Below are 57,077 nucleotides of genomic sequence, written 5' to 3' on the forward strand. Positions count from 1 at the left end.
TCTGCTGCATGACGAAGATCCGGCTGCTGCCCTGGTCGGCATGTTCCTCGTGCCCGCGATGTACGGCGTCGCCATCGCTCTCCGCCGGCGATTCCCGTTGTGGATGCTCGTGCTCAGCACGGTCGCGTTCGTGTCGGCGTTCGCGTTCACGTACCTCGACACGGTCGTCACGCAGATCGGGTACTTCCTGCTCATCTTCACGGCGGGGGCCTGGAGCAATCAGCGGGTGATGGTGACGCTGCTGCGCATCGCCATCACGGTCGGCATGACCGTGTGGGCTGTCGTCGATGCCTTCACGCGTGCGACGCTCCTCTTCGCGTTCTCGGAGTCGAGTGACAGCGAGAACTGGATCTCGAGCGTCTTCACGGCCTACACGCTGCTCATCAACGTGCTCTACTTCATCGGCGCCTTCTGGTTCGGCAACTCCGACTACCGCCGGGCGGGGCAGCGCGCCGCGCTGGTGGAGCGCACACGCGAGCTGGAGGAGTACGCGGAGGCGCTGGCCGACGAGCGCAAGCGGGTGGGGGAGCAGGCGATCCGCCTTGATCGCGTGCGCATCGCGAGAGAACTCCACGACGTGGTCGCGCATCACGTCTCGCTCATGGGCCTGCAGGCGGCCGCGGCTCGGCGCACCGCAGAGACGTCGCCAGAGAAATCTCAACAGGCTCTGCTCGGTGTCGAGCAGAGCGCGCGCGTCGCGATCGAGGAGCTGCACTCGCTTCTCACGACGCTGCGCAGCGCGGATGCGGAGGACGGCGATGGTGCGCCGACGCCCGACGACGGCGCACCCGGGATGCAATCAGGTGCATCCGCGCCGTCGACGCACACCGTCGAGCAGGTGCCGGCCCTCATCGAGGAGCTGCGCGGGGCAGGCATGGCGGTGGAGTTCAGCACGTTCGGGGAGCCGCGACCCGTGTCGCCGCTCACCGGCATCGCCGTGTACCGCGTGCTGCAGGAGGCGCTCACCAACACGCGGAAGCATGCTGGTCCCGAGGCCCCCGCCGACGTCCGGCTGCGCTATCTGGAACGAGGAATCGAACTCGATGTGACCGACGACGGGCCGGCGTCCTTCGCCCACGCCGCGGCCGCGAGGCAGACGAGCGGCGCGGGCGGGCTCGGGCTCGTGGGCATGCGGGAGCGTGCCCGAGCCGCGGGAGGCGAGGTCACCACCAGCAAGCGAGGTGGCGGCGGTTTCCGGGTTCTCCTCCGGGTGCCATATGACCGGCAGGTGTGACGGCGTGCCCCGGACTTCAGCGCTACTCGGACAACTCCCGGTAACCTCGCCCGGATACGGTCACGAGAACGACACCGCTGCTGCGGGTGCCAAAGGAGGCCAAGTGTCTGAACAGATCCGCGTGGTGCTGGTCGACGATCACCAGCTGGTGCGCATGGGCTTCAAGCTGATCCTCGAGTCCGAGGCCGACATCGTCGTCGTCGGCGAGGCGACAGACGGCCGTGAAGCCGTCGCCGTCGTGGAGCAGCTCAAGCCGGATCTGGTGTGCATGGACGTGCAGATGCCCGTGCTCGACGGCATCGCGGCGACACGCGAGATCATGAAGCTCGGCGACTCCGCCCCGCGTGTGCTCATGCTGACGACCTTCCGCGACGAGGCCGCCGTCCGCGACTCGCTGCGCGCTGGAGCGAGCGGATTCGTGCTGAAGAACTCCCCGCCGGAGACGCTCGTCGAGGCCGTGCGGGTCGTGCACTCGGGCGATGCCCTGCTCGACCCTCAGGTCACACGGGGCGTTATCGCCGGCATGCTCCGCGACGCCCCCGAGCCGGCCCCGACGCAGGTCGCGGATGCGCTGCAGGTCGGCGTGCACGACGACGGCACGTCCCAGGCGCCCAGCCAGCATCCCGCACTCGCCAGCCTCACCGAACGCGAGAGCGAAGTGCTGGCGCTCATCGCGGAAGGTCTCAGCAACGCGGACATCGCAGCGCGCCTGTTCGTGTCCGAAGCCACCGTGAAGACGCATGTCTCGAACCTGCTCGCGAAGATCGGGGTGCGCGACCGCATCCACGCGGTCATCTTCGCCTACAACGTGGGCGTCGTCGCACCCGTCGAGTAGCGCCCCTCTGGCCGATAAGCCGCCACCTCACCCGAGCGGATGAAGCGGCCCAGGTCGAGTTCCGTCGCGCGGCCGATCCATCGGCCCGCCGTTGTCCGTAGCGTCGTCTGCATACCCAGAGACGGTGCGGCGTCGGACGTCGCGCGAGACAGGAGGGGTGATGCTCTCGATCCAGAACATCTCCAAGACCTACGGCGACCGCAAGGTGCTCGACGATGTGAGCTTCTCCGTGGAGCCGGGCAAGCTCACGGGCTTCGTCGGCGGCAACGGCGCAGGCAAGACCACGACGATGCGCACGATCCTCGGCGTCGTGAAGCCTGATGCCGGAGTCGTCACGATCGACGGCCGTCCCGTCGTCGTCACCGACCGGGCCCGCTTCGGGTACATGCCGGAAGAGCGTGGCCTCTACCCGAAGATGAAGGTCAAAGAGCAGGTCACCTACTTCGCCGAGCTGCACGGACTCAGCGCCAAGGAGGCTGCCAAGAACGCCGACCGCTTCCTCGAGGACCTGGGGCTCACGGAGCGTGCAGGCGACAACGTCGAGGACCTCTCGCTTGGCAACCAGCAGCGGGCGCAGATCGCCGCGTCGCTCGCGCACGAGCCAGAGATGCTCATCCTCGACGAACCGTTCTCCGGACTCGACCCGCTCGCGGTCGAAGTCGTCCTCGAGACATTGCAGGGCTTCGCAGCCCGCGGTGTTCCCGTGCTCTTCTCCAGCCACCAGCTGGACGTCGTCGAGCGGCTCAGCGACAACCTCGTCATCATCTCCGGCGGCGCCATCAGAGCGAGCGGCGACCGACACGAGCTGCAGGAGCGCCATTCCGAGGGCATGCACCGCATCTCCGTCGCCGGTGACGCTGGCTGGCTCCGGGACGAGCCAGGCATCACGGTGCTCGAGTTCGACCGCGGGGATGCGATCTTCGTCGCCGACTCCGGGGAGACGGCGCAGCGCATCCTCCGCACGGCCCTCGACCGGGGTCCGGTCTTCGGCTTCGGCCGCCACATCGTGAAGCTCTCCGACATCTACCGGGAGGTCGTCGCATGACGAACACACAGGAAACCAGGTCTCCCCAGCGCGCCGCAGCCGCGGCGCCGCGGCCTCGCCAGTTCGGCCTCAGCTCCGCGAAGGGCATCCAGCTCATCGCGAAGCGGGAGATCCTCGTGCAGGCCCGATCGCGCGCCCAGCAGATCTCCTTCCTCATCACCCTGCTGCTCGTCGCGGGCGGCATCGTGGCGGTCGCGCTGTTCGGCGACGCCATCGGGGGCGGCTCGACGAAGGTGGCGACGGTGTCCGACACGACGTCGATCGCTTCCACGGCTGGCCTCGAGGCAACCGAGGTCGCATCCGCAGAGGCCGCTGCCCAGCTCGTGCGAGACGGTGAGGTCGAGTACGCGGTGCTGACCCCCGCGGATGCTCGAGGCCTCGAGCTCTTCACGGGCGACGGGCAGCCGGCGAGCGACCTCGGCGACGGTGCGTTTGTGCTCATCGGGCTCGACGGGGTGCCGACGGAGGACTCCATGGCCCTCGCCCAGGTGCCCCCGTCGTTCTCGCTCGAGGCTCCCGAGGTGAACCCGGCACTCGGGTACATCATGGCGGTCGCGTTCGGCGTGCTCTACTTCATGGCGGCGATGGGCTACGCGTACACGATCGCTCAGAGCGTCGTCGAGGAGAAGCAGTCCCGCATCGTCGAGATCCTGCTCTCGACCGTCACACCTCGCGTCATCATGGCGGGCAAGGTCATCGGCAACAGCATCCTGGCGCTCATCCAGGTGGCGGCGATCCTCGCCGCCGCGGCCATAGCGCTCGCCGCGACAGGCCAGGGGGCGCTGTTCACGCTCATCGGGCCCGGCTTCGTCTGGTTCCTGGTGCTGTTCGTCTTCGGGTTCGTGCTGATCGCCACGCTGTACGCGGGCGCATCCGCGATGGTGTCGAGGCAGGAGGAGGTCGGCAGCGTCACGACGCCCCTCATGATGCTCATGCTCATCCCGTACATGCTCGTGATCCTCTTCAACAGCAACGCGCTGCTGATGACGATCCTCAGCTACATCCCGTTCTCGGCGACCATCGCGATGCCGCTGCGCGTCGTGCTCGGGCAGGCCGAATGGTGGGAGCCGATCCTGGCTCTGGTGATCCTCATCGCGACGAGTGCGGTGTCGATCATGATCGGCGCTCGCATCTACGAGAACTCCATCCTCCGCATCGGCGGACGGGTGAAGCTCAGCGACGCCCTCAAGGGGTAGTCGCAGACCGCCACAACCGGCAGCACCGCACATCTCTAGCGGGTCAAGCTAACGCTTGGCCCGCTGAGTTGTATGAAGTGTGCAATTTGGAGTGTCCGGGCGCGCAGAATCCTCGTGCCCTCCCACCGGGAAATGGCGAGTGTCCGTGGCCCGACCTAGCGTGGAGGCATCCCAACGTTGCAAAGGAGCATCCGTGTCTGACATCAGCATCAACGATCCGGAACTCGACGAGCCCGTTGCTCTCGAGCAGAGCCGCATCGATGTCGGCTGGCTGTCGCAGCAGCTGCTCGGCACCTGGCCGGAGGAGCGCTTGCGAGCACGAGCGAACTCGGCGCGGCCCGAGCTGTGGCACGACCCGGCCCTCGCGACCTCGGAGCACCGCGACCGTGTGATGGGCCAGCTGCGCATCCTCGTCGAGGAGGGCGCCGTCAACCTCGCGTTCCCGAAGCGCCTCGGCGGTGAGGCGAACCACGGTGGGAACATCGCCGCCTTCGAGGAGCTCGTGGTCGCCGACCCCAGCCTTCAGATCAAGGCCGGCGTGCAGTGGGGACTCTTCGGCTCTGCCGTCATGCACCTCGGCACCGACTACCACCACGACACGTTCCTCCCCGGCATCATGAGCCTCGAGGTGCCAGGCGTCTACGCGATGACCGAGACCGGCCACGGCTCCGATGTGGCCTCGATCGGCACCACCGCGACGTACGACGAGGCCACGCAGGAGTGGGTCATCAACACCCCGTTCCGCGGGGCGTGGAAGGACTACCTCGGCAACGCGGCCCTGCACGGCAAGGCGGCGGTCGTGTTCGCGCAGCTCATCACGAAGAACGTGAAGCACGGCGTGCACGCGTTCTACGTGCCCATCCGCGACGAGCGCGGCCACTTCCTGCCCGGCATCGGCGGTGAGGACGACGGCGTCAAGGGTGGCCTCAACGGCATCGACAACGGGCGCCTGCACTTCACCCAGGTGCGCGTGCCTCGACGCAACCTCCTCAATCGCTACGGCGACGTCTCGGAAGACGGCACGTACACCTCACCCATCAAGAGCCCTGGCCGACGCTTCTTCACGATGCTCGGCACCCTGGTCCAGGGGCGAGTCTCCCTCGACGGCGCCTCGGTGGCCGCCTCGAAGGTCGCGCTCAAGATCGCCATCACCTACGCCAACGAGCGACGGCAGTTCGCGGGCGGCGACGGCGAGGAGACGGTGCTGCTCGACTACGGGATGCACCAGAAGCGGCTCATCCCGCGCCTCGCGACGACCTACGCGTTGAGCTTCGCGCACGAGAACCTGCTCAAGCAGTTCCACGGCGTCTTCTCCGGCGAGCTCGACACCCCGGAGAATCGAGAGGACCTCGAGACGCTCGCGGCCGCACTCAAGTCCCTCTCCACCTGGCACAGCATCGACACGCTCCAGGAGGCTCGAGAGGCGTGCGGCGGGGCCGGGTTCCTCGCCGAGAACCGCATCACGCAGCTGCGTCACGACCTCGACATCTACACGACCTTCGAGGGCGACAACCACGTGCTGCTGCAGCTCGTCGGCAAGCGACTCCTCAGCGACTACGCCGAGCAGTTCAAGGGTGCCGATCGAGGCGAGGTCACCCGCATCGTCGCCGAGCAGACGGCCGAGCGCATCTACTCGGGGTCCGGCCTCCGCGGCATCGGCCAGATCGTCCTCGACCGCGGCAGCCGAGCGAGGTCCGTCGGCTGGCTCCGGCAGCCCGCGACGCAGCACGAACTCCTCACCGCGCGAGTCGAGACCCTCGTCTCCGAGATCGCCGCGAAGCTGCGCAACGCCAAGAAGCTGTCCAAGTCGGAAGCCGCCGCGCTCTTCAACCGCCACCAGCCGACCCTCATCGAGGCGGCGCGGGCGCACGGGCAGCTCCTGCAGTGGGAGGCGTTCACCGACGCGATCACCGCCATGCCCGAAGGCAAGACGCGGCAGGTGCTCACGTGGCTGCGCGACCTCTTCGGTCTCGGCCTCATCGAGGAGAACCTCGCCTGGTACCTCATGTCGGGGCGCCTCTCCGTGCCCCGCGCCCAGGCTGTCTCCGCGTACCGAGAGCGTCTCATCGCACGGCTGCGCCCGCACGCCGGCGACCTGGTCGACGCGTTCGGCTACGGGCCCGAGCACATCCGAGCGGCGATCGCCTCCGGTGCGGAACGCGAACGTCAGGACGAGGCGCGCGCCTACATGAGGGCGCAGCGTGAGTCCGGCAGCGCTCCGGTCGACGAGAAGGCGATGCAGGCCGAGGAGAAGATCAAGCAGCAGAAAGCGGGTGCCAACGCCTGACGATCGCGACCTGACCGGCCGCCGGCCTCCAACCTGAAGCAGCGGCTCGGGCCGAGGTGCGATACTCGGCGGAGCGTTTCCCGCGCCCCCGCAAGTCGAGGAGAGCACCACTGCATGACCGTTGAACCCCGCCGTGCCGTCGCGATCATCGGCAGCGGCCCTTCGGCGTGCTACACGGCGCAGGCGCTGCTCAAGCTGAGGCGCGACGTCGATATCACCATGTTCGAGCGCCTGCCCGTGCCCTACGGACTCATCCGCTACGGCGTGGCACCTGACCACGTCGGGACCAAAGCGGTCACCCGTCAGTTCGATCGACTCTTCACCCGCTCGGGTGTGCGCTTCCTCGGCAACGTCGAGGTGGGGCGCGACGTCGACCTCGAGTCCGTGCGTGACGCGTTCGACGCAACCGTGGTCGCGACGGGGCTGCACGCCGACGCGCACCTGCCGCTCCCGGGCTTCGACGACGCGCGAGTCGTCGGCGCCGGTCGCTTCATGCGCATCCTGAACCAGCACCCCGGCGACGAGGTGTCGCTCCCCGCACTCGGCGCTCGCGTCGCGGTCGTCGGGAACGGCAACGTGGCGATCGACATCGTACGGCTGCTCGCGAAGCACGAGACCGACTTCGAGGGCTCCGATGTGCACTCGCCGCTGCTCGAGCAGGCCTCGGGTGAGCTGCGGACCATCGAGGTGCTCGGGCGCTCCCTCGTCGACCAGGCGAAGTTCACCCCTTCGCTGCTCGCCGAGCTCGGACGCATCGACGATGTCCGCTACGAGGCGTTCGGCGTCGATGCCGCATCGCTCGAGGATGCTCCGGAACGATCGGCGCAGGCAGCGGCGCTCGCGTCGCTGCTGGCGCGGGAGCAGCCTGACGTGCCTCGCATCACGGTGCGTCTCCGGTTCGGCGTGGCGCCGGTCGCCCTGGCAGCCGAGGTCGACGGGGGAGCTCCCCTCCGGCTCTCGGTCGCCGGCCCCGGTTCCTTCGAGCCCCAGGCCGCATCGACGGTCGCCGAGCCTGCTTGCCTCGACGTCGACTCGGTCATCACGGCGGTCGGCTTCCACCGCGGTGACGCGCACCTGCTGCACGCGCTGCTCGGCCACGAGCAGGACGTCTTCGCGGCGGGTTGGGCGAGGCGCGGGCCGCAGGGCACCATCGCCGAGAGTCGGGCCGAAGGGCAGACGGTCGCGCGTGAGGTCGAGGAGTGGCTTGCATCCGTGGATGTGAAGCCCGAAGGCGAGCGGACGGAGCTGCTTGCGCGACTCGACGACGTCTCCGTGAGCTTCGCCGAGTGGAACGTCATCGACGAGCACGAGCAGCGTCAGGCGGGCCCCGGCCGCGTGCGGGCGAAGGAGCAGGACACCGAACGCCTCCTGCGCATCGCTCGCGGCTCATCCGAGTCCTCGGCCGCCGTTGCTCCGCTAAGCTCCGACCCGTCCGTGCCAGAAGCCCCAACCCCCGATAGCGACAACTAGGAGCAGCTCATGAGCATCGTCATCCTCTACGGAACGGAGTCCGGAAACGCGGAGATGGTCGCCGGCGACCTTGCGGACGCCATGCCCGACCGTGAGGTCACGGTCGAGGACATGTCCGTCTTCGAACCGGAGGAGCTCGAGGAAGGCACGTTCTACCTCTTCGTCTGCTCGACCCACGGCGACGGTGAGCTGCCGAGCGGGGCCCTGCCCTTCTGGGAGGAGCTGGACGCCATCCGACCGGCACTCGACGGCTTCCGCTACGGCATGTTCGGGATGGGCGACTCCACCTACTCGGACACGTACAGCCAGGGCAGCGAGCACATCGACCGGCTCATGACCGAGCTCGGGGCGCAGCGGGTCGGTGAGTACGGGCGGCACGACGCCAGCTCGCGGCAGACCGCGAGCGACGCGGCACTGGCCTGGCTCCCAGGCCTGCTCGCAGCGCTCGAGGCCGCCGGCATCGACGCGTAGCGCAGGGAGCTGTGCCCTCGGTCGTGGTGGCCAGGGTCAGTCGCCTGCGGGCGGCGAGTGTCGGATGGCCGTGGACAGGGAGAGTGAGGTCACGGTGTTCTTGACGCCCGGGATGGCGGCGATGCTCTCCCAGACCTCCTTGATGCGCTCGACCGAGCGGGCCTCGAGGAGCACGAACAGGTCGTAGTCGCCGGTCAGGATGTCGCATCTGATCACCTCGGGGACCTCCGCGAGCGTTGCGAGGACATCGGCCCCGCGCATCCGGTCGGCGCGGTAGACGAAGAGCACGGCGGAGATCGGGTGGTCGTGGGTGTCGGCGTCGCTGCCCCGCACGAGGGTGTAGCCCTCGATGACCCCGTCTCGTTCGAGGCGCTCGATGCGCTGCTTCACCGCGTTGCGTGAGAGTCGGACCCGGTTCCCAAGTGCGACGAGCGGGATGCGCGCGTTCTTGGTCAGCTCTCGCAGGATCTGCGCGTCGATCTCGTCTCGTGGCCGCATCGTCATTGCTGCACCCCCTCCATGCGTGTGACATTAGCACTATGACATGGTTATATTGCATAGGGCGTGGAACGACGACGACGCGATGACGCGTCACAGGAGAGGAACACGATGGTTCTCAGGACAACGGTTCGAAGCAGGATCCGGGTGTACTGGCCAGTGCAGCCAGCCACGTTCGCCGAGGTCGTCGCCGGCAACGTCTCGGTCTTCAGGGAGAGTCCCGACGTGCGCCCACTGCGCGACGTGCTCGCGTCGTTCTCGGAGGTCGGTGACTTCGGTGACTACAAGACGGTGACCGAGGTGTCGATCGGCTTCGAGGGCTTCACCGTGGGGTCAGGAGCTCAGCCGACGCTCGGGTCCGCTGGCGAGCGGACGATTTCGCCCACGCTCGCGGTGACGACGCACGTCGACGACGCACTCGGCTCTGCTCGGCTCACCGAGATTCTCGAGCGCATCGTCGAGGTGCATCCATGGGAGGTGCCCGTGATCGAGGTGACCGAGGGGGTGACGCTCGTCTCGCGGGGGAAGGGGACGAGCGCGCTGGCCTCGAGCGGCGCCAGCTCGAGTGATGCCTGGTCGCAGCTGAGCGCTGCGCTCGAGGGGCGCGTCTACACGGATCTCACGCACGCCTTCCACGCCGGGCAACCCCATTTCCCGGCGTTCCCGGACGAGGAGCGTGAAGAGCTTTTCTCCCTGGAGCGTGGAGACGGATTCACGGCGCACCGGTACTCGCTCATCGGACAGTGGGGCACGCACGTGGACCCGCCATCGCACTTCGCCGCCGGAGGGCGGGCTGTCGACGAGCTGCCAGTCTCCGAGATGATCCTCCCGCTGGTCGTCCTCGACATCAGCGAACGTGCGGCGAGCGACGCGGATGCGACGCCGGTGCTCCGGGATGTCGAGCGCTGGGAGGCGGAGCACGGACGGATCCCCGCTCGCGCCTTCGTGGCGCTCCGCACCGATTGGAGCCACCGCTGGCCCGACGCCGCAGCCATGGCCAACACGGACTCGGACGGTGTGAGCCACACGCCCGGATGGTCGCGCGAGGTGCTCACCTTTCTGATCGAGGAGCGTGACATCGCGGGTGTCGGTCATGAGCAGACCGACACGGATCCGGGTGTCGCGACCTCCGCTGGCGACTTCAGCCTCGAGCGATTCCTGCTCGAGCGGGATCGGTGGCAGGTTGAGCTGCTCGCGAGTCTTGATCGCGTGCCGGCGGCCGGCGCAGCGGTCGTCGCGACCTGGCCGAAACCGCAGGGCGGAAGCGGATTCCCCGCTCGAGTCTTCGCGATCCACTGACCCTCGCTAGGCTGGCGAGCGTGGAGTCGAATTCGAGCATGGGGCGTGCCCTCGACGTGCTCACCACGCTCGCCCAGCTGACGCGGACACCTCCGCACCGTGCGACGGTGGCTCAGGTCGCGGGTGCGCTCGACCGTGATCGCTCGCAGGTCTCGCGAACGCTGAAGCACCTTGCCGAGGATGGCTCGGTCCTGAGGCGCGATGACCGGAGCTACGAGCTCGGATGGCGCGGCTACGCGACCGCTCAGGAGCTCACGGAGCGACGCCTGAGGATCGATGGCCTCACGCTGCTCGAGGGGCTCGCGCGGGACACCGGCGAGGCCTGCTTCATCGGCGTCCTGAGCGGTGACAGCACGGTGACGATCGTGGAGGCACTGCCGAGGGACGCTCGCATGATCGGCTCCTGGCTGGGCCGCCCGTATCCGGCGTTCTGCTCGGACGCAGGGCAGGGGACGCTCTGGGATGCCGACGACGACGAGGTGGCCGCCGTGCTCGCGGTGGCGGACTTCCGGGCGTCAGGGCCGAATGCTCCGGTCGATGTCGGCGACTTCCTCGAGCGCCTGGAGCGCGCGCGTCGGCGCGGGTACTCGATCGTGGATGAGGAAGCAGAACCGGGGCTCTACTCTGTCGGCGCTCCGATCTGGGACTTCCGCGGCGAGGTGATCGCGGCCGTGCAGATCGTCGGCGCCCGTGCGGAGATGGTGCCGAAGAGCGATGAGCTCGGGGCTGCGGTGGCCCGGACCGCCGCGCGCCTCTCCGAAGTGCTGGCCGCTCCCGCCTGCTGACGCTCAGCTGCCGGAGGTGGCGAGTGCCGTGATGCGCGCGGCCGCGGCCTTCATCGCCGCGATCAGGCCGGGGGTCTCGGCTTCAGGGAGGGCTTGGGAGACGCAGCTGAGCGAGGCCACGATGGCCTCGCCCTCGCCTCGGAGGGGGACAGCGAGATCGCTCGACTCATGTTCGAACTCCTCGAAGGCGTCGACGTGACCGCTTGACCGATCACGGTCGATTCTGGCGGCCAGCTCGGCGATCGAGTAGGCGGCGCGGGGTCCGCCGACGCCGACGAACTGCGCGTTGCCGAGGAGCTGCTCCAGCGTGCCGAGCGACGAGTCCCAGAGGAGCGCACGCCCGGCCCCCGTGCACCAGATCGGGGTGACCATGCCGGGGCGCAGCGACGCGGTCGTCCCCGACGTCGGCGACTCGAATCGAAGGAGCAGTGCGCGGTCGCCGAGTGACGCCGAGATGCGCGCATCCACGGGGAACCGGGCGACCAGGGAGCGCAGTTCGCTTCGTGCCGCTCGCAGCCACGGGGTGTGGCGGGCGGCGGCCACCTGGAAATGGCGAGGTCCTGGCCGGAAGACCAGCTCCTCGTTCTTCTCCAGCATCCGCAGCTGGACGAGTTCCTGCGTGAGGCGCGACACCCGGCTGCGTTCGATCCCGGTGTGGTCGGCGAGCCTCGACACCGTGAAGGCGGAGCGGCCGGTGGCCTCCCTCTGCGTCGCTGCGGTCAGGAGCGACAGGCCCTGCGCCAGCGAGGACTGCTGCTGCATGGTGCGATCTCCTCGGAGTCGAGCTCTCTGCGTGTCACCTCGAATGTCGGCGACGGTGGGGGCTTCAGCGTACTGCGAGCGCGGGCCGACGGGCGGCGCTGCCAACCGCGAATCGGGGGAGGATACGCCCCCAGGCGGTGTAGAGGTCTGCGGCGATCTGCGTGTTGGCGAGTTCGAGGTCGTGGCTCGTCACCTCGCCTCCGCCCTGCCTGCCGTAGAGCACGACATCGTCCCCCGGGAAGACGCCGTGGACCTCCGTGACGTCGATGATCAGGCAGTTCATGCCGGGCAGGTCGATGACGGGCGCGCGCTTGCCGCGGATGAGCACCTGCGCGCGACCGCCCAGGCTCCGATGGAAGCCGTCCCCGTAGCCGACCGGGACCGAGGCGAGCACGGAGTCGCGTTCGAGCACGTGGGTGCGTTCGTAGCCGACGGTCTCGCCGGCGGAGTATCCGTTGACGGCGGCGACGCGGGATCTGACGGTCATCGCCCTCCGGAAGCGCTTCGGGTCGGCCGTGGTGTCGCCGTAGAGGGCGGCCCCGATGCGGACGAGGTCGAGTCGGGACTCGGGCACGGTCAGGCCCGCGTACGAGGTGGCGCAATGGCGGTCGATCCGCGAGGTGGCACCCTGCTCTCGCAGCACGCTCGTGGCGGTCTCGGCCTCGTCGACGAACCGGGCCGTGCCGGCTCTGATGTCCTGCTGATCCTCGAGGGGGAAGTGCGTCGCGATGCCGCGCACATCGAGTCCGGGGAGGGATGCGAGCGCCCGAAGCTCTGCGAGGCCTGCGGGGCGTGACACGTCGATGCCCTCCCGCGTGATGCCGGTCGAGTTCACGGACAGGTGAACGGGAATCGATCGACCGGAGGCGGTGGCGATGGCCGAGGCGGTTGTGGCGTGCGGGAAGCCGCCGATCCACTCCTCGATGTTCCAGTGGACCCCCGCCTGCATCTCCTGCGGCTGCGCAGAACGCAGCCGCAGGAGACGCCCCGTGAAGCCAAGGGCGCGGAGTTGGGCGGCTTCACGGTTACTCGAGATGCCGAGCATCTCGATGTTCTTGGCGATGACGACGGGGCCGAGCAGGTCGATGCCGTGCCCGTAGGCGTCCGCCTTGAGGACGATGCAGAGCGTGCTGCGTCCGGCGAACTCCCGCTGGATCTCCTGGAGATTGTGCTCGATGGCGTCGAGATCCACCTCGACCCAGACGGGTTCCGTCGTCATCCGCGTGCTCAATGCTCTGCGCTTCTCTCCGGTGAGCGCCCACGCCCGGTCTCGGTCGCGGTCCCATCCGGGGCGGCGATGGGTGCCTCCTCGTCGATGAGAAGCCTCGGCTTCGCGCCACGGCGGGTGTAGCGCCACCAGAAGATCACGTAGCAGGCGATGACGAACGGCACCCCGAAGTAGAGGGCTGCGATCTGGTTCGGGTCGAAGGCGATCGCCACGATCGAGACGCTCAGCAGCACGAACGCCAGGATGGGCACGAACGGGTACAGCGGCGTGCGGTAGGCCAGCGTGCGCACGTCGCCACCGCTGCGCACGAACTTCCGGCGGTGGAAGAACTGCGAGGCGACGATCGACATCCACACCGCGACCACGGCGAAGCCCGCGACGGAGACCAGCACGAGGTAGACCGTCTCCGGTGCCATGACGCTCGAGATGAGCGACGCGAGCCCGCCGAGCATGCTGACGCTGAGGGCCACAAGGGGGATGCCGCGGCGGGTGAGCTTCGTGAAGACCTGGGGCGCGTGGCCTTCCTCGGCCAGCGAGAAGAGCATCCGAGCGCAGGAGAACAGTCCGCTGTTGCCCGCGGAGAGCAGCGCCGTGATGATCACGAAGTTCATGATGTCGGCGGCGAACGGGATGCCGATGTACTCGAAGACCGTCACGAACGGGCTGTCGGTGACGCCGGTCTCCTCGTACGGGACGATCGCTGCGATCACCGTGATCGCGCCGATGAAGAAGATCACGAGGCGCAGGACCGTCGACTTGAGCGCCTTGGGGATGTTCTTCGCAGGGTCCTTGGTCTCGCCAGCGGCGACACCGATGAGCTCGGAGCCGCTGAACGCGTAGAACACGGCGAGGGCGGTGACGAGGACACCGGAGATGCCGGTGGGGAAGAGCCCGTCAGGCGTGTCGAAGTTGCTGAACAGCACGGGGCCGCTTTCCGCCGCCTGCCCGCCGAACGGGGCGAAGCCGAAGATCGCCGCACCGCCGAGGATGATCAGCACGATGATCGCCGTCACCTTGATCAGGGAGAACCAGAACTCCGACTCTCCGAACACTCGCGCCGAGATGGCGTTCATGCCGAAGAGCGCCGCGGCGAAGACGAGGCACCAGATCCAGACGTCGACGCCGGGGAACCAGCGCTGCATGAGGATGCCGGCGGCGGTGAACTCGGAGCCGAGCGCGACCGCCCAGCACAGCCAGTAGAGCCAGGCCGTCGTGAAGCCGGTGGCGGGGTTGATGCTTCGCGCGGCGTAGATGTGGAAGGCCCCGGACACTGGGTACGCGATGGCGAGCTCGCCGAGGCAGGTCATCACGAGGTAGACCACGACCGCGCCGATGCCGTAGGCGAGGACGGCGCCGAGCGGTCCCGCCTGCGAGATCGTGTATCCGGAGCTCAGGAAGAGGCCGGAGCCGATGACCCCGCCGAGGGCGATCATCACCAGGTGGCGTGCACCCATCGATCGCTGCAGCTTGCGCAATGGCACCTGCGTGGAGGTGGTGTGGGGGAGCGAGTTGTGCAGCTCGGTATGCGTTGAAGGGGACATGGCTCACCTTTGAGTTCTGTGTCGTGACCAGGATGCTGCGAGTGCTACATAGTCACGTGTTGGTGTCTATATTGCATCTCTCTGGGATATTTCCCAAGTATGCATCCGCCACCGGGTTGCACAAGCACCTACGACGAGGGCAGGCGAAACGGCAGTCGCACCGCCGAAACGTCAGGCGACAGCGGCGAAAAGACAGCATCGGCCTGACGCAGGTGCCGCCCAAGCTGAGGTCACCTCGACCAGAAGGAGACACCGTGAGAACGTACGACCTGGCCCTCATCGGATTCGGCGGCGTCAGCCGCGCACTCGCAGAGCTCATCAGCAGTGACGCTGAACGACTCACCCGACAGCTCGGCTTCAGCCTCAGGGTCGTCGCCATCACCGACCTCGCCTTCGGATCGCTTGTGCAACCGGACGGCATCGACCTCGCCGCAGTGCTGGCCATGCCGCGCGGGGCGGACTTCAGTGCGCTCCCAGGAGGAAGCGCCGACCCACGCAACCACGACGTCATCCAGGACTGCCCTGCCGACATCGTCGTCGAGGCGACCTTCACCAACCCCGTCGACGGTCAGCCCGCCGCCTCACACGTCCGGTGGGCGCTGGAATCCGGCAAGCACGTCACCACGACCAACAAGGGCCCGGTGGCGCTGCACGCCCGAGCGCTGACGGCGCTCGCCGAGGAACGCGGCCTGTCCTTCGAGTTCGAGGGGGCCGTGCTCAGCGGCACGCCGATCCTCCGGTTCGCGCAGCAGATGCTGCCAGGGCTCACGACGACGTCCGTCGAGGGCATCCTCAACGGGACCAGCAACTACGTGCTCGGGCGACGCGAAGCAGGCGCGACACTGGAGGCGGCCATCCGCGAGGCGCAGGAGCTCGGGTACGCGGAGGCGGACCCGACCGCCGACATCGAGGGCTCGGATGTGCGGCTCAAGGTCGCGATCCTCGCCCAGCAGGTGCTGGGCGTCGACGTGTCCCTCGCCAGCATCGACACGCAGGGCATCTCCGGCATCAGCGACGCCGACATCCGCGAGGCCAGCGAGCAGGGGCTTCGATGGAAGCTCATCGGATCGGCGACGAGAACGGATGACGGGGGCGTGACAGCTGCGGTGAGGCCGGTCGCGCTGGGCGAAGAGCACCCGCTCGCCGGCATCGCGGGGGCCACGAACGCTGTGACGTTCACGACCAACCTCCTCGGACAGGTCACCGTCTCGGGCCCAGGAGCTGGTCGTGTCGAGACGGCGTACGCGTTGCTCTCCGACATCATCGCCATCGACGCCGCCACGCGCACGAGCGAACGAGCCGCGGCTGCAGAGCTCGTCGACCTCGTCGGGGTCACGCTGTGACCGCCCGGCTGTCCGTCGTCGGACATGCGCCGGGTCTGGTCGCCACCGGGGAGGAGCTGGTCGTCACGAATCCCGCAGACGGAGCGGTCGTCGGGCACGTGCGCCAGCATTCCGCGGAAGACCTCCCCGAGATCATCGAGCGAGCCCGATCAGGGAGCCTCGTCGCCCGCGCGCTGTCACGCCACGCTCGCGCGACTGTCCTGGAGAACGCCGCCGCCCTCCTCGGCCAGCGGTCGGACGAGGTCGCTCGACTGATCGTCGCCGAAGCGGGCAAGACCATCGTGCAGGCGCGAAAGGAAGTCGCGCGCTGCCAGAACACCCTCAAGCTGTCCGCGGTGCAAGCACGAAGCAACGCAGGCGAAGTCGTTCCATTCGACGCGTTCGAAGGATCGGAGACGCGAACCGGGTGGTTCACGCGCGAACCGCTCGGCATCATCCTCGCGATCACGCCGTACAACGACGCGCTGAACCTGGTCGCGCACAAGATCGGTCCGGCGATCGCCGGCGGCAACTCCGTCATCCTCAAGCCCTCGCAGCTCACCCCGCTCACGGCGAGGCTCCTCGTCGACCTGCTGGTCGAGAGCGGCCTGCCCGCCGAGGTCATCACCACGGTGCACGGCAACCGACTGCTCTCGCAGGCACTCGTCTCCGCGCGCGAGATCCGGATGGTGTCCTTCACCGGCGGCTTCCGCACTGGTGAGGCGATCGCAGCGGCCGCGGGCATCAAGAAGGTCTCGATGGAACTCGGCGGCAACGCCCCGGTCCTCGTCTTCGGCGACGCGGATCTGACCACGGCAGTCGCGCGCTGCGTGTCCGGGTCCTTCTGGGCCGCAGGCCAGAACTGCATCGGCACGCAGCGCATCATCGTCCATGAGTCGGTCGCGGATCGGTTCCGGAACGAGTTCGTCGCGGCCACGTCGAGGCTGACGACCGGGGACCCCTCGAAGGAGTCGACGGATGTCGGCCCCATGATCAGCGAGGCCGCCGCGGACTCGGCACAGCAGTCGGTCGAGGCCGCCGTGGCCGCCGGCGCGCGGCTCCTCGAAGGCGGGCGCGCCGACGGCGCGTTCTTCCCGCCGACGGTGCTCGCCGACGTGCCGCGCAGCCAGTGCGTGTGGGCCGATGAGGCGTTCGCGCCCATCGTCGTCATCGAGACGTTCTCCTCGTTCGAGGAAGCCGTCGACCTGGCCAACGAGCCCGAGTACGCCCTCCATGCGGCGGTCTTCACGAGCAGCCTGAGCACCGCGATGCGAGCGACGCGTGAGCTCGAGGCCGGGGCGGTCATGGTCAACGACTCCTCCGACTACCGCTTCGACGCCATGCCGTTCGGCGGCGCCAAGTACGGCAGCATGGGTCGTGAAGGGGTCCGGTTCGCGTACGAGGACATGACGCAGACGAAGGTCGTCGGCATCCTCGAGTGACGAGGGCGAACCGGACGGCCCGGTGCCGTGTGGTGAGAAGCGGATGTGGCGAGCGGATGCGGCGCGAGCTGCGTCCGCTCCCCGCCCGGCCTCATTTTGGGCACGCTCTCGCGTCGAGGCCCACGCCCGCCGTGCAGCGGAGTAGATTTCGCGCATGACTTTCAACGAGAACGCGAAGCTCGACACGAGCGGCGTGCAGAAGCGTGGCCGGGGGGCCAAGACGGCCGCGATCGGCGGCGGCTCGATCGGCCTGCTCATCGTGGCGTTCCTCGCCTCGCAGTTCCTGGGCGTCGACCTGACGGGACTCGTCAGCGGCGTCGACCAGGGCCAGCAGTCGCAGCAGGAGGTCGAAGGCGGGGGACTCGCCGAGCAGTGCCAGACCGGTGCCGACGCGAACGCGCAGATCGACTGCCGCATGGTCGGCGTCCAGAACTCCCTTGCCGACTTCTGGGAGACGGAGAGCGCCGCCGTCGGCGTCACCTACGAGCAGCCCGGGTTCATCCTCTACGAAGGTCAGACGAGCTCGGCCTGCGGAACCGCGTCCAACGCAGTCGGCCCGTTCTACTGCCCTGGCGACTCGTCGATGTACGTGGACACGTCGTTCTTCCAGCTGCTCACCTCGCAGCTCGGTGCGCAGGACGGACCCCTCGCGGAGATGTACGTCGTCGCGCACGAGTGGGGCCACCACATCCAGCACCAGATGGGGGTCTTCGACACCACGAACCGCACCGACACCGGGCCCACGTCTGACGGCGTCCGCATCGAGCTGCAGGCCGACTGCTTCGCCGGGGCCTGGCTCGGTGAGGCCGCGACCACGGAGACCGCCGAAGGCGTGACGCTCCTCGAGCCGCCAACGCGCGAGCAGGTCAACGTGGCACTCTCGGCCGCGTCCGCGGTCGGCGACGACCACATCCAGGGCCAGCAGGGCCAGGTGAACCCGGAGGCGTTCACGCACGGCACGAGCGAGCAGCGCGTGAACTGGTTCGTCACCGGCTACGAGCAGGGCACCGGCGCCTGCGACACCTTCGCGGTCAGCGGCAACGAGCTGTAGCGCCGGAGCGGCCCCCGCGCGCCGCGCGCCGCGCGCCGCGCGCCGCCGCCGCCGCGCACAAGATTGTGGCCCGGTGCTGCTCATCGAACGATGAACAGCACCGGGCCACAACTCTCTGCCGTCACTGCGCTCCAGGCCGGACCGGGCGGGCCCGAGCGCGGGCCCGAGCGCTAGAACTCCTCGTGCGTGTCCGGGTCCTGGTCCCAGATGCGCCCGCGCTCGAGGCCGGAGAGCGCATCCACCTCGGCCTGGTCGAGCTGGAAGCCGAAGATGTCGAGGTTCTTCGCCTGGCGCTCGGTGGAGCGCGACTTCGGGATCGGTACGGAGCCGACCTCGACGTGCCAGCGGAGGATGGCCTGCGCGGGCGAGACGCCGTGCGCGGCAGCGACCTCGGCGACGACGGGGTGCTCGAGCAGCTCACCGCGACCGAGCGGGCTCCAGGCCTCGGTCACGATGCCGTGCTCCGCGTGGAACTCGCGCAGCGCGGCCTGCGGGAAGAACGGGTGCAGCTCGACCTGGTTGACGGCGGGCGTGACCCCCGTGGCGTCGACAATCCTCGTCAGGTGCTGCGGGGTGAAGTTCGAGACGCCGATGGACCGCACCCGGCCGTCCTTCTGCAGCTGCACGAGCGCGCGCCACGTGTCGACGTACTTCTCGAGGCGCGGCAGCGGCCAGTGGATGAGCAGCAGGTCAAGCTGATCGAGGCCCAGGCGTGCGATCGACTCGTCGAAGCCGGCGAGCGTCTCGTCGTAGCCGTGGAAGCGGCCGGGGATCTTGCTGGTGACGACGATCTCGGAGCGCGGCACGTCGGATGCGCGGATGCCGCGGCCGACAGCTTCCTCGTTGTCGTAGCTGATGGCGGTGTCGAGGAGGCGGTAGCCGAGCGAGAGCGCCTCGCGCGTGGGTTCTGCGGAGTCCTCGCCGGCGTGTGGGAAGGTGCCGAAGCCGATCGCCGGGATCGTGGTGCCGTCGTTGAGTCCGAGTTCAGGAACGTTGCTGGTCACTGTTCGCCTTCCGTCGTTTGTCAGAACAACAAGACCCTAGGATGTGTCGCCGGGAGGTTTCCGACCATGACGCACGAGGTCGTCTGCGTGCCGGGGTCGTGGATTCCACTCGAATCGGCTAACGAGGCTGAGGCAGCCGCCTCAGCGCGTGCTGAGCTCCGACAGCGCCCCCGCGATCGCGTCTCGCAGTGCGGCCGGAGGCTCCTCCCGTGTGGCGAGCACGACCTCGCGGGTGAGCGTCGCAGTATCGATGGGCAGGAACGCGACTGCGTCGTCGTGCCAGGTCGCGACCGAGACGGGGACGACGGCCACGAGCTGCCCCGCCGCGATCATCCCGAGAATCGCTGGGTAGTCGTCGGAGTGCATGCCCGTGCTCGCTTCGAAGCCGGCTCGTCTGCAGAGCTCGCGCGTGGCCTCGTCCAGGGTGTCGCCGCCCGACGCGCCGAACGCCCACCGGTCCTGCCGCAGCTCGGTGAACTCTCGAATGGGTTCGCTCGGCTTCGCAGCGGCGAGCGGATGCGAGCGGTGCACCGCCAGAACCAGGTGCTCAGCGAAGAGCAGCTCCGTCGTGACCTCCGGGGAGAGGTGCGTCGGCAGTCCTGGGGCCTGGAAGAGGACGGCTGCGTCCAGCTGACCTTGCTCCAGCTGCCTGGCGAGCCGTTCGCACTCGTCGAGTGTCAGTTCGAGACTGAGGTGCGCGAGTTCGGCTCGGCGCAGGATGCCTGGGACGACGAGCGCACCGAGGGTGGGGAAGATGCCGAAGCGCACGAGTCGCCGCTCATCGTCGAGCCACGCGTCGAGTTCGGTGAACGCCCTGCGGCCGGCTTCGAGCAGCTGTCTGACACGGACTGCGAACACGCGGCCCGCCGCGGTCGGGGTGCTGCCACGGGGACCGCGTTCGAGGAGCTTGGCGCCTGCCTGCTGCTCGAGTCGCCGGAGATGGTGGTCGACCGTCGGGTGGCTCCATCCCAGCGAGCTCGCCGCGGCGGCGACGGAGCCCTCAGCGAGAACGGCGTCGAAGGCCGCCAGTCCTCTGAAATCGGGAAGATTCGTCGTCGGCCGGTGTGACATTGCTTCAGTCTACGGCTGAAGCGATACCGCTAAGTTGCCATTCTCTCTTGCAAGCGAGCCTGGCACGATGGAAGCATGACGCACGCACCCGAGGTTCCGACGTTCGCCTACGACGACGCCGAAGACAACTTCGGTGGGGCGTCGACGAACCCGACTCAGCGCGCGACGTCCCTCGAGAAGTCGAACAGGGCGAGCCGAGACACCGCAGGGGCGCCCTATGCCGCCGCGCTCGCCGTGCACGCGGCCCGCGACTCCACAGCCTTCCTCGTGCCGGGCCACGGCGCCGACGCCACGGGTCTCGGCCTCGGCCAGGCGGAGTACTTCGGTGAGCGGGTGCTCGAACTCGACGTCACGCCACTCCTCGACGGCATCGACCTCGGCGACGGGTCACCCCGCGAGCAGGCCGAACGTCTCGCCGCGGACGCGTGGGGTGCATCCCGAACCTGGTTCCTGACCGGCGGTTCCTCGATGGGCAACCGCATGGCGGCCCTCGCCGCCCGCGGGCTCGGCGAGGGCGTGCTCATGCAGCGCAGCGCCCACTCGAGCTTCGTCGACGGCATCATCCTGGGCGGCTCGTCCCCGAGCTTCGTGCTTCCCGAAGTCGACCTCGAGCACGGCATCGCCCACGGGGTCACACCCGCCGCGGTCGCGGATGCGCTCGCCGAACGACGCGCATCCGGTGGCGACGTCGCGGCCGTCTACATCGTCTCGCCGAGCTACTTCGGCGCCGTCGCCGACGTCGCAGGCATCGCCGAGGTGGTGCATGAGGCTGGTGCAGCGCTCATCGTCGACGCCGCCTGGGGCGCCCACTTCGGGTTCCTGCCCGAGCTGCCCGACTCTCCCGTGCGCCTCGGCGCTGACCTCGTCGTCACAAGCACCCACAAGCTCACCTCGTCGCTCTCGCAGAGCGCGCTTGTGCACCTCGGGCACGGTCCCATCGCTCGTGCCCTCGAGCCACACGTCGAGCGAGCCCACCGCATGACCGCGTCGACGAGTGAGAGCTCGCTGCTGCTCGCATCGCTCGACCTCGACCGCCGCGACCTCGTCGAGCGCCGCGACCTGCTCGAAGCGTCGCATGATGCTGTGCTCGCCGCCCGCGAGATGTTCCGCGCCGACGGTCGCTTCCCGGTCGTCTCGGACGCGTTCGACGCGTACCCGTCGACGGTCGGGATCGACCCGTTCCGCATCCCCCTCGACATCCGCGCGACGGGCCTCGACGGTCACACCGTGCGGCTGCGCCTCGCCCGCGAGTTCGGCGTCATGGTCGAGATGGCGACTGTCAGCTGCGTTGTCGCGGTCATCGGCATTGGCAAGACGCCGGATGCGCGTGTCCTGCTGGACGCGCTCGACGAGATCGCGGCGGACGTCGCCGCGGCGTCGCCAGCCACCGAAGTGCCAGGCGACTCGGCTGTCGTGATCCCGCCGATGCCTGGGCCGGGGGAGATGCGCATCCGCCCTCGCGCCGCCTACCTCGCCGACGCAGAGACGGTTCCGTGGGCGGCCGCGATCGGACGCATCTCCGCCGACTCGCTCGCCGCGTACCCGCCGGGAATCCCGAACGTGCTGCCTGGCGAGGAGATCACGGTCGAGGTGGTCGAGTTCCTGCGGGCGTCGGCCGCCGCGGGCAGCCACGTGCGCGGTGCCGTCGACAGCTCGGTCTCGGCGTTCCGCGTCGTCGTCGAGTAGCCAGCGGCACCGCTCCGCGCCCGGCTGCAGCGCAGGCCAGCGCACCTCTCCCGTGCGCCTCAGTGCACTTCTCCAGTGCACCGTGGTCCCGTCACAGGGTCGGTGCAGGGGAACGTTCGACTAGCTGCGCCCGGCGTCGCCGGGGCCGTCGGCGTCGAGGATGAGCTGCAGGAAGATCACGTCGAGCCAGCGCCCGAACTTCGTGCCGACCTGGTCGAGGCGACCGGCGTGCGTGAAGCCGAGACGCTCGTGGAGGCTGATCGACGCCGCGTTGTCTGCGTCGATGGCCGCGACCATGACGTGCTTGCCTGCCTCGCGGGCGCGGTCGATGAGCGCGAGTGTCAGTGCCTTGCCGAGTCCTTGTCCGCGGGCTTCGCCTCGCACGTACACCGAGTGCTCCACCGTGTGCCGGTACCCGGAGAAGGTGCGGAAGTCGCCGTAGGTCGCGTAGCCGAGCACAGCGTCGACGTCGTCGACCGCGACGAGGACAGGGAGGCCGGCGGTTGCTCGGCCGGCGAACCAGGCGCGGCGGTCGTCGGCATCGACGGTCGCGGCGTTCCAGTTGACGGTTGTCGTCAGCACGTCCTCGTTGTAGATCTCGGTGATCGCGGGGATGTCGTCGACGGTGGCGTCGCGGATGTTCGGGGTCACCCGGCCAGTATCGCGCAGGGGCCGCGTGGGTGCGTGGAGGTCGCAGCGTCTGCTGAAGCAAGGTCTGCGTCTGCGTCCTGCTCGACGAGCTGGGCTCGAGTCGACGAGGTGCGCTCGGTCACCAGTGGGGTCAGGCGCGCTGCTCTCGTTCGGTCGTCACCGAGCGTCAGGACGGCGCGCTGCCGGTGGATCCGCGCACGGCGAGACTCGTCGCGACCTTCTGCACGCGCTGGAGCTGCACGGGGTGCTGCATCCGCTCGAGGAGGAGTGTGCCGGCTTGCACTCCGATGGCGAAGTTGCCGGTGTCGACGGAGGTGAGCGACACCACTTGGAACTTCGCGAGCGGGGAGTTGTCGTAGCCAGCGACGGACAGGTCGGCGGGCACGCGCAGCCCAAGGGTGTTGGCGACCGAGAGCACGCCGATGGCCGAGGCGTCGTTGAAGGCGAAGATCGCGGTGACCCGCTCGCCTTCCGGGGCGCTGAGGAGCCGACCCGCGGCTGCGTGTGCGCTCTCCTCGCTCATGCCTCCCGCTTCGGTGACGGCGTGAGCGGCGAGTCCGGCTTCGGTCATGGCGCGGAGGAAGCCCTGCTCTCGCAGTTCGCTGATGCGGCCGGGCCCGCGGAGGTAGGCGATGCGAGTGTGGCCGAGCTCGAGGAGGTGGCGGGTGACCTGGTGGGCGCCGGCCTCGTCGTCGTTGGTGACGATGTCGACCGCGGGAAGGTCGGGGTCGAGGGTGCCGGCGAGCACGACGGGGAGGTCGTCGGCGATGCGGGCCACGGCGTCACCCTCTGAGGTGGTGCCGATGACGACGATGCCGTCGACGCCCTGCTGGATGAGGGTGTCCAGCGAGCTGCGCCCGATGCGCTGGTCGGTGCGGCTGTCGGTCAGCAGCGTCGCGTGGCCGGAGGCGTGGAGTGTTGCGGAGACCCCCTCGAGGAGCTCCACGAACCAGGGGTTGCGGAGGTCGTTGACGATGAGCCCGACGGTGCGGGTCTTGGCGCGTGAGAGGCCGCGGGCGTGGGCGTTTGGGCGGTAGCCGAGTTCGGCGATGGCTGCGAGGACGGCTGCGCGGCGGGTGTCGCTCACGTGGGGGGCGTCGCGCAGCACCAATGAGACCAGTGACTTGGAGACGCCGGCGCGCTCGGCCACGTCCCGGATGGTGACGGGGGTCGAGGGCGACTTCTGGGTCTCCTCCACGAGGTCGCCTCCTGACTGCGCTCTGGTCGAGCCCCCAGCGTATGGCCTTTTCGGTCGTGGTGTGGAACTATTTGCACCGATCTACATTTGTCCAAGATAGGCGGGCAGGCAGCGGCAGACGCCGACATGCGCCGAGCACGCACGAGATGAGCAACGAGGGTGGCATGAGCACACAGAACGCGCGCCGGTTGAGCGCAGGAATGGTCGGGGGCGGCATCGGCGCCGACATCGGCAAGACGCATCGCTTCGGGATGCGGATGGACGACCGGTACTCGCTGGACGCAGGAGTGTTCGGCCGCGACGTCGAGGAATCGGCGGGCGTGGCGTCATCGCTCGGCGTTGCAACGGAGCGCACCTACGCCAGCTACCAGGAGATGGCTGCGGCCGAGGCTGCGCGTCAGGACGGCATCGACGTCGCTATCGTCGCGACGCCGAACGACAGCCACTTCGAGGTGGCGAAGGCGTTCCTCGAGCGCGGCATCAGCGTGGTCTGCGAGAAGCCGCTCACGCGGAGCTCGTCGACAGCGCGCCAGCTGGTCGACCTGGCGGAGCGGCACGACGCGATCCTCGCGGTGCCGCACTGCTACTCGGCCTACCCGATGGTGCGCGAGGCTGCGCGGATGGTGAGCGACGGTCGCCTCGGCCGGCTCACGTTCGTCGACGTCGAGCATGCGTCCGGCTGGGCCGCGACGCCGCTCGAGCTGACCGGCCACAAGCAGGCCAGCTGGCGCACCGACCCCGACGTGGCGGGGTTCCCGAGTGTGGTCGGCGATCTCGGCACGCACGGCTACCACCTGGCTCGCTACATCACCGGCCTCGAGGCTGATCGTGTCTCAGCGCAGCTCCACACCCTCGTGCCCGGGCGGAAGGTCTTCGACAACGCGACGGTTGCGCTCGAGTTCAGCGAGGGGGTCCCGGGCAGGCTCTGGGCGAGCATGGCCGCGACGGGGCACAATCACGGGTTGCGCATCCGCGTCTTCGGCGACGAGGGGAGCCTCGAGTGGCAGCACGAGGATCCGCACCACCTGACCTTCCAGGACCTCGAGGGCACGACCACGATCTTCACGCACGGCCTCTCCTCCCTCTCCGAGGACTCGGCCAGGCTCACGAGGGTCGGCCTCGGGCATCCGGAGGGCTTCCTGGAGGCCTTCGGCAACTTCTACCGCGACCTCGCCGACGAGCTCGAGGCGCGGCGGGATGCGCGCCCGTCGACCATCCGTGAGCTGTCGTTCCCGACGGGCATCGACGGCCTCATCGGCGTGCAGTTCGTCGAGGCGGTCGCCGCATCGCACGCCGCAGGCTCGGCGTGGACGGTTCCGGGCAGCGTCGCTGACCGCGATGCGGAGATCGCTGCGGCTGACGCCGAGCTGCGCGAAGTCGGAGGGAACTGAGATGCAGAGAATCGCGCTCATCGGCGCCGGGTTCATCGGTGCCGTCCACGCCAAGAGCCTCGCGGCCAACCCAGACGTTGACTTCCGCTACGTGTACGACGTCGACCTCGCGAGGGCGGAGACGTTGGCTGTCTCGCACGGCGCAGCGGCCGTGTCCTCGCTCGCGCAGGTCTTCGACGCCTCGCAGGTCGATGCCGTGCTCATCGCGTCATCCACGAACAAGCACGCAGAGCACCTTCGGCTCGCGGCCGACGCGGGCATCGCGGCGCTCTGCGAGAAGCCCATCGACCTCGATCTCGAGCGCGCTCGGGAGACGGTGGCGTACGTCGAGGCGTCCGGCATCGCCGCGATGGTCGACTTCAATCGCCGCTTCGACCGCGATTACGCCGAGGTGAAGCGAATCGTGGATGCGGGCGAGGTGGGCGACGTTGAGCTGCTGCAGCTCTCGAGTCGCGGCCCTTCCATGCCACCGCTCGAGTACATCGCCGTGTCCGGCGGGCAGATGCGCGACCAGACGGTGCACTTCTTCGACCTCGCGACCTGGATCACGGGCCTCGATGCGGTCGCCGTCTCCGCGACGGGCAGCGCCCTGGCCGAGCCCAGGGTTGCCGACTACGGCGATGTCGACACGTCGATCGCGACCGTGCGCCTCGCGAACGGCGCCCTGGTGCAGATCGACAGCATCCGTCGTTCCGGCTACGGCTACGACGAGCGCATCGAGGTGTTCGGCTCGGAGGGGCTGGTCGAAGCCAAGCGGCACCGGGCGGGTCAGGTGGCCAGGTATGGGAGCGGAACGGTGACGGAGTCCGGGATGCACGCTGGATGGTTCGAGCGCGTGCAGCCCACGTACGCCGCGGCGCTCGCGGAGTTCGTCGGTGCGCTGGAGGATGGGCGTTCGCCGTCGCCGTCACTGCGCGAGGCGCTTCGCGCGCAGGCTGTCGCCGAGGCGGCGACGCGTTCGCTCGCGAGTGGCCGGGAGGAGCCGGTGCTCTCCTGAGCGCGCGTCGAAACATACCGTCGGACGGCGGGCGATCGAGTCTCGGTCGCCCGCCGTTCTGGGTCGAGACCGATCCGTGATGCGGTCTTCACAAGAAAAGGTTTGCTTAATACACCTGTTGAGCTATTGTCATGACAAGTCAGTGACGTGCTCGTTGCTCTCGGACAAGGATGACCGAGCGAGCACACGTGAGCTTCTCAAGACGCCGCCCCCAGCGGCTGTCTCGTCGAGTGCACAACTGGCGTCATCACGGCATTCAAAGGAGTTTTCGTGAAGAAGAAACGTCTCATGTTCGGTCTGGCCGCACTCGCCATGGTGCCGGTCTTCGCGCTCACGGCCTGCTCGTCCGCGGGTGGCCGGGACACCGGAACGGCGGAGGACCCCGCAGTCGCCGGCGTCGCAGACACGCCCTCCATCAAGATCGCGATGATCACCCACGCCGCCCCCGGCGACACCTTCTGGGACATCGTTCGGAAGGGCGCCGAGACCGCGGCAGCGAAGGACAATGTCGAACTGCTCTACTCATCCGACCCGCAGGCGCCGAACCAGGCTCAGCTGATCCAGCAGGCCATCGACCAGGGGGTCGACGGCATCGCCGTCACCATCGCCAAGGGCGACGCCCTCGAAGATTCCATCAAGGCGGCCGTCGACGCCGGCATCCCCGTCGTCGCCTTCAACGGCGGCAGCAAGGAAGCCTTCGAGTTCGGCGCCTTCACCTACATCGGCCAGGACGAGGTCGTCGCGGGCCAGGCTGCCGGCGACAAGATCACCGAGCTCGGCTACACCAAACCGCTCTGCATCATCCAGGAGCAGGGCCACGTCGGGCTCGAAGCGCGCTGCGCGGGCATCAAGGAGAAGGTGCCAGCCACCGAGATCCTCTACGTCACCGGAACCGACATGACCCAGGTCAAGTCGACGATCTCCGCCAAGCTGCAGTCGACGCCCGACACCGACGTCGTCATCGGACTCGGTGCCCCGTTCACGCTCACGGCCATCGACTCGGTCTCCGAGACCGGCTCCAGCGCGAAGGTCGCATCGTTCGACCTCAACGCCGACCTCGCTCAAGCCATCGTCGACGGTGACGTCGTCTTCACCGTCGACCAGCAGCCCTACCTGCAGGGCTACATGGCCGTCGACTCCCTCTGGTTGCAGAACAACGGCGAGTTCGCCCTCGGCGGCGGAAAGCCCGTGCTCACGGGCCCGACGATCATCGACGAGAGCAACGCCGCAGTCGTCCTCGAAGAGGCCAAGAAGGGCATCCGCTAACCAGCGAACCGCGGTCGGGGCGGCCGCCAGCGCGGCCACCCCGACCCCTCACAAGGAAGTGCAGTCATGGTTCAAACCTCAACACCAACCGCAGCATCCCCCCGATCACCCAACACCGGCTCTGCCCCCGTCACCACCGACGAGCGCGTCGGCAAGCGGTCGCCGCTCTCCGTCATCCTGGGCCGACCCGAGATGGGCGCCGTCGTCGGCGCCATCGTCGTCTTCGTGTTCTTCGCAGTCGCCGCCCCAGTCTTCACGCAGGTCACCTCACTCGCGACGGTGCTCTACGGCGCCTCCACGATCGGCATCATGGCCGTCGGCGTCTCGCTGCTCATGATCGGCGGCGAGTTCGACCTCTCCGCCGGCGTCGCCGTCATCTCGTCAGCACTCACCGCGTCGCTCTTCAGCTGGTACTTCGCCACCAACGTGTGGGTGGGCGTGCTCATGGGCCTCGTCTTCGCCCTCGTCGTCGGCTTCATCAACGGCTGGCTGCTCATCAAGACGAAGCTGCCGTCGTTCATCGTGACGCTCGCGTCGTTCCTCATGCTCACGGGGCTCAACCTCGGCATCACCCGCCTCGTCGGTGGCGGCGTCTCCAGCCCCGCGATCGCCGACATGGACGGCTTCGCGTCGGCGAAGGCCATCTTCGCGAGCGAGATCCCGGTCTTCGGGGTCAACGTCAACGTGACGGTCTTCATCTGGATCGCCCTGGTGCTCGTCGCCACGTTCATCCTCATGCGCACGAAGATCGGCAACTGGATCTTCGCGGTCGGCGGCGACGAGAACGCGGCCCGCGCCGTCGGCGTCCCCGTCACGGCGACGAAGATCGGCCTCTTCATGGGAGTCGGCTTCTGCGCCTGGATCCTCGGCATGCACAACCTGTTCGCCTTCAACGTCGTGCAGTCGGGTGAGGGAATCGGCAACGAGTTCCTCTACATCATCGCGGCCGTCATCGGCGGCTGCCTCCTCACCGGCGGCTACGGCTCGGCGATCGGCGGCGCGATCGGCGCCCTGATCTTCGGCATGGCCAACAAGGGCATCGTTTACGCCCAGTGGAACCCGGACTGGTTCAAGTTCTTCCTCGGCCTCATGCTGCTGATGGCAACGATCGTGAACCTGGTCGTCAAGAAGAGGGCGGAGCAGAAGTAATGGCAATCAACCAGGCAACGGCGACGGATGCGCAGCAGCCGGTGTCAGCAGAGCAGGGCGCGCACCTCATCTCGCTTCGGGATGCGGGCAAGCGGTACGGCAACATCCTCGCCCTCCAGGGGGTGGACATGGACGTCGACCCAGGACGCGTGACCTGCGTGCTCGGCGACAACGGTGCCGGCAAGTCGACGCTCATCAAGATCATCGCGGGACGCCACGAGCACACCGATGGGGAGTTCCTCATCGAGGGCGAATCGGTGCACCTCAGGTCGCCCCGCGAGGCACTCGAACGCGGCATCGCGGCGGTCTACCAGGACCTCGCGGTCGTGCCGCTCATGCCGATCTGGCGCAACTTCTTCCTCGGTTCCGAGCTCACGAAGGGCTTCGGTCCGTTCAAGAGCCTCGACGTCGAGCAGATGAAGGAGATCACGAAGAAGGAGCTGCTCGACATGGGCATCGACCTTCGCGACGTCGACCAGCCCATCGGGCAGCTCTCGGGTGGCGAGCGGCAGTGCGTCGCCATCGCCCGCGCCGTGTACTTCGGGGCGAAGGCGCTCATCCTGGACGAGCCGACCGCGGCGCTCGGCGTCAAGCAGTCGGGTGTGGTGCTGCGCTACATCCTCGCAGCCCGCGACCGTGGGCTCGGCGTGATCTTCATCACCCACAACCCGCACCACGCGTTCCCCGTCGGCGACAGCTTCCTGCTCCTCAAGCGCGGGAAGTCCATCGGCTACTACGACAAGGCCGACATCACCCTCGACGAGCTCACGGCCCAGATGGCCGGCGGCGCCGAGCTCGAAGAGCTCGCGCACGAGCTCGAGCAGCTCGGTGGGTACACGCAGGACATCGCCGTCATCCGGGAGGTCGAGGACGACATCCCGGACGTCCCCGCCAAGTAGGAGCAGCCTCCGCTGCGTGGATCATGCGAGAACGGCCGGCACCCGCTGCGGGGTGCCGGCCGTTTCGCGCACTCGGTGGATGGTCGTCAGCGGCGCGCGCTCGCGAAGGGGCCGTTGTCGCGGTCGACGACCTCCTTGCCCAGTGGTGAGAGGGAGATCGGGATCATCTTGAAGTCGGCGATGCCCATGGGGATGCCGATGATGGTGACGCACAGCGCGACGCCGGAGACGATGTGCCCGATCGCGAGCCACCAGCCAGCGAGCACGAACCAGATGACGTTGCCGATGAAGGAGAAGGCGCCGGCGTTCGGCCGTGAGACGACATCGCGGCCGAAGGGCCAGAGCGCGTACAGGCCGATGCGGAACGACGCGATGGCCCACGGGATCGTGATGATCGGGATGCAGAGCAGCACGCCGGCCAGCAGGTAGCCGCAGAAGAGCCAGAAGCCCGAGAGCAGGAGCCAGATGATGTTGAGGAGAGTGCGCATGCGTCAAGCCTGCCGCAACTCGCGATGTATCGCGTCATCCTGCAGGCTGAAGTCCGCATGTTCATATGTCATGACAAATGGGCGCGAGCGGACTATGCTCGCACCAGGTACGTCGTCGTGCCGAAGCCCCAGCCCATCCGCAGTCCGCAACTGCCGTGCACACCGAGGTCACTCATGAGCTCCACCACCCCAACCCCCTACGCTGGCCAGCCCGCCGAAGAGATCCTGCGTGTCCTGCACGCAGAAGAGCAGGAGCTGGACTTCCCGAGCTTCACGCTCGAGGATGCGTGGCAGGTGGGCACCTGGCTGCGGCACGAGTCGATCGTGCGCGGCCACGGAGTCGCCGTCTCGGTTGTGCTCGGCGGACAGCGCGCCTTCCACGCCGCCACGCCAGGCTCATCCGCGCTGAACGACGCCTGGCTCGCCCGTAAGTTCCGGGTCGTCGAGCACTTCGGCCACTCAACGCTCGCAGTCCGATACACGTACGAGGCGGACGGTGAGGACTTCGCTGCCGACTCCCTCCTGGACCCGCGCGAGTACGCCGCAGCGGGCGGTGCCTTCCCTCTCCGCATCGGCGGCACCCTCGCCGGCGCCGTCGGCGTCAGCGGCCTCGAGATGCACGAGGACCACGCGCTGGTCGTCGAAGCGCTGCGCGTCCACCGCGTCCTCTCCTGAACGGCGCCCGCGGCCCCTCTGCGACGCGGAAAGGTCTCACGGGGCGCTTGGGGGTTGCGGGGACGCACGTGCGGGGTTCCTGCGGCCGTGATGGGTTTCGGGGACGCACGTGCGGGGTTCCTGCGGCCGTGATGGGTTTCGGGGACGCACGTGCGGGGTTCCTGCGGCCGTGATGGGTTCTTACCCAGCACGGCCACCGAAACCCCGCAAAGTGGAATCCTGCACGCCGAAGCCTGCACGCGCCGGAGCTCCTGCACGCCGAAACCCTGAACGCGCCGGGGCTCCTCCACGCCGAAGCCTGCAGGCGCCGGAGCTCCTGCACGCCGAAACCCTGAACGCTGGAACCCCGCACGCGCCGGAACCGGCGAGGCCGCCGCTTCGCGCACGGCGAAGCTTCATCGCGCTGTTGTGCGAGCACGGGACCTGCCCCTCGGGGCGGCGCTACTGGTCGGCGACCGCGTCCAGAACGTCGTCGGCGTAGCGTTCGAGCTTCGCCGCACCGACGCCGGAGATAGCGGCGAGCTGCGCGTGCTGGCGCGGCTTGACCTCGGCGATCGCGGCGAGCGTCGCATCCGTGAACACGATGTAGGCGGGCACGCCCTGCTCCTTCGCGGTCTCGGCGCGCCACGCGCGGAGGCGCTCGAAGACCTCGCGCTGCGACTCCGTGAGGGCCGCCGCTGCCGCGCTCCCGCCGCCGGAGCGACCCGAGTACTCCCCGCGCGAGCGGCGCCCGCTCGAGCCCGCCGGCTTCGGGGGCTCCTTGCGGAACATGAGCTGACGCTCGCCGCGGAGCACCGGTGCGGCCTCGCTGGTGAGCGCGAGCACCCCGTACTCGCCGCGCACGGCGAGCACGCCCGCGGCCAGGAGCTGACGGATGACGCCGCGCCATTCCGTGTCGCCGAGGTCCTTGCCGATGCCGAACGTCGAGAGTTCGTCATGCTTCCACTGCGTGATCTTCTCTGTCGTCTTGCCGGTGAGGATATCGATGAGCTGGCCGGCTCCGAACGCCTGGCCGTTGCGTTCGCGGTCGAGCCGCAGCACGGTCGACAGCAGCTTCTGCGCCGCGATCGTTCCATCCCACGAGTCGGGTGGCGAGATGCACGTGTCGCAGTTGCCGCACGGCTCGCTGAGCTGCCCGAAGTAGGCGAGCAGCTGCACACGTCGGCAGGTGACCGTCTCGCAGAGCGCGAGCATCGCGTCGAGGTGCTGGCTCTGCGCTCGCTTGCGCTGCGCGTCCCCCTCGCCTTCCGCGATCATGCGGCGCTGCTGCACCACGTCGTTCAACCCGTAGGCCAGCCAGGCGGTGGACGGCAGGCCATCACGACCTGCACGCCCCGTCTCCTGGTAGTAGCCTTCGATGCTCTTCGGGAGGTCGAGGTGCGCCACGAAGCGCACATCCGGCTTGTCGATGCCCATGCCGAAGGCGATCGTCGCCACCATGACGACCCCGTCCTCACGGAGGAACTTCGCCTGGTGTCGCGCACGCGTCTCCGCTGGCATGCCCGCGTGGTAGCCCAGCGCGTTCACGCCCTGACCCCGCAGCCACTCGGAGACGTTCTCGACCGACTTGCGGCTCAGGCAGTACACGACGCCGGCGTCGCCCGCGTGCTCTTCGTGGATGAGGCGCAGCAGCTGCGCCTTCGGGGTGGCCTTCGGGGAGACGCGGTACTGGATGTTCGGGCGGTCGAAGCTGGCGACGAACACCTTCGCGTCGCCGAGCACGAGCCGGTCGACGATCTCCTGCCGGGTCTCGCTCGTCGCGGTGGCGGTCAGGGCGATGCGGGGGACACCCGGCCAGCGCTCCGCGATCATCGACAGGTTCAGGTAGTCGGGGCGGAAGTCATGCCCCCACTGGGCCACGCAGTGGGCCTCGTCGATCGCGAACAGCGAGATGTTGGTGCGGCTCAGGAGGTCGGCGGCGACCGGTAGGCGCTCGGGGGCGAGGTAGATGAGGTCGAGCTCGCCCGCGAGGAGCTGGCGCTCGACGTCACGACGCTCGTCGATCGACTGGGTGGAGTTCAGGAACGCAGCGCGCACGCCGAGCTGCTCGAGCGCGCCGACCTGGTCGTGCATGAGCGCGATGAGGGGCGAGATGACGACGCCGGTTCCCTCGCGCACGAGCGCGGGCACCTGGTAGCAGAGGCTCTTGCCGCCACCGGTCGGCATGAGTACGACGGCGTCGTCGCCAGCGCAGAGGCGCTCGATGATCTGGGCCTGGTCGCCGCGGAAGTCGTCGTAGCCGAAGACCTCGCGCAGCACCCGCTGCGCTCGCTCGAGCAGGGTCCCTGACCTGGCGGGGGCTTCTGTCTCGTGCGTTGCGACCATGGAAGCAACCCTAGGCGCGACGACCGACATCCGCTCGGTCATCCACAGGCCCAGCCGCGTGCATCCGCATGACGACCCGGTCGCGAACCTGGGGCCTCGGCGTGCCGCTACCGGGTGGTTCGGAGGCGCGAGACCGGCGGGTAGTAGCGGAAGCCGGGGATGAACATCGGCGCCGACGCGTCCCGGATCGTGCGCCTCGGGAGGGTGCGGTCGAACGGATCCAGCTGTGCTGCGCGATGCTGCTGCTCGAGCTGCAGCCGCGGGTCAACGCTCGGCTGCGAGGCCAGGCGGGTCGAGGCGTCGCGGGCGCGCGCCAGTCGCTGTGGGCTGTTCACACTCAGCTCCCATCGCCGGTGACTCGTCGCGCCGCAGGGCTCGCGCTCTGGGGCTTCAACGCTAGCGAGAATCTCCGCGCGGCACGCCCGAGAGCGAGGGGAGAACTCCCCACCAGACAGGACGGCTGGGGGGTCCTGCCTCGCGTCGATCGGTCAATGGATGGCGCGGATACGGCTGGCCGCCGCCGGCGGAGCGTTCAGTCGCGTTCGACCGTGAACCCCGCCCCCGCCCACTCGGACATGCCACCGAGCACGTTCACGACCGGCTTGCCGTGCTGCTCGAGGTATGCAGCGGCACGTTCGCTGCGAACTCCAGCGGCGCAGATCAGGTAGACGGGGCCGTCCTCCGGCACCTCGTCGACACGATCCGTGAGCTCGCTCAGCGGCACGTTGCTGGCCCACGGGATGCGCGCGGCCGAGAACTCGTCGCGTTCGCGGACGTCGATGACGGTGGCCTGCTCGCCGAGCTCTGCGAGCTGCTTGGTGTCGATGGTCTGCACGGGTGATCCTCCTGGTTGAGTCTCTGCACCGCGGGACCGCGGGCCGCGCACCACGGTACTTCAGCGCACTTCGAGAGCGCTGGCGCACTGGCCTTGGGAGGAGTTGGGACGCCGGACGGGTTCTGACCTGAACGGAACTTGGCAAATCCCCGGAGGCGGGTGTATCTTCACGAAAGGTAAGCCTTACCTGGCCTACCGCGTATGGACGCCTGGGCTATGGCTGGCCCTCACGCCCGCCGGCCCAGTTCTCTTCACGCCCAGGAATCCAGCATGCTCGGCTCTCTCCTCATCGGCCTCCGCGAAGGCCTCGAAGCGGCGCTCGTCGTCGGCATCCTCATCGCCTACGCGCGGCGAATCCACCGCCCGGACATCGTGCGCCGCATCTGGCTCGGCGTCGCCTTCGCCGTGGTCGCGTCCCTCATCCTCGGCGCGGTGCTCACGTTCGGCGCGTACGGCCTCTCCTTCCAAGCCCAGGAGATCATCGGCGGCACGCTCTCGCTCGTCGCCGTCGCCATGGTCACGTGGATGGTGTTCTGGATGCTTCGCGTCTCGAAGACGCTCAAGCACGACCTCGAGGGGCAGGTCGATCGCCACCTCGGGGGCAGCGGCTGGGGCATCGTCGCGGTCGCGTTCGTCTCCGTCGCACGCGAGGGACTCGAGACCGCGCTCTTCGTCTGGTCGACCACGCGCTCGGGCGACGGCTGGGTGCTCGGCTTCCTCGGCGCCATCCTCGGCCTCCTCATCGCGGTCGGGCTCGCCTGGGGTCTCTTCCGCGGTGTCGTTCGCATCGACCTCTCCACCTTCTTCACCTGGACCGGCGCCCTCCTCATCGTCTTCGCCGCGGGCATCGTGGCCTACGCGATCCACGACCTGCAGGAAGCGGCGGTGCTGCCCGGACCCTTCACCGCAGCCCCGGAGAGCGCATCCGCCGCCGCCCAGGCCTGGTTCGGGGAGAACGCGTGGGCGTTCCGCATCCCCCAGATCATCCCGCCGGACGGTCTCCTCGGCGCGCTCCTCAAGGGAACACTCGGCTTCACCCCCGAGATGACGAAGCTCGAGATCCTCGCCTACTTCGCGTACCTCATCCCGACCGCCACGCTCTTCGCCATCCGCACCCGCTCCGGCCGGCGGCACGCGACCCCAACCTCACCCCAGCCCGCGGCGACCGCCGCGCTCTAGATACGCGCCCTCGAAGAAGGACACCCATGCACCTCAAGCCACTCGCCGCCGGTCTGCTGTCGGCCGCTGCCCTCGTCTCCCTCACCGGCTGCGTGCCGAACGCGCCGGCCGACCCAGCGTCGTCGCTCGCCGTCTCGAGCACGGATTCGGACTGCACGGTCTCCGGCGCATCAGCCGCCAGCGGGCCCATCACCTTCGACGTCACCAACGAGGGCGAGCGCGTCACCGAGTTCTACCTGCTCGCCGACGACGGCCTCCGTATCGTGGGCGAGGTCGAGAACATCGCCCCCGGTACGAGCCGCCAGCTCTCCGTCGTCGCGCAGCCGGGCAGCTACTTCACGGTCTGCAAGCCGGGCATGATCGGCGAGGGCATCGGGCAGACCGCGTTCGAAGTCACCGGCGAGGCCGTCGAGGTCGCGGCAGACGACCAGGCCGCCTACGACGAGGCCGTCACGAGCTACACCGCTTACCTGCGCAACCAGGTCTCGGAGCTCGTGCCCCTCGTCGAGGACTTCACGACCGCCTACAAGTCCGGCGACGACGCGAAGGCCCGCGAGCTGTTCGCCGCGGCGCGCGTGCCATACGAGCGCATCGAGCCGACCGCCGAGGCGTTCGGCGACCTCGACCCGAAGATCGACTACCGAGAGGTCGATGCCGTCGCCGAGGGCCTCGACTGGACCGGCTTCCACCGCATCGAGAAGGACCTCTGGCAGCCGCAGCCCGGCGACAAGAACTCCGACGACACCGACGCGTTCCTCGACTGGGCGCCGTCCACGCCCGAGGAGCGCACCGCCTACGCGGACCAGCTCGTCGGCGACATCCAGGAGCTCGCCGACCTCGTGAACGGCGAGGAGTTCGAGATCTCGATCGAGGACATCACGAACGGGGCCATCGGCCTGCTCGACGAGGTCGCGACGGGCAAGATCTCCGGTGAAGAGGACTGGTGGTCCGGCACCGACCTCAGCGACTTCAAGGCGAACGTCGAGGGCGCAGAAGTCGCCTTCGGCATCGTCGAGGACGTCGCCCGCGCGAAGGGCGACGACGGGGCAGCGATCGCCGACTCGATCAGCACCGAGTTCACGGCGCTGAACGACCTCCTCGGCAGCTACGGGAGCTACGAAGAGGGCTTCACCACCTACCGCGACCTCACGCCTGACCAGGTCAAGGAGCTCTCCACGCAGGTGGATGCGCTCGCCGAGCCGCTCTCGCAGCTCACGACCACGGTGCTCGGCCTGCAGGCGTAGCCTCTCCGAGACGCACGCCGCCAGTCAGGGTGACGTGGCGTCGCTGAGTGCCCTTCATCACGGCGATGCGACCCCTCGTCACCCTGACTGACGGCACTCTGGTCCGTGCTCGGATTTCCGCTGGAATCCCCCGGGACGGCATCACGTGAACCATCAGCAGAAGGAGCGCCGTGAGCGCAGGTGAAACCGGGCGCGAACCCGACGGCGCGGATGCGCGAGCAGGGAATGTGAGGTCCGGATCGACGGCGGCACCTCGGCCGGCGGCGGGTGCCGGCCCGGCGGGGGACTCCGACCCGGCGGCCTCCGCAAGCGGCGGCCTCTCCCGACGCGGGCTGCTCGGGCTGCTCGGTGCGGGCGCCGCGGGCATCGCCGCCGGCGGTGCAGGTGGCTTCGGTATCGCGGCCGCGACCGGGGCCGGTGCCAGCACCCACGCGGGCAGCGGCACACAGTATCCGTTCTCCGGCGAGCACCAGGCCGGCATCGTGACGCCCGCCCAGGACCGACTCCACTTCGCGGCCTTCGACGTGCGCGAGGGCACAACCCGCGAGGAGCTCGTCGAGCTGCTGCAGGACTGGAGCTACGCGTCGTCGCGGCTCGTGCAGGGCCTCGACGTCTCAGCCTCCGGCGCCGTCGGCGGCTCCCCGCTCGCGCCGCCAGACGACACGGGCGAGGCCATGGGACTGCCTCCGTCCGCGCTCACCATCACGGTCGGCTTCGGGCCGACGCTCTTCGTCGACGGCGACGGCGTCGACCGCTTCGGGCTCGCGAGCAGGCAGCCGGCGAAGCTCACACAGCTCCCGCGGTTCTCTGGCGATGCCCTCGACAGCGCACTCTCCGGCGGCGACCTCTGCATCCAGGCCTGCGCCGACGACCCGCAGGTCGCGGTGCACGCCATCCGCAACCTCACGCGCATCGGCTTCGGCCGCGTCATCCTGCGCTGGTCGCAGCTGGGCTTCGGGCGCACCTCGTCGACGTCGACGAGCCAGGCCACACCTCGCAACCTGTTCGGCTTCAAGGACGGCACCGCGAACGTCAAGGCGGAGGAGACGAGCGCGACCGCCGAGCACGTCTGGGTTGCCCCGGGCGACGGCGCCGACTGGCTGGTCGGCGGCTCCTACCTGGTCGCGCGGCGCATCCGCATGATGATCGAATCATGGGACCGAGTGCGTCTCGAGGAGCAGGAGCAGATCATCGGCCGCGACAAACGCGCCGGCGCCCCGCTCAGCGGCGGCGAGGAGTTCACCGAGCCCGACTTCGTGGTCGAGAGCGAGACGACCTTCGGGCAGCCCGCCATCGACGCGAACTCGCACGTCGCCCTCGCCCACCCCGCGAAGAACGCGGGAGCGAGGCTGCTGCGGCGCGGCTACAACTTCGTCGACGGCAACGACGAGCTCGGGCGGCTCAACGCCGGGCTCTTCTTCCTGTCCTACCAGCGGGACCCGCAGCAGTTCATCCGCGTGCAGCAGTCGCTCAGCACCGACCTCCTGAACGAGTACCTCAAGCACACCGGCAGCGGCATCTGGGCGATCCCGCCCGGCGCGCGCGACGGCGGCTACGTGGGGGAGACGCTCTTCGGCTGACCGCGCATACTCCACGCCCAGGCGGCTCATAGGTGCTCCATAGTTGAAAGAGGAGACTGGAGCCATGCCTGCAACCGATCAGTCGAGCTCGCGGCTCGGCCCGAAGCTCACGGCGGCCGACGGGTCCGCCATCCGAGTGCTCGTCGTCGATGACGAGCCCTCGCTCACCGACCTCCTCCGGATGGCGTTGCGCTACGAGGGCTGGGAAGTCCGCACCGCCGCGGATGGCGCGTCTGCGATCAAGGTCGCCCGAGAGTTCAAGCCGCACGCCGCGATCCTCGACATCATGCTCCCCGACACGGACGGGCTCACCCTCCTGCACCGCATCCGCGCCGACGACGAGACGCTGCCCGTGCTCTTCCTCACGGCGAAGGATGCGCTCGCCGACCGCCTCGCCGGACTCACCGCGGGCGGGGACGACTACGTCACCAAGCCCTTCAGCCTCGAGGAGGTCATCGCGCGTGTCCGCGGCCTCGTGCGACGGTCCATGCTCACGCAGGGCGCCGCGAATGATCCCGTGCTCCGCGTCGGAGACCTCAGCCTCGACGAGGAGAGCTACGAGGTTCGCCGAGGTGACGACCTCATCGAGCTCACGGCCACCGAGTTCGAGCTGCTCCGCTTCCTCATGCGCAATCCACGCCGAGTGCTCTCGAAGGCGCAGATCCTCGACCACGTGTGGAGCTACGACTTCGGCGGGCGCGAGACCGTCGTCGAGCTGTACATCTCCTACCTGCGCAAGAAGGTCGACGCCGGCCGGGAGCCCATGATCAGCACGGTGCGCGGCGTGGGGTACATGCTCAAGGCGACGGAATGACCTCGAGAGGGGGCGCGGTCGACGGTTCTGCGGCTCCCGCCTGGGCCCCCGCCCCGCCCTCGCCCGTCGGACAGAGAGGACACGCCGAAGCGGCGGCCACCCCGCAGGGCCGCGCACCGATGACGCTTCGCCGCAGGCTCGTGCTCGGGCTCGTCGCGACGCTCGTCACCGTCACCGCCGTCATCGGCGCCGTGAGCGTCTCACTGCTGCACAACGTGCTCGTCGACCGGCTCGACCAGCAGCTGCTCTCCGCCAGCGACCGGGGGCGCGAGGGCGCATCCGGTCCGGGTGACACGGGCGGGCCGCTGTCGCTCACGCCGAACGCGACCTTCGTGCTGAAGCTGCCCGGCCAGGCCGAGGGCACGGTCGGGGCGGTCATCGACGGCGACGAGGTCATCTCAGCCGGCGCCCTCGACAGCCTCGGCGAGGTCGTCCTCATCTCGCCGAGCACCGCGGAGTCACTCGCGAGCGTGCCCCTGGACGGGCGGGCGCACACGGTCACCGTCGACGGCATCGGCGAGGTGAGGGCGCAGGCGAGCGAAGGGCCCGCCGGGTACGGCGTCGTCATCGCGCTCCCGCTCGGCGACGTCAACGCGACGACCACGACGCTGAGTCTCATGATCGGCCTCATCGGGCTGCTCGGCATCGCGCTCGCCGCGCTGTTCACGTCTCGCTGGATCCGCGCGTCCATGGCCCCACTCGAACGGGTCGAGCACCTCGCGACCAGCATCTCGAAGCTCCCGCTCACCTCGGGCGACGCCGCGCTCGACGTGCGCGTCGACCCGCGTGACGCCGACCCGCGAACCGAGGTCGGGCGCATGGGGCAGGCGTTCAACACGATGCTCGGGCACATCTCCCGTGCCTTCACGGCCAGGGAGGCGAGCGAGGCGAAGATGCGGCAGTTCGTCGCGGATGCGAGCCACGAGCTGCGCACGCCCCTCGCGTCGATCCGCGGCTACTCCGAGCTGACACGCCGCAGCCGCGCCGACCTGCCGGAGGACACGGCGCGCGCGCTCGAGCGCATCGACTCGGAGTCCGTTCGCATGACCGCGCTCGTCGAGGAGCTGCTCCTGCTCGCGCGACTCGACGAGGGCGTGGAGGCCACCCGCGGCAGGGTCGACCTGTCCCTCATCGCCCTCGAGACGGTCGGCGACGCGCACGCGGCCTGGCCCGACCACCACTGGAACCTCGACATCCCAGGCGAGCCGATTGAGGTGGTTGGGGTCGAGGGCCAGCTGCGCCGCGTCGTCTCGAACCTGCTGGCCAACGCGGACGCGCACACGCCGGCTGGCACCAACGTCACGCTGACGCTCGGCGTCGACGGCGGGTTCGCGGTGCTCAGCGTCCTCGACGACGGCCCCGGCATCGACCCCGCCGTGCTCGATCACCTCTTCGAGCGCTTCGTGCGCGGCGACACGTCACGCGCCCGCGGCGAGACGGAGTCGAGCGACATCCCGGTGACCAGGGGGACAGGCCTCGGTCTCTCCATCGTGAAGAGCGTCGTGGATGCGCACGGCGGCGCGATCGCCGTCGACAGCAGGCCCGGTGCCACGCGCTTCACGGTGCGCCTGCCGCAGGGACTCCCGGTCCAGGGCTGAGGGATGCGCGGGCGCTACATGGCGACGGGCGGCCGGCCGGCCGAGCAGTGAGGCGACCCGACGTGTCTCCTGCGCCGAGGGCGGAGTTGTGGTCGTCATTCTCGCGCTTTGGCGACCATAAGTCCGCCCTGGTCCATGCCCGACGAGTCGAGAGCGGAGGTGTGGTTCTCACCCACGCGTCTCGCGACCTCAAGTCCGTTCTGGCGCAAGCCCGCCAAGTCGAGGGCGGAGTTCTGGTCGTCATTCTCGCGTCTTGGTGACCATAAGTCCGCCCTCGGCGGTGTGGCGGGGTGGGGCGCGGGCGTTACACGGCGACGGGCGGCTGGCCGACCCGCTCCGGGGCATCTTGGAACGCCGTCTTCGGCACGAAGCAGAGCGCGACGGCGGCGGCCACGGCCGTCAGCCCGCAGACGGTCCACACGGTGAAGTAGCCCGTGAGGGAGCCGGCCGTGCCCTCGCCCGCGGCTGGGGCGCTCGTCAGCGTGCCGAGCAGGGCGATGCCGAACACGCACGACGCCATGGCCCCGCCCAGCGTCTTCACCGAGTTCGTCAATCCGGTCGCGACGCCCGTCTGGGTCGCCGGGGCTGCGGCCGCCGCCGCGGAGGGAAGCGCCGCGACGAGTGCGCCTGACCCGATGCCCGCGATGACCATGTTGGTGACCGCCTGCACGTATCCGTCGTGGAAGGGCAGGAACAGCAGGTAGCCCGTCGCGACGAGGCCGCTGGCGCCGATGAGCGCGAGGCGGGGCGCCAGGAGCTTCATGACCTGCGCGTAGAGCAGGGCGCCAGCGACCATGGAGAGCACGTACGAGCCGATGAGGATCGACGTCTGGCCAGCGGATGCGCCCAGCCCGTATCCGTACACGCTCGGGTCGGTGCGCGCGAAGGTCGAGAGGGGCGCCTGCGCGCCGAGCACGCTCACGCCGAAGAGGCCGGCCGTCAGGAACACGGGCCAGAGCGCCGAGGACCGGAAGAGGCGCACGTCGATGAGGGGATCGGGTCGGCTGAGCTCGACTCGCGCGAAGACGGCGAGCAGGGCCAGGCCCAGCATCACGATGAGCCAGGAGAAGAGGTCTGCTGGCCCGTTGACGCGCAGCAGGCTGAGGCCGCCGGTGAAGGCGATGAGGGCGAAGCTCAGGAGCAGCAGGCCGGGGTAGTCGAGGCTGCCGCCGACGGGGTTGGGGGCCTCCTTCACCCCGAAGAGGATCACGAAGAAGCAGAGCGCAACCGCGACGGCCGGGATCAGCAGCAGCACGGGCACCGGCAGGGTTTCGGCGAGTGCGCCCGCGCTGAGCGCCCCGGCGATGGCTCCGAGCTGCAGGGCCGCGACGAGCACGCCGGCGGATGTGCGGGTGAGGCGCGCGGAGTTCGGGCGCTCGCGCGTGCGCGACCAGATGAGCGCGATCTCGATCGGCAGCCAGATGACGTAGAAGCCCTGCAGCGCCCAGGCGACGAGGAACATCCAGAACTCCTGCGCGAACACGAGGCCGAATGACGCCAACGCGGTGACCGCCGTGGAGACGAGCAGCACCTTGCGTTGCCCGAGCATGTCGCCGAGCTTCGCGAGCACCGGCACGACCAGGGCCGACAGCATGAGCTGCGCGCCCTCGAGCCAGTTGACGTCGGCGTCGTGGATGCCGAGGTGGCGGGCGATGTCGGTGAGCAGCGGGGTGTAGTACCCCTGCAGGATCCCGCTCGTGAATTCGACGAACGCGAGGAAGCCGACGATGCCGGCGATCGACGCGAAGCCGGCGGAGCGGAGACGGTGCACGGTGGTGCCTTTCCTCGAGCGGGGCTGCGTTGGAGCATCGGGTGCCCGAACTCCGGCCTCTGTGCTGGCCGGGGTGGGGGTGTGTGGTGCGTCGTGCCGGACGGCAGCGGTGTCGTCCGTCGTTCTGGGTGGAATCACTGTACTGCCGCCGACGCGCACCACCTACCAACCGGTCTGCGTCGTCTGGCCGTCAGTTCGAGGAGCCGCCGGGGACAGGCCGTCGGGCGTCGGTCGAGGAGCGCGGGAATCAGAGCGAGCGCAGCAGGGCCTCGTGGAAGAGCTTGCCCGCGCGGAGGCTCGCGATCGAGACGCGCTCGTCGACGCCGTGGATCGACGCGCGCTGTCTCGCATCCATGGCGAGCGGCGCGAAGCGGTAGGTGGCAGGCGCGAAGCGCTGGAAGTGCTTCGCGTCGGTGGCGGCGAGCGTGATGTAGGGCGCGGCGACGGCCTCCGGATAGGCGAGGCGTGCGGCGTCGCGCAGGAGCCCGAACTGCCGGTTGTCCGTCGGGGCGAGCGCAGTCGGCTCGTTCGGGTCAGTGCAGCGGATGCGCACCTGCCGGTCGCGGACCGCCCGCCGCACGTGCCGGAGCGTGGAGGCGACGCTCTCGCCCGGCGCGATGCGGCAGTTGAGGGTCGCGCTCGCGCTCGCGGGGAGTACGTTGTCGGCGGTGCCGCCGTTGAGGCGCGTCGTCGCGAGGGTCGTGCGCACGAGTGCGGCCGCATCGCCGCCGAGACGGGCCAGCGACTGCGCGGCGAGCAGCGGCGCCCGCGTGAAGGACTCGAGGATGACCCTGCCGCGGCCCCGGGCGTGAGGGATGAACGTCGCGAACATCTCGCGGGCCGCCGGAGTCAGCCGAGCGGGGAACGGACTGCGTTCCACCCTCGTCACTGCCCTCGCGATGCGGGCCGTGGGCGTGAGCCCGGAGGGCGCCGACGCGTGCCCCGCGTCTCCGCTCGCCTCCAGGACGACGTTCACCGACCCCTTCTCGCCGACGCCGATCATGGCCGCTGGCACGTCGATGAACGGCAGGGGAGCATCCACGACGGCACCGCCTTCGTCGAGCACCAGCCATGGCGTGAGCCCGCGCTCGCGGAACAGCGCCGCGGCCGCGGTCGCGGCTTCCGAGCCGGTCTCCTCGTCGCCGCCGAACCACAGGTACACGTCGCGTGCGGGCGCGAAGCCTTCGCCGAGCAGTGATTCGACGGCTTCCAGGATCACGCAGAGCGCCCCCTTGTCGTCGAGGGTGCCGCGGCCCCACACGGAGCCGTCGGCGACGGCGCCGTCGAATGGCGGATGCGTCCACCCCTCCGATTCGAAGGCCGGGACGACGTCGAAGTGCGCCATGAGCACCACCGGACCGCCGGGGGTGGCGACGCCGAGCTGGTCGTCGTCGGCCGTCGTCGGCCAGTGGTACAGCACGCCCCGGTCGGTGACGGGTTCCCGTACGAGTCGCTGGTGAACCAGCGGGTACAGCTCCTCGATCAGGGCGAGGAAGTCCTGGAGCGGGGCAGAGTCGCGCTCAGGGACGCCAGTCGAGACCGTCTCCACCCGCACCATGCGCGACAGGCGCTCGGCGATGCCGTGCGTCTCGTCCGGAACCTCGGAGTCGCGGCCCGTCGCCTGGGGAGCAGTCATGGCGTCAGTCTAGGGACGCGTCCCGCCCGGTGCCCTCGACGTCGGCCAGCCAGTGGCCGAGGATGCGGGCGAGCGCGGCCCGGTCGTCTTCGCTCACGCCGGAGAGGAGTCGCTCCTCGTTCTCGAGGTGTCGCGAGTATGCCCGGTCGATGACCTCGAGCCCAGGCGCGGTGAGCTGCACGACGCGGCCCCGCCCATCCGCTTCGCTGACCCGTCTGGAGACGAGGCCCGCGCCTTCGAGTCGGTCGACTCGCTTGGTCATGGCGCCCGTCGTGACCATGGTCGATGCGGCGAGCTCGCTTGGCGTGCGCTCGAATGGCGCGCCGGCCCGCCGCAGGGTGGCGAGCACGTCGAAGTCGCCTTCGCCGAGACCGAACTCTCGGTAGACCCGGGTGAGCTCGTCGGTGAGGTGCAGGCCGATGCGGTGGATGCGCCCGATCACGCCCATGGGGGATGCGTCGAGGTCCGGGCGCTCGCGTGCCCACTCGGCGAGGATCTGGGTGACGCGGTCAGCTGGGGCGGTCATGTCGTCAGTCTAGCTTCCATGGAAGCTAGACTGTCTTCCATGGAAACTAAATGGCGTTGGATGCTCATCACGGCGATCGCACCGATCGCCTGGGGCAGCAACTACTTCGTCATGGGCTCCTTCCTCCCAGCGGACGCGCCGCTCTGGGGTGCCGTGCTGCGCGCGCTGCCGGCCGGGCTCGTCCTCCTCTGCTTCGCCAGGAAGCTGCCCAAGGGCGCGTGGTGGTGGCGCGCCGTCGTGCTCGGCACCATCAACATGAGCGCGTTCTTCGCCCTGGTCTACGTCGCGTCGCAGCTGCTCCCGTCGAGCATCGCGTCGATGATCATGGCGGCGTCGCCCATCGTCATGATGGTCTTCGCGGTCTCCATGCTCGGCGAGCGGTTGCGTGTCCTGCCCGTCCTGGGTGCCGCCACCGGCCTCGCCGGGGTCGTGCTCATGCTCGCGACGGGAGCAGGAGCCATCGACTGGATGGGAGTCGCCGCATCCGTCGCCGCTATGGCGCTCGCCTCGTTCGGCTTCGTCCTGGTGAAGCGGTGGGGGAGTGACGTCGAGCTGCTGCCGCTCACCGCCTGGCAGCTCGTGGGCGGCGGGGTCGTGCTGCTCCCCGTCGCGCTGCTCATCGAGGGGCCGATGCCGAGCTACGACGGGCCCGCGATCGCAGCGCTCGCCTACGTCGGCCTCGTCTCGACGGCCCTCGCGTACCTCGCCTGGTTCGCCGGGCTCAGGAACCTCACGGCAGGGACGACCGGTCTGATCGGACTCCTCAACCCGGTCACGGGTGTCCTCCTCGGAACGCTTGTTGCCGGCGAGGTGCTCACCTGGCAGCAGGGGGTGGGTATGGCGTTGGTGCTGCTCGGGATCCTGCTGGGGCAGTCTGCTCGCCGTCCTCGATCGGAGTAACGTTCTGGCAGCGCTATCACGAGTCTTGATCTAACGTCAGACGTATGATGTAATCGCACCACCCCGAGATGCGGGCAGCAGTCGTCAACGACGTCGACCAGAGAAGGACGCACAATGTTGCAAGATTCGTCCCAGAAGCGCCGAAGCAGGCGCATCGCCACCATCGCGGCAGCTGCTGCATCAGCCCTGCTGCTCGCCGGATGCGCCGGAGGAGCCAGCGGAGAGGTCAACAGCGAGTACGGGTTCGCGACGGCAGAGCAGGAAGCCGACAGCCCCATCATGGTGTGGGTCGACGCGGCCCGCGAACCGGCGATCGCCGCCTTCCAGGAAGCCAACCCCGACGTGCCCATCGAATACGAGGTCTACGACGGCAACGCCGGTGGCAGCGGCACCTTCCAGACGCGCATCGCGCTCATGGACCAGGCGGGCGAAGGATGGCCGGACGTCGTCTTCTCGACGCAGCAGAACGACGCCTCGTGGGCGTCCCAGCCGGCACCGGGTGGCGGGCAGGGCTTCGCAGCTCCCCTCAACAAGGGCTTCTTCGACCAGGAGTTCCTCGACGGCTTCTCCACCGGTGCCCTCGACCCGTCCACGATCGACGACACCGTGTACGGCCTCCGCAATGACCTCGCGCAGGTCGTCACCTACTACAACCAGTCGCTGCTCGACCAGTTCGGCTACGAAGTGCCGACGACGTGGGAGGAATACGGGCAGCTCGGCGAAAAGCTCGCAGCCGAGCACCCGGGCTACATCCTCGGCAGCGTCGGCGACGCCTTCATGCCATACGTCTACTACCAGGGCTCGCAGTCGCCGGTCTTCCAGACCGAGGGCGACACCTTCGTCGCCGACATGGAGTCGGAGAACTCGGTGGAGATCACCAAGATCCTCGACAAGATGATCGCGAACGGCACGATCGTGCAGGACAGCGTGTTCAGCGCCGAGTTCACGTCGAAGTACGCCGACAAGGTCGTCGTCATGCCCGGGCCGGTCTGGTACACGGGCGCCGTCTTCCAGAGCGGACTCCAGGTGCCGGAAGGGCAGCTGGGCGTCGCGGCCCCGCTCGCCTGGGAGGGCGAGGAGATCGCCACAGGCAACGTCGGCGGCGGCATCTGGTACGCCTCCAGCCACACCAAGAACCTCGAAGCAGCCAAGACGTTCCTCGAGTTCGCGGTCAGCGCCCCCGAATTCCAGGTCGAGCTCTCGAGCGGCTACCCGGCGTACTCGTCGGCCGCTGAGGGATGGCTCGGCAAGCTCGCCGACACCGGCTACTTCATCGACGGCTTCGAGCAGCAGATGATCGACGCGGGCGGCAGCATCTGGAGCGGCTGGGCATCGGCGCGCTTCAGCCCCGAGACCGGATGGGCGACGACCGTGATGCCGGCCATCGCCGAGGGCAAGACCATCGAGTCGGTGCTCCCCGCCTGGCAGACCGAAGTGCTCAACGAGGCACAGGTGAACGGGTACACGGTCGCCGAATGACCTCCACGCCGCTCGAATCCGAGACGCGGACTGAACCCGCGGTCGGCGCCGCTCCCCAGAGCGACGCCGACCCGGCAGGACCGAGGAAGCCACGCAAGGCGGGGCGACAGCGCGCCGCCAACCCGCTCGCGAACGAGACCCGCTTCGGGTACATCTTCGTCAGCGGCTACGTGCTGCTGCTCCTCGCCTTCGGCATCGTCCCGACGCTCTACGCGGTCTTCCTCTCGATCACCGAGAACGGCGTCTTCGTCGGCATCGACAACTTCGTCCGCGTCTTCGGCGACTACCGCTTCCTGCCTGCCGTCGGCCACGTCACGCTGTACATCGTCTTCTGGCTGATCAGCCTCATCGTGCTGGTCGTGTTCCTGGCCATCATCGTGCATTCGATCCGCGCGAAGTGGCTGAGCGTCAGCATCCGCTTCCTCTACTACATCCCGGGCGCCATCGCGGGGGCATCGAGCGTCATGCTCTGGCTGTTCCTGCTCGACCCCACCGTCAGCCCCGTCGCCGGCCTCCTGCGTGCGATGGGCTACGACTCGCTCATCCGCACCGTCTCCATCGACAACCTGCCGATCGTCTTCACCGTCATCGCGTTCTGGACCGGCGCCGGCAGCTGGATCGTCATCATGTACGGCGCGCTCAACAACATCAGCAACGAGGTCATCGAAGCGGCGAAGGTCGACGGCGCCAACCCCCTGCAGGTGGCTCTCCACATCCAGCTGCCCATGATGACCAAGTGGATCTCCTACATGGGCATCATGTCGCTCGCCGCGGGGACGCAGCTCTTCGTCGAGCCGCGCGTGCTCTCGCAGGCCAGCCGCGGCGTCGTGCCGGAGGACTACTCGCTCAACCAGCTCGCCTACCTCTACGCGTTCAAGCAGGGCGACTTCTCGGGCTCCGCAGCCATCTCCATCACGCTCCTCGTCGTCGCCCTCGCGCTCTCGACGATCTTCATCCTCAAGGGAAAGCTGTTCGAACGTGACTGACACCGTGATCTCAAGGAACGTCGAGCACCAGGACACCGCGCATCCGCCGACGAAGGCGCTCGCCCGGAAGCTCACACCGGGCGAGTGGATCATGCGCATCGTGCTCGGCGCGGTCATCGCCTCGTTCGTCGTGTTCTTCCTGCTCCCGATCGTGTGGCTCCTCCTCGCCGGCACGAAGGATGCCCGCTCGCTGCTGCTCGAGAACCCCATGTCGTTCGGCTCGTTGGAGCAGCTGGCCGCCAACTGGGAGCAGCTGTTCAGCTTCCAGAACGGCATCTTCCTCACCTGGATCGGGAACTCGGCGCTCTACTCGTTCGGCGCCCTCGTCATCACGCTCATCGTGAGCGTCCCCGCCGGCTACGCCCTCGCGCTCGGCAACTTCAAGGGCCGCAAGGCGCTGCTGCTCGTGACGCTCATCGTCATGCTCATCCCGAACACCGCCCTCGTGCTGCCGATCTTCCTCGAGCTGAGCGCAGTCAAGCTCATCGGATCTCCACTTGCCGTGATCCTGCCGTTCTCGTTCTTCCCGTTCGGCGTGTACCTGACCTACATCTACTTCTCGACGGCGGTGTCCCGAGACCTGCTCGACGCCGCGCGCATCGACGGCGCCAGCGAGCTCCGAGTCTTCGCGCAGGTCGCGATGCCGCTCGCCGCACCCGTCATCGCGCTGGTCGGATTCTTCAGCTTCACCGGCAACTGGAACAACTACTTCCTGCCCTTCCTCATGGTGGGCGGCAAGAACGTGCCGGTGCAGGTCGGCCTCGCGAATCTGCTCTCCAACGTGCCGCAGTTCAACCCGACGACCGCGACGAGCATCGTCATCGAGCTGCCGACGCTCGCCCTCGCGACGCTGCTGTCGGTCGCGCCGATCGTCATCATCTTCCTGTTCTCGCAGCGCTTCCTCGTCGACGGCATGACCGCGGGCGGCACGAAGGGATGAGCACGGGAAGGACCGCGGTCACGCGGCACGGATTCGTGGTCGACGTGCGGCCGGAGAAACGCGAGGAGTACCTGGAGCTGCACCGAGCCGTCTGGCCGCGGGTCGAGGAGGCGATGCGCGAGCAGGGCATCCGCAACTACTCGATCTTCATCATCGACACCACGCTCTTCGGCACCTACGAGTACGTCGGCGACGACTACGAGGCAGACATGGCGCGCGTGCAGCTCGACGAGGAGAGCCAGCGCTGGTGGCGGCTCACGGACCCCTGCCAGACCCCGTTCGGTGAGGCGCGCGACGGTGAGCTGTGGCGGGAGATGGAGCTGGCATGGCACATGGACTGACCCGCGCAGAAGCGCCAGAGAGCGCTCGGCTGAACCGCGACACGGCCAGTGACGCACGCATCCCGATCGACACGCATGTGCACCTCTGGGACCGGTCTGTGGTGCCGCAGACCTGGATCGACCCGGACTCCATGCCGGCCATCAACCGCGAGTTCTCCGGCACGGACCTGACCGCGCAGCTGCGCGAGGTCGGCGTGACCCGCGCCGTGGTCGTGCAGTCCGACCGCACGCTCGTCGAGAACGACTTCCTCCTCGACGAGGCGCTGGAAGCGCACGAGGTGGTCGGCGTCGTCGGCTGGGTGGACCTGCGCGGTGGGGCGGACGGCGTGCGCCTGCAGCTGGATGACCTCGCCAGGCGCCCGGGCGCGTCGAAGCTCGTCGGCATCAGACATCCGGTGCACATCGACGAGGACGAGCGGTGGCTCTCCCGCGACGACGTCGCCGCGGGCCTGGCCGAGCTCGGCACGCGGGGTCTGAGCTTCGATCTCGTGATCAGACCATGGCAGCTCGAGCAGGCCGCACGCCTCGCGCGGCGCGTGCCAGGAACGACCTTCGTGCTCGACCACCTCGGCAAGCCCCCGCTGTCGACGGGCGAGCTCGAGACCTGGCACTCCGGACTGCGGCAGCTCGCGGCGCTGCCGAACGTGGCCGCGAAGATCTCCGGTCTCACGATCGAGGACGACTGGGGCGACTGGTCGCAGTCGGCCGTGGCGCGTGCCATCGACCCGGCGCTCGAGCTGTTCGGCCCGTCGCGTCTCATGTTCGGGTCCGACTGGCCACTCGTCCGGCTCACGCGCGGCGGCTACCGCGACTGGATCGATGCGTACCGATCCGCGACCGCGTCGCTGAGCCCCGCCGAGCAGCGGCAGATCGACGTCGGTACCGCCGACCGGGTGTACGGGATGCGCGGGGTGGGCGCGTGAACGCGGCCAGCGGCTCTCGGACGGCCGGCGACTCCGACGGCTTCAGCCCCGAACCGGCGAGGGATGCATCCGCCGACACCCGCAGAGCTCCGCACAGCCCGGGTCTGCCGCGGCGACGCATCGGCGACTCCGCCGTGCACGTCAGCCGCATCGGGTTCGGTGCCGCCTCGCTCGGCAACCTCTACCGCGAGACGAGCGACGAGGAGGCCGCGGGTGCCGTGACCGCCGCCTGGGATGCCGGCATCCGGTACTTCGACACGGCCCCGCACTACGGACTCGGGCTCTCCGAGCGACGCCTCGGGGCGTCGCTCGCGGCCTACCCGCGCGACGAACTCGTCATCTCCACGAAGGTCGGCCGACTGCTCGTGCCCAATCCGGAACCCTCGGGCCTCGACGACGGCTTCGTCGTGCCCGACACCCTCATGAGGCGCTGGGACTTCAGCCGCGACGGCGTGCTCCGCAGCCTCGAAGGCAGCCTCGAGCGGCTCGGCACCGACCGAATCGACATCGCGTTCGTGCACGACCCCGACGCCTTCAGCGAAGGGGCCGCCCGCGAAGCGCTCGTGACGCTGCGAGAGCTGCGCGACGAGGGAGTCGTCGGCGCGATCGGCGTCGGCACCAACGAGACCAGCCAGCTCGGCTCCCTCTTCGACGAGCGCCTCATCGACGTCGCCATGCTCGCGGGCCGCTACACGCTGCTCGAGCAGCCCGGCCTCGAGAGCGTGCTCGAACCCGCCCGCAGGGCAGGAGCGTCCGTCATCGCCGTGGGCGTCTACAACTCGGGCCTCCTCTCGACGCCGCGGCCGGGCCCGGACGCCGTCTACAACTACCTGCCAGCCCCGCCCGCCGCGCTCGAACGGGTGCACCGCATCGCGGACATCTGCGAGCGACACGGCGTGACACTGCCGCACGCGGCCCTCGCGTTCCCGCTGCAGCATCCAGCCGTCGCCGGCATCGCCCTCGGGATGCGCACTGCCGGCCAGGTGCGCGACAACCTGCGGCGCGCATCCGTCGCCGTCCCAGATGCGCTGTGGCCGGACCTCGAACGCCACGGCCTCATCGACCCGCGGAGCATCCGCCTCACCGCGTAGCCACGCGCACCCGATTCCACAGCCCGCACCCGCAACCCCACCCGGCGCCGCCGACCGTTCAGCGCCCGCCGCACACCGCCGCACCCCGACCCGACAGCAACCACCAGGAGGAACCACCGTGAGATTCGTTCAGCGCAGAGACGGCGACCGAGTCGTGCCAGGCATCGTCGACGGCGACCGGGTCTACGACCTCGCCGGCGTCGACCAGGTCGACGGCGCGCTGCTCGCCCGCTCGGAAGAGCAGCTCGGCGAGCTCGAGGCGGCAGCCCTCGCGACCGAGGGACGTGACCTCGAAGGCCTCGACCTCGCCGCGCCCATCGCGCGGCCCATGAAGATCGTCTGCATCGGACTCAACTACCGCGACCACGCCGCCGAGACCGGCGCCGCCATCCCAGAAGAGCCCGTCATCTTCATGAAGGACCCATCGACGATCACAGGTCCGTTCGACGTCGTCCGTATCCCCCGCAACTCCGTCAAGACCGACTGGGAAGTCGAGCTCGGCGTCGTCATCGCCCGTGAGGCGCGCTACCTCGCGTCACCCGCCGACGCCGCCAACGTCATCGGCGGCTACGTGCTCTCCCATGACGTGAGCGAACGCGAGTTCCAGCTCGAGCGCGGCGGGCAGTGGGACAAGGGCAAGAGCTGCGAGACCTTCAACCCCCTTGGACCATGGGTCGCGACCCCTGACGAGCTCGGCGACGTGCAGGCACTCGGCCTGCGCCTCAGCGTCAACGGCGTCCAGCGGCAGGACGGCACCACCGCCGACCAGGTCTTCGACGTCAACCACGTCGTCTGGTACCTCAGCCAGTTCATGGTGCTGCAGCCGGGAGACCTCATCAACACGGGCACCCCGGCCGGTGTCGCGCTCGGCATCGAAGGCACCCCCTACCTCCGCGACGGCGACATCGTCGAGCTCTCCATCGACGGTCTCGGCACCGCCAGGCAGCGCTTCGAGGACGCATCGTGAGCGCAACGAGCATCGCGGGCACCCGCGCCCGTTCCCACGCCCGTTCCCACTCCCGGGCCCGCGCCGCGCGTCTCGGGATGGGAAACGCGCTTCGTTCGGGGAAGTTTCCCGCAACGAAGCGACGTTCCCAGCCCGAGGCTGCCGGAACGGGGCCTGCCGACGGCGCGGCAGGTCGAGTCTCGACCTGCACAGGGATCCGCCCATCCGTGCTCGCATCTTTCGGGATGGCTTCCACGCTTCGGGATGGGGTACAAGCCATCCCGAAGCGTGGAACCCATCGCGAGACGTCGAGCCGTGTCGGGATCGCCGCATGAGCGGCGATGAGTTCGGCGGGCGGGTCGCGATCGTCACGGGCGGTGCATCCGGGATCGGGGCGGCCGTCGCCGAAGAGCTCCTCGCGCGCGGCGCCGACGTCGCCGTCTTCGACCTGAACGGGGACTCGGTCGAGGGGCCGGCCTTCGGCGTGAGCGTCGACGTGTCCGACAGGAGATCGGTGGATGCGGGGGTCGCGGCCGTGCTCGAGCGCTTCGGCCGGCTCGACGTCGTCGTCAACTGCGCGGGCATCGGTGCGTTCGGGACCGTCGAGGACTCGAGCGACGAGGACTGGGCGCGCGTGCTCGACGTGAACGTGCAGGGCGTGGCTCGCGTGTGCGCCGCGGCGATGCCCGCGCTTCGCGAGTCGGACGCGGCAGCCATCGTCAACCTCACGTCGATCGCGGCCACCACGGGCATCCAGCAGCGCGCGCTCTACTCGGCCACCAAGGGTGCCGTGCACGCGTTGACGCTCGCGATGGCCGCCGACCACGTGCACGACGGCGTCCGTGTGAACGCCGTCTCGCCAGGCACCACCGATACTCCGTGGGTGCAGCGGATGGTCGCGAACGTCGCCGACCCAGAGGCGGAACGCGCGGCCATGAATGCTCGCCAGCCGACGGGGAGGCTCGTCACGCCTGCCGAGGTCGCGGGCGCCGTGGCGTACCTCGCGTCCCCGCGTTCCGCGTCCACCACCGGCAGCGTGGTCGCCGTCGACGGCGGGTTCGGCGGGCTGCGCGTGAGGCCGGTTCAGGCGTAGCCGATCCGAAGATCCCGGCGCTGCTGCTCCGCAGCCTCCACGGTCGCTGCCAGTCGAATGGCCGTCTGCGGGCCTCGCTGGAGGGCCATTCGACTGGCAGCGATCAGCTGCGTGGGCGGCTCAGGCTCAGGAAGCGGTAGCGGATGCCGGTGCGCGACTCGAGCCAGCCGTCGGACGGCTCGCGCGCATCCACTCGCCAGTCGTCGCCCGACCAGTCCGGGGCGCGGGCGTCGCCGTCGACCTGCAGATCGATCTCGGTCACCTCGAGGCGGTGGGCGCTGGCGAGCGCCTCGCGGTAGAGCTCGCCGCCGCCGATCACCCAGGCCTCGGCCGCGTGGCCCGGCTCCGTGGCTGGGGCTGCGCCCGCGCCGGCGTTCGCGCCCGCGTTCGCGCCCGCCGCGGAGAGCGCCTCCTCGAACGAGCCCGCGCGCTCGGCACCGTCGGCGGCCCAGTCCGCCTGGCGAGTCACGACGATGTTGCGCCGACCGGGGAGCGGGCGGAAGCGCTCCGGCAACGAGTCCCAGGTCTTCCGGCCCATGATCACAGGGTGCTTGAGCGTGACGGCCTTGAAGTGCGCCAGGTCCTCCGGCACATGCCAGGGGATCCCGCCTTCTGCGCCGATCACACCGCCGCGAGCCTCCGCCCACACCAGCCCGACCGTCAGACCGCGATCAGCGTCGAGGTCGCCGCCGAGGTCGCCGGCGCGCTCGGCCTCCGCGCGAACCGCATCAGCGACCCAGGTCGCGCCCGCCGCGTCGCTCATACGGCGATCGCCGCGCGGATCGTGGGGTGGTGCTCGTAGTTGGCGACCTCGAAGTCCTCGAACTCGTAGTCGAAGATCGTGTCGGGCGTGCGGTGGATGCGCAGCTGCGGGTACGGGTACGGGTCGCGGGTGAGCTGCTCGCGCACCTGCTCCTCGTGGTTGTCGTAGATGTGGACGTCGCCTCCCGTCCACACGAACTCGCCCGGCTCGAGGCCCGTCTGCTGCGCGACCATGAGGGTCAGCATGGCGTAGGACGCGATGTTGAACGGGACGCCGAGGAACAGGTCGGCGCTGCGCTGGTACAGCTGGCAGGAGAGCTTGCCGTCGGCGACGTAGAACTGGAAGAGGGCGTGGCACGGGGGCAGCGCCATGGTGGAGATCTCGGCCGGGTTCCACGCGGTGACGATGTGGCGGCGCGAGTCGGGGTTCGCGCGGATCTGCGCGACGACCTGCTCGATCTGGTCGATGTGGCCACCCTCGGGTGTCGGCCAGGATCGCCACTGCACGCCGTAGACGGGGCCGAGGTCGCCATTCTCGTCGGCCCACTCATCCCAGATCTTCACGCCCCGCTCCTGCAGCCAGCGCACGTTCGAGTCTCCACGCAGGAACCACAGCAGCTCGTACGCGATGGACTTGAAGTGCACGCGCTTCGTGGTGATGAGGGGGAAGCTCTCCGACAGGTCGTACCGCAGCTGGCGGCCGAACACGCTGCGCGTCCCCGTGCCGGTGCGGTCGGACTTGTGGGCGCCGTTCTCGAGGACGTCGCGCAGCAGGTCTTCGTACGGGGTCAGGATCTCCGAAGTCACGTCCCGAGGATACGCCCGCGGAGTCGGACTGCCCAGTCGTCCGCGGGTACGCGTCGCCCGGTGTCGACCTCGCGCGTCTGGCCACCGCGAGCTGCCGCTCGGGGTCGATCTCAGGGGCGGAGTCGCGACCCTCTGGGGCGACTCGCGGGAGTCGAGTTCTACGCTCGGGGGATGAGCACCCCCGCCTCGCCGACGTCCGGGCCCGCCCGCCTGCTGATCGCGGGCTTCGGCAAGCTCGGCGCGCGACTGGGGGAGCGCTACGCCGCGCGCGGGACGGAGGTCTTCGGCCTACGTCGGAGCGAAGGCGACGCGGGGGCGGGCATCGAGCTCATCGCCGCGGACCTCGCCAGCCCGAAGGCCCCGCCCCTCACGCTGCCTGCCGTGGACGCACTTGTCATCACGCTCCCGCCGCCCGCCGTCGACGGCGTCGTCGCGCCGGACGGGTATCGGCACTCCCTCGAGGCGCTCGCGGCGAGCCTCCCCGGCGCCCCGGACCGGGTGGTCTTCGTGTCGTCGACGCGCGTGTTCGAAGGGCGCGGCGACGGCCATCTGATCAGCGAAGCGGATGCGCCAGCCCCGGCCTCGGACCGCGCGCGTGCGCTTGTCGACGGCGAGCGTCGCGCCGTCGAGCTGTTCGGCGCATCCGTCATCAGGCCGTCAGGGATCTACGGTCCCGGGCGGGACAGTCTCGTCAGGCGCGTCCTCGAGGGTGCCCCTCTCCAGTACGCGCGTCGCACCAATCGAGTGCACGAGAGCGACCTGGTGCGGGCGATCGAGGCGACGCTGGAGCGCCCAGACGCGCCCCCGCTGCTCCACGCAACTGATGCGCACCCCGCCTCCCTGGGAGAGGTCGCCACCTTCGTGGCCGGAGAGCTCAGCGTGACCGCGCCACCGCGCATCCACCCGGAAGAGGCCAGCGGCACGCTACTGGGCGGCGAGCGGATGCTGCAAATGCTCGGCACGCTCGACTACCCCGGCTACCGCGAGGGCTACGCCGAGATGGTCCGCCTCCGCACAAGCTGACGCGGTCGCAGCGTGGCGTAGCCACCGGAGTCAGCGAGGGCGACCTTGTGGTCGTTGTGGGGCGATGTTGACGACCACAACTCCGCCCCTCGGCGCGCCGACGGGCGACGCGCCATACTGGTGGCGTCGCCGAGAGGCGCCCTGCTGCACCATCCCCGCATTCGTTGCCCCGCCTTGCCGCGGCGCCCGAAGGAGTCGCATGTCAGAGCCAGCCTCCACCGCCACCTCCACCGCCCTCGCGCACGCAGCGCCGGACTCGTTCATCCTCACGGCTGGCACGGTCGTGACGATGGATGCGCAGCTGCCGCGCGCATCCGCCGTCGCCGTCGCTGCCGGCAAGATCGTGGCGGTCGGCACGCTCGCCGAGTGCCTCGAGGTGGTGCCAGGCGCTCCCGTCATCGACAGCGGCGCACCCGTGCTGATGCCGGGCTTCATCGACCCGCACAGCCACCCGTTCCTGAGCGGCCTCGCGACGCAGCTGCCAGCCTTGTCGATCGCGCCGTGGAAGGCCCCGACGTGGAGCGAGGTGCTGAGCATCTTCTCGCAGGCGATGGCCGAGCACGACGCCGACGTCCCGCTGCTCTTCAACGGCTTCGACGCGCTCCTGCATGGGCGCCCCGCCCCGACGGCCACCGACCTCGACGACATCTTCGGCGACCGGGTCGCGGTGGTCGTCGACAACTCCGGGCACGCCTGCTCCTTCACGTCGGCGCTCATCCGCAGCCGAGGGTGGGACGCGACCCCGCCCGCCGACCCAGTCGGTGGCTCCTTCGCGCGCGACGCGGACGGCGCCCTCACCGGCATCTCGTTCGAGATCCCGGCGAACACCGCCGTGCTGGGCCCCGTCATGCAGCAGCTCGGCGGCAGCCCGCTCGGCAGCGCAGCCGAGTACTACGCCCTCATGGCGCGGGCGGGCATCACGTCGACCTCCGACATGACGTTCTCCACCGACCTCGCCCCCGCCTACGAGGCGCTCGCGGCCATGCCATCCTCGCCCCTGCGCGTGAGCCTCTGGGAGGTGTCGACGGCCACCGACCCGGGGGCCGCCGCGACCTTCGACGCCGGCGAGGAGCGCCTCGTGAAGCAGGGCGTGAAGCTGTGGACGGACGGCTCCCCGTGGATCGGCAACATCGCCACCTCCTTCCCCTACCTCGCGAGCGACGCGACGAGACGCGCCGGCATCGACCCGGCGACGGCGGGCGGCCCATCCGCCATGAACTACTCGCGAGCGCAGGTGGACGCGACGCTCGACGCCTGCGCACCGCTCGGCTGGCAGATGTCGTTCCACGCGAACGGCGACCTCGCCATCGACGTCGCGCTCGACGCCTACGAGCGCG

52 protein-coding genes (2 of these 52 cut by a window edge) are annotated in these 57,077 nt (G+C 69.2%); 35 read left to right on the forward strand and 17 right to left on the reverse strand.

Annotation, left to right across the window (positions count from 1 at the left end):
* The 7 genes from F8O03_RS01375 to F8O03_RS01405 form a co-directional block, all read left to right on the forward strand.
* Positions 1-1,234, forward strand: partial view of a sensor histidine kinase gene (locus F8O03_RS01375; RefSeq protein ID WP_151422060.1) — the 3' portion only. 209 nt of this gene lie to the left of the window's left edge; 1,234 of the gene's 1,443 nt are visible here — the last part of the coding sequence; the start codon falls outside the window, past its left edge; it ends in the stop codon at positions 1,232-1,234.
* 103 nt (positions 1,235-1,337) lie between these two features.
* Complete coding sequence (locus F8O03_RS01380; RefSeq protein ID WP_244295806.1) at positions 1,338-2,069, forward strand: response regulator; 732 nt, start codon at positions 1,338-1,340, stop codon at positions 2,067-2,069.
* A gap of 160 nt (positions 2,070-2,229) precedes the next feature.
* Complete coding sequence (locus tag F8O03_RS01385) at positions 2,230-3,114, forward strand: ABC transporter ATP-binding protein (RefSeq protein WP_151422062.1); 885 nt, start codon at positions 2,230-2,232, stop codon at positions 3,112-3,114.
* Positions 3,111-4,310: an ABC transporter permease gene (locus tag F8O03_RS01390; protein WP_151422063.1), complete on the forward strand. Its 1,200-nt coding sequence runs from the start codon at positions 3,111-3,113 to the stop codon at positions 4,308-4,310. The genes F8O03_RS01385 and F8O03_RS01390 overlap by 4 nt, the downstream gene beginning before the upstream one ends.
* Before the next feature lie 193 nt (positions 4,311-4,503).
* Positions 4,504-6,597 (forward strand): acyl-CoA dehydrogenase family protein, encoded by a 2,094-nt coding sequence (locus F8O03_RS01395; protein ID WP_208851772.1) that lies wholly within the window; start codon positions 4,504-4,506, stop codon positions 6,595-6,597.
* Between the two features lie 114 nt (positions 6,598-6,711).
* Complete coding sequence (locus tag F8O03_RS01400) at positions 6,712-8,067, forward strand: FAD-dependent oxidoreductase (protein ID WP_151422064.1); 1,356 nt, start codon at positions 6,712-6,714, stop codon at positions 8,065-8,067.
* A gap of 9 nt (positions 8,068-8,076) precedes the next feature.
* Positions 8,077-8,538 (forward strand): flavodoxin domain-containing protein, encoded by a 462-nt coding sequence (locus F8O03_RS01405; RefSeq protein ID WP_104251643.1) that lies wholly within the window; start codon positions 8,077-8,079, stop codon positions 8,536-8,538.
* A 36-nt stretch (positions 8,539-8,574) separates the two neighbouring features.
* On the opposite strand, the gene F8O03_RS01410 is transcribed toward F8O03_RS01405, so the two are convergent.
* Positions 8,575-9,042 (reverse strand): Lrp/AsnC family transcriptional regulator, encoded by a 468-nt coding sequence (locus tag F8O03_RS01410; protein WP_104251644.1) that lies wholly within the window; start codon positions 9,040-9,042, stop codon positions 8,575-8,577.
* A 576-nt stretch (positions 9,043-9,618) separates the two neighbouring features.
* Between F8O03_RS01410 and F8O03_RS18320 the strand changes: the two genes are divergently transcribed.
* Both F8O03_RS18320 and F8O03_RS01420 read left to right on the forward strand, forming a co-directional pair.
* A complete protein-coding gene (locus F8O03_RS18320; protein ID WP_244295948.1) occupies positions 9,619-10,335 on the forward strand; it encodes a cyclase family protein in 717 nt (238 codons plus the stop codon).
* A gap of 20 nt (positions 10,336-10,355) precedes the next feature.
* Positions 10,356-11,120, forward strand: coding sequence for an IclR family transcriptional regulator (locus F8O03_RS01420; RefSeq protein ID WP_244295809.1), 765 nt, complete (start codon positions 10,356-10,358; stop codon positions 11,118-11,120).
* Between the two features lie 3 nt (positions 11,121-11,123).
* On the opposite strand, the gene F8O03_RS01425 is transcribed toward F8O03_RS01420, so the two are convergent.
* From F8O03_RS01425 to F8O03_RS01435, 3 genes are all read right to left on the reverse strand, one after another.
* Positions 11,124-11,882, reverse strand: a complete 759-nt coding sequence (locus tag F8O03_RS01425) for an IclR family transcriptional regulator (protein ID WP_151422065.1) — start codon at positions 11,880-11,882, stop codon at positions 11,124-11,126.
* Positions 11,883-11,946: 64 nt separating this feature from the next.
* A complete protein-coding gene (gene alr, locus F8O03_RS01430; protein ID WP_151422066.1) occupies positions 11,947-13,101 on the reverse strand; it encodes an alanine racemase in 1,155 nt (384 codons plus the stop codon).
* An 8-nt stretch (positions 13,102-13,109) separates the two neighbouring features.
* Entirely contained in the window at positions 13,110-14,651 is a 1,542-nt protein-coding gene (locus tag F8O03_RS01435) for an amino acid permease (protein ID WP_151422067.1), read from the reverse strand.
* A 254-nt stretch (positions 14,652-14,905) separates the two neighbouring features.
* On the opposite strand from F8O03_RS01435, the gene F8O03_RS01440 reads away from it, so the two are divergent.
* From F8O03_RS01440 to ypfJ, 3 genes are all read left to right on the forward strand, one after another.
* A complete protein-coding gene (locus F8O03_RS01440; RefSeq protein ID WP_151422068.1) occupies positions 14,906-15,994 on the forward strand; it encodes a homoserine dehydrogenase in 1,089 nt (362 codons plus the stop codon).
* On the forward strand, positions 15,991-17,415 hold the full coding sequence (locus F8O03_RS01445; protein WP_244295812.1) for an aldehyde dehydrogenase family protein: 1,425 nt from the start codon (positions 15,991-15,993) through the stop codon (positions 17,413-17,415). Before F8O03_RS01440 ends, F8O03_RS01445 begins: the two co-directional genes overlap by 4 nt.
* 154 nt (positions 17,416-17,569) lie before the next feature.
* The gene (gene ypfJ / locus F8O03_RS01450; RefSeq protein WP_151422069.1) at positions 17,570-18,466 is read left to right on the forward strand and encodes a KPN_02809 family neutral zinc metallopeptidase; all 897 of its coding nucleotides are present in this window, start codon (positions 17,570-17,572) and stop codon (positions 18,464-18,466) included.
* A gap of 170 nt (positions 18,467-18,636) precedes the next feature.
* Here the strand turns inward: ypfJ and F8O03_RS01455 are convergent, their stop codons facing one another.
* Both F8O03_RS01455 and F8O03_RS01460 read right to left on the reverse strand, forming a co-directional pair.
* A complete protein-coding gene (locus F8O03_RS01455) occupies positions 18,637-19,470 on the reverse strand; it encodes an aldo/keto reductase (RefSeq protein WP_151422070.1) in 834 nt (277 codons plus the stop codon).
* Between the two features lie 141 nt (positions 19,471-19,611).
* Positions 19,612-20,541, reverse strand: coding sequence for a LysR family transcriptional regulator (locus F8O03_RS01460; RefSeq protein ID WP_151422071.1), 930 nt, complete (start codon positions 20,539-20,541; stop codon positions 19,612-19,614).
* A 75-nt stretch (positions 20,542-20,616) separates the two neighbouring features.
* On the opposite strand from F8O03_RS01460, the gene F8O03_RS01465 reads away from it, so the two are divergent.
* Positions 20,617-22,227 carry an aminotransferase class I/II-fold pyridoxal phosphate-dependent enzyme gene (locus tag F8O03_RS01465; protein WP_151422072.1) on the forward strand — a complete coding sequence of 537 codons (1,611 nt, stop codon included), beginning with the start codon at positions 20,617-20,619 and terminating at the stop codon, positions 22,225-22,227.
* Between the two features lie 120 nt (positions 22,228-22,347).
* On the opposite strand, the gene F8O03_RS01470 is transcribed toward F8O03_RS01465, so the two are convergent.
* Together F8O03_RS01470 and F8O03_RS01475 are read right to left on the reverse strand one after the other, a co-directional pair.
* Complete coding sequence (locus F8O03_RS01470) at positions 22,348-22,878, reverse strand: GNAT family N-acetyltransferase (RefSeq protein WP_151422073.1); 531 nt, start codon at positions 22,876-22,878, stop codon at positions 22,348-22,350.
* A 166-nt stretch (positions 22,879-23,044) separates the two neighbouring features.
* Complete coding sequence (locus F8O03_RS01475; protein WP_151422074.1) at positions 23,045-24,076, reverse strand: LacI family DNA-binding transcriptional regulator; 1,032 nt, start codon at positions 24,074-24,076, stop codon at positions 23,045-23,047.
* 164 nt (positions 24,077-24,240) lie between these two features.
* Between F8O03_RS01475 and F8O03_RS01480 the strand changes: the two genes are divergently transcribed.
* The 5 genes from F8O03_RS01480 to F8O03_RS01500 all read left to right on the forward strand — a co-directional run bounded on the left by F8O03_RS01480 (position 24,241) and on the right by F8O03_RS01500 (position 29,778).
* Positions 24,241-25,467: a Gfo/Idh/MocA family protein gene (locus F8O03_RS01480; RefSeq protein WP_151422075.1), complete on the forward strand. Its 1,227-nt coding sequence runs from the start codon at positions 24,241-24,243 to the stop codon at positions 25,465-25,467.
* Between the two features lies 1 nt (position 25,468).
* Positions 25,469-26,464: a Gfo/Idh/MocA family protein gene (locus F8O03_RS01485; protein ID WP_151422076.1), complete on the forward strand. Its 996-nt coding sequence runs from the start codon at positions 25,469-25,471 to the stop codon at positions 26,462-26,464.
* A 288-nt stretch (positions 26,465-26,752) separates the two neighbouring features.
* On the forward strand, positions 26,753-27,730 hold the full coding sequence (locus F8O03_RS01490) for a substrate-binding domain-containing protein (RefSeq protein ID WP_104251657.1): 978 nt from the start codon (positions 26,753-26,755) through the stop codon (positions 27,728-27,730).
* 66 nt (positions 27,731-27,796) lie between these two features.
* On the forward strand, positions 27,797-28,879 hold the full coding sequence (locus F8O03_RS01495) for an ABC transporter permease (protein ID WP_151422077.1): 1,083 nt from the start codon (positions 27,797-27,799) through the stop codon (positions 28,877-28,879).
* Positions 28,879-29,778, forward strand: coding sequence for an ATP-binding cassette domain-containing protein (locus tag F8O03_RS01500; protein WP_151422078.1), 900 nt, complete (start codon positions 28,879-28,881; stop codon positions 29,776-29,778). The genes F8O03_RS01495 and F8O03_RS01500 overlap by 1 nt, the downstream gene beginning before the upstream one ends.
* An 86-nt stretch (positions 29,779-29,864) precedes the next feature.
* On the opposite strand, the gene F8O03_RS01505 is transcribed toward F8O03_RS01500, so the two are convergent.
* Positions 29,865-30,266, reverse strand: a complete 402-nt coding sequence (locus F8O03_RS01505; protein WP_151422079.1) for a YccF domain-containing protein — start codon at positions 30,264-30,266, stop codon at positions 29,865-29,867.
* A 174-nt stretch (positions 30,267-30,440) separates the two neighbouring features.
* Here F8O03_RS01505 and F8O03_RS01510 point away from each other — a divergent pair, with 174 nt between their 5' ends.
* Positions 30,441-30,941: a heme-degrading domain-containing protein gene (locus tag F8O03_RS01510; RefSeq protein WP_151422080.1), complete on the forward strand. Its 501-nt coding sequence runs from the start codon at positions 30,441-30,443 to the stop codon at positions 30,939-30,941.
* 441 nt (positions 30,942-31,382) lie between these two features.
* Here the strand turns inward: F8O03_RS01510 and recQ are convergent, their stop codons facing one another.
* From recQ to F8O03_RS01525, 3 genes are all read right to left on the reverse strand, one after another.
* Positions 31,383-33,266 carry a DNA helicase RecQ gene (gene recQ / locus F8O03_RS01515; RefSeq protein ID WP_244295814.1) on the reverse strand — a complete coding sequence of 628 codons (1,884 nt, stop codon included), beginning with the start codon at positions 33,264-33,266 and terminating at the stop codon, positions 31,383-31,385.
* A 107-nt stretch (positions 33,267-33,373) separates the two neighbouring features.
* On the reverse strand, positions 33,374-33,601 hold the full coding sequence (locus F8O03_RS01520) for a hypothetical protein (protein ID WP_151422081.1): 228 nt from the start codon (positions 33,599-33,601) through the stop codon (positions 33,374-33,376).
* A 197-nt stretch (positions 33,602-33,798) separates the two neighbouring features.
* Entirely contained in the window at positions 33,799-34,101 is a 303-nt protein-coding gene (locus F8O03_RS01525) for a rhodanese-like domain-containing protein (protein ID WP_151422082.1), read from the reverse strand.
* Positions 34,102-34,371: 270 nt separating this feature from the next.
* On the opposite strand from F8O03_RS01525, the gene efeU reads away from it, so the two are divergent.
* The 5 genes from efeU to F8O03_RS01550 all read left to right on the forward strand — a co-directional run bounded on the left by efeU (position 34,372) and on the right by F8O03_RS01550 (position 40,516).
* Positions 34,372-35,280, forward strand: coding sequence for an iron uptake transporter permease EfeU (gene efeU / locus F8O03_RS01530; RefSeq protein ID WP_151422083.1), 909 nt, complete (start codon positions 34,372-34,374; stop codon positions 35,278-35,280).
* Between the two features lie 26 nt (positions 35,281-35,306).
* Positions 35,307-36,524 (forward strand): iron uptake system protein EfeO, encoded by a 1,218-nt coding sequence (efeO, locus tag F8O03_RS01535; RefSeq protein ID WP_151422084.1) that lies wholly within the window; start codon positions 35,307-35,309, stop codon positions 36,522-36,524.
* Between the two features lie 227 nt (positions 36,525-36,751).
* Positions 36,752-38,104, forward strand: coding sequence for an iron uptake transporter deferrochelatase/peroxidase subunit (gene efeB / locus F8O03_RS01540; protein ID WP_151423065.1), 1,353 nt, complete (start codon positions 36,752-36,754; stop codon positions 38,102-38,104).
* A gap of 64 nt (positions 38,105-38,168) precedes the next feature.
* Positions 38,169-38,918, forward strand: a complete 750-nt coding sequence (locus F8O03_RS01545; RefSeq protein WP_104251667.1) for a response regulator transcription factor — start codon at positions 38,169-38,171, stop codon at positions 38,916-38,918.
* Positions 38,915-40,516, forward strand: a complete 1,602-nt coding sequence (locus tag F8O03_RS01550; protein WP_151422085.1) for a sensor histidine kinase — start codon at positions 38,915-38,917, stop codon at positions 40,514-40,516. Before F8O03_RS01545 ends, F8O03_RS01550 begins: the two co-directional genes overlap by 4 nt.
* A 304-nt stretch (positions 40,517-40,820) precedes the next feature.
* On the opposite strand, the gene F8O03_RS01555 is transcribed toward F8O03_RS01550, so the two are convergent.
* The 3 genes from F8O03_RS01555 to F8O03_RS01565 form a co-directional block, all read right to left on the reverse strand.
* The gene (locus F8O03_RS01555) at positions 40,821-42,287 is read right to left on the reverse strand and encodes an MFS transporter (protein WP_151422086.1); all 1,467 of its coding nucleotides are present in this window, start codon (positions 42,285-42,287) and stop codon (positions 40,821-40,823) included.
* Between the two features lie 247 nt (positions 42,288-42,534).
* Positions 42,535-43,923 (reverse strand): M20/M25/M40 family metallo-hydrolase, encoded by a 1,389-nt coding sequence (locus F8O03_RS01560; protein WP_151422087.1) that lies wholly within the window; start codon positions 43,921-43,923, stop codon positions 42,535-42,537.
* Positions 43,924-43,927: 4 nt separating this feature from the next.
* Positions 43,928-44,449 (reverse strand): MarR family winged helix-turn-helix transcriptional regulator, encoded by a 522-nt coding sequence (locus tag F8O03_RS01565; RefSeq protein ID WP_151422088.1) that lies wholly within the window; start codon positions 44,447-44,449, stop codon positions 43,928-43,930.
* Positions 44,450-44,488: 39 nt separating this feature from the next.
* Between F8O03_RS01565 and F8O03_RS01570 the strand changes: the two genes are divergently transcribed.
* The 9 genes from F8O03_RS01570 to F8O03_RS01610 all read left to right on the forward strand — a co-directional run bounded on the left by F8O03_RS01570 (position 44,489) and on the right by F8O03_RS01610 (position 53,148).
* Complete coding sequence (locus F8O03_RS01570; protein ID WP_151422089.1) at positions 44,489-45,349, forward strand: DMT family transporter; 861 nt, start codon at positions 44,489-44,491, stop codon at positions 45,347-45,349.
* Positions 45,350-45,463: 114 nt separating this feature from the next.
* On the forward strand, positions 45,464-46,828 hold the full coding sequence (locus F8O03_RS01575) for an ABC transporter substrate-binding protein (protein WP_151422090.1): 1,365 nt from the start codon (positions 45,464-45,466) through the stop codon (positions 46,826-46,828).
* Positions 46,825-47,814: a carbohydrate ABC transporter permease gene (locus tag F8O03_RS01580; protein WP_151422091.1), complete on the forward strand. Its 990-nt coding sequence runs from the start codon at positions 46,825-46,827 to the stop codon at positions 47,812-47,814. Before F8O03_RS01575 ends, F8O03_RS01580 begins: the two co-directional genes overlap by 4 nt.
* Positions 47,807-48,754, forward strand: coding sequence for a carbohydrate ABC transporter permease (locus F8O03_RS01585; protein ID WP_244295816.1), 948 nt, complete (start codon positions 47,807-47,809; stop codon positions 48,752-48,754). Before F8O03_RS01580 ends, F8O03_RS01585 begins: the two co-directional genes overlap by 8 nt.
* Entirely contained in the window at positions 48,751-49,095 is a 345-nt protein-coding gene (locus tag F8O03_RS01590) for an L-rhamnose mutarotase (protein ID WP_151422092.1), read from the forward strand. Before F8O03_RS01585 ends, F8O03_RS01590 begins: the two co-directional genes overlap by 4 nt.
* On the forward strand, positions 49,080-50,018 hold the full coding sequence (locus F8O03_RS01595) for an amidohydrolase family protein (protein WP_151422093.1): 939 nt from the start codon (positions 49,080-49,082) through the stop codon (positions 50,016-50,018). Before F8O03_RS01590 ends, F8O03_RS01595 begins: the two co-directional genes overlap by 16 nt.
* Positions 50,015-51,109: an aldo/keto reductase gene (locus F8O03_RS01600; protein ID WP_341872785.1), complete on the forward strand. Its 1,095-nt coding sequence runs from the start codon at positions 50,015-50,017 to the stop codon at positions 51,107-51,109. Before F8O03_RS01595 ends, F8O03_RS01600 begins: the two co-directional genes overlap by 4 nt.
* A gap of 118 nt (positions 51,110-51,227) precedes the next feature.
* A complete protein-coding gene (locus F8O03_RS01605; protein WP_244295819.1) occupies positions 51,228-52,076 on the forward strand; it encodes a fumarylacetoacetate hydrolase family protein in 849 nt (282 codons plus the stop codon).
* Between the two features lie 310 nt (positions 52,077-52,386).
* Complete coding sequence (locus F8O03_RS01610) at positions 52,387-53,148, forward strand: SDR family NAD(P)-dependent oxidoreductase (protein ID WP_151422095.1); 762 nt, start codon at positions 52,387-52,389, stop codon at positions 53,146-53,148.
* A gap of 103 nt (positions 53,149-53,251) precedes the next feature.
* On the opposite strand, the gene F8O03_RS01615 is transcribed toward F8O03_RS01610, so the two are convergent.
* Entirely contained in the window at positions 53,252-53,911 is a 660-nt protein-coding gene (locus F8O03_RS01615; protein WP_208851773.1) for a dihydrofolate reductase, read from the reverse strand.
* A complete protein-coding gene (locus tag F8O03_RS01620; protein WP_104251679.1) occupies positions 53,908-54,717 on the reverse strand; it encodes a thymidylate synthase in 810 nt (269 codons plus the stop codon). Before F8O03_RS01620 ends, F8O03_RS01615 begins: the two co-directional genes overlap by 4 nt.
* A 171-nt stretch (positions 54,718-54,888) precedes the next feature.
* Here F8O03_RS01620 and F8O03_RS01625 point away from each other — a divergent pair, with 171 nt between their 5' ends.
* Together F8O03_RS01625 and F8O03_RS01630 are read left to right on the forward strand one after the other, a co-directional pair.
* A complete protein-coding gene (locus F8O03_RS01625; protein WP_151422096.1) occupies positions 54,889-55,740 on the forward strand; it encodes a Rossmann-fold NAD(P)-binding domain-containing protein in 852 nt (283 codons plus the stop codon).
* Positions 55,741-55,939: 199 nt separating this feature from the next.
* Positions 55,940-57,077, forward strand: partial view of an amidohydrolase gene (locus tag F8O03_RS01630; RefSeq protein WP_151422097.1) — the 5' portion only. Its footprint extends 629 nt past the window's final position; 1,138 of the gene's 1,767 nt are visible here — the first part of the coding sequence; its start codon is at positions 55,940-55,942; its stop codon lies beyond the right edge, outside the window.

Source organism: Pseudoclavibacter terrae (genome assembly GCF_008831075.1).
In the GTDB taxonomy this organism is placed as follows: domain Bacteria; phylum Actinomycetota; class Actinomycetes; order Actinomycetales; family Microbacteriaceae; genus Pseudoclavibacter; species Pseudoclavibacter terrae.

Excerpts from the sequence above, each read along its gene's own strand:
- F8O03_RS01385 (WP_151422062.1), top strand. The coding sequence starts at position 2,230 with ATGCTCTCGATCCAGAACATCTCCAAGACCTACGGCGACCGCAAGGTG.
- F8O03_RS01390 (WP_151422063.1), top strand. The coding sequence starts at position 3,111 with ATGACGAACACACAGGAAACCAGGTCTCCCCAGCGCGCCGCAGCCGCG.
- F8O03_RS01400 (WP_151422064.1), top strand. The coding sequence starts at position 6,712 with ATGACCGTTGAACCCCGCCGTGCCGTCGCGATCATCGGCAGCGGCCCT.
- F8O03_RS01405 (WP_104251643.1), top strand. The coding sequence starts at position 8,077 with ATGAGCATCGTCATCCTCTACGGAACGGAGTCCGGAAACGCGGAGATG.
- F8O03_RS01410 (WP_104251644.1), bottom strand. The coding sequence starts at position 9,042 with ATGACGATGCGGCCACGAGACGAGATCGACGCGCAGATCCTGCGAGAG.
- F8O03_RS01425 (WP_151422065.1), bottom strand. The coding sequence starts at position 11,882 with ATGCAGCAGCAGTCCTCGCTGGCGCAGGGCCTGTCGCTCCTGACCGCA.
- alr (WP_151422066.1), bottom strand. The coding sequence starts at position 13,101 with ATGACGACGGAACCCGTCTGGGTCGAGGTGGATCTCGACGCCATCGAG.
- F8O03_RS01435 (WP_151422067.1), bottom strand. The coding sequence starts at position 14,651 with ATGTCCCCTTCAACGCATACCGAGCTGCACAACTCGCTCCCCCACACC.
- ypfJ (WP_151422069.1), top strand. The coding sequence starts at position 17,570 with ATGACTTTCAACGAGAACGCGAAGCTCGACACGAGCGGCGTGCAGAAG.
- F8O03_RS01460 (WP_151422071.1), bottom strand. The coding sequence starts at position 20,541 with ATGTCACACCGGCCGACGACGAATCTTCCCGATTTCAGAGGACTGGCG.
- F8O03_RS01465 (WP_151422072.1), top strand. The coding sequence starts at position 20,617 with ATGACGCACGCACCCGAGGTTCCGACGTTCGCCTACGACGACGCCGAA.
- F8O03_RS01480 (WP_151422075.1), top strand. The coding sequence starts at position 24,241 with ATGAGCACACAGAACGCGCGCCGGTTGAGCGCAGGAATGGTCGGGGGC.
- F8O03_RS01485 (WP_151422076.1), top strand. The coding sequence starts at position 25,469 with ATGCAGAGAATCGCGCTCATCGGCGCCGGGTTCATCGGTGCCGTCCAC.
- F8O03_RS01490 (WP_104251657.1), top strand. The coding sequence starts at position 26,753 with ATGTTCGGTCTGGCCGCACTCGCCATGGTGCCGGTCTTCGCGCTCACG.
- F8O03_RS01495 (WP_151422077.1), top strand. The coding sequence starts at position 27,797 with ATGGTTCAAACCTCAACACCAACCGCAGCATCCCCCCGATCACCCAAC.
- F8O03_RS01500 (WP_151422078.1), top strand. The coding sequence starts at position 28,879 with ATGGCAATCAACCAGGCAACGGCGACGGATGCGCAGCAGCCGGTGTCA.
- F8O03_RS01505 (WP_151422079.1), bottom strand. The coding sequence starts at position 30,266 with ATGCGCACTCTCCTCAACATCATCTGGCTCCTGCTCTCGGGCTTCTGG.
- F8O03_RS01510 (WP_151422080.1), top strand. The coding sequence starts at position 30,441 with ATGAGCTCCACCACCCCAACCCCCTACGCTGGCCAGCCCGCCGAAGAG.
- recQ (WP_244295814.1), bottom strand. The coding sequence starts at position 33,266 with ATGGTCGCAACGCACGAGACAGAAGCCCCCGCCAGGTCAGGGACCCTG.
- efeU (WP_151422083.1), top strand. The coding sequence starts at position 34,372 with ATGCTCGGCTCTCTCCTCATCGGCCTCCGCGAAGGCCTCGAAGCGGCG.
- efeO (WP_151422084.1), top strand. The coding sequence starts at position 35,307 with ATGCACCTCAAGCCACTCGCCGCCGGTCTGCTGTCGGCCGCTGCCCTC.
- F8O03_RS01545 (WP_104251667.1), top strand. The coding sequence starts at position 38,169 with ATGCCTGCAACCGATCAGTCGAGCTCGCGGCTCGGCCCGAAGCTCACG.
- F8O03_RS01550 (WP_151422085.1), top strand. The coding sequence starts at position 38,915 with ATGACCTCGAGAGGGGGCGCGGTCGACGGTTCTGCGGCTCCCGCCTGG.
- F8O03_RS01560 (WP_151422087.1), bottom strand. The coding sequence starts at position 43,923 with ATGACTGCTCCCCAGGCGACGGGCCGCGACTCCGAGGTTCCGGACGAG.
- F8O03_RS01565 (WP_151422088.1), bottom strand. The coding sequence starts at position 44,449 with ATGACCGCCCCAGCTGACCGCGTCACCCAGATCCTCGCCGAGTGGGCA.
- F8O03_RS01570 (WP_151422089.1), top strand. The coding sequence starts at position 44,489 with ATGGAAACTAAATGGCGTTGGATGCTCATCACGGCGATCGCACCGATC.
- F8O03_RS01575 (WP_151422090.1), top strand. The coding sequence starts at position 45,464 with ATGTTGCAAGATTCGTCCCAGAAGCGCCGAAGCAGGCGCATCGCCACC.
- F8O03_RS01580 (WP_151422091.1), top strand. The coding sequence starts at position 46,825 with ATGACCTCCACGCCGCTCGAATCCGAGACGCGGACTGAACCCGCGGTC.
- F8O03_RS01590 (WP_151422092.1), top strand. The coding sequence starts at position 48,751 with ATGAGCACGGGAAGGACCGCGGTCACGCGGCACGGATTCGTGGTCGAC.
- F8O03_RS01595 (WP_151422093.1), top strand. The coding sequence starts at position 49,080 with ATGGCACATGGACTGACCCGCGCAGAAGCGCCAGAGAGCGCTCGGCTG.
- F8O03_RS01610 (WP_151422095.1), top strand. The coding sequence starts at position 52,387 with ATGAGCGGCGATGAGTTCGGCGGGCGGGTCGCGATCGTCACGGGCGGT.
- F8O03_RS01615 (WP_208851773.1), bottom strand. The coding sequence starts at position 53,911 with ATGAGCGACGCGGCGGGCGCGACCTGGGTCGCTGATGCGGTTCGCGCG.
- F8O03_RS01625 (WP_151422096.1), top strand. The coding sequence starts at position 54,889 with ATGAGCACCCCCGCCTCGCCGACGTCCGGGCCCGCCCGCCTGCTGATC.